We start from the raw sequence: 57,671 nt of genomic DNA, 5'->3' as shown, positions 1-57,671 counted from the left end.
TGGAACGCGGCATTTTATGGTGGGCTTCGGAAGCACGTCTGAAGCGTCTGATCAAGGTTGAGCCGGGGGTGCCATTCGAGACTTTGTCATCCGGGCCGACCATCTTGCTGTGTCCGCATTTTGTCTGCCTTGAAATACCGGGTATCGCGCTGGTGCTGAATTCGCAATTTTCGGTCTGCACCATTTACTCCCGCCAGCAAAACAAAATCGTGGACGACGCTCTGCTCAAGGGACGCTCGCGCTTTCGTCCCGTCACGCTGCTGGCGCGGGAAAAAGGAGTCAAACCGATCATCCGCGCCATGCGCGAAGGCTTGCCATTCATCATGCTGCCCGACATGGATTTCGGTATCCGCGATGGCGAGTTCGTACCGTTTTTCGGTGTCCCGGCGGCAACATTGAGCGCGCCGGCACGGATTGCCGCTGCCACCAATGCCAATGTGATTCCGGTCATCACCACCTACCTGCCCGGTTACAAGGGCTGGAAGACCACTTTTTATCCGGCGTGGGAAAACTATCCGGGCGACGATATTCTGGCGGCAACACGTCGCATGAATGCATTCATTGAAGACCGCGTGCGGGAAACCCCGGCCGAATACTTTTGGGCGCACAAACGCTTCAAGACCCGCCCACCAGGGTTGCCCGACGTCTACGACAAATAAATACAGCGCCCACCTGATATAGAAGAGCGCTCTATAATCCAGTATGAAAATCAAATTCACCAAGATGCATGGCGCCGGCAATGACTTTGTTGTCATCGACGCCATCAACCAGCAAATCGACCTCAGCCCGGCGCAGTGGAAGTTCATCGCGGACCGGCGCTTCGGCATTGGTGCCGATCAGATGCTGGTGGTAGAAAAACCGCAATCGGCCGATGTCGACTTCCGTTATCGGATATACAACGCCGATGGCGGCGAAGTTGAACAATGTGGCAACGGCGCCCGCGCCTTTGCACGCTTCGTCAGCGACAAAGGCTTGACCGCCAAACGAGCCATTCGGGTTGAAACCATGTCCGGGATTATTGAACCGACGCTGGAAAGCGATGGCCGTGTCACGGTCGATATGGGCGCACCGATATTGACTCCGGCCCAGGTACCCTTCAATGCGAATGGACTGAGCGGCAAAAACGAAGGCAACGATATTTTGTGGCCACTCGATGTCAATGGCCAGACTACCTGGATTTCAGTGGTCTCCATGGGCAACCCGCATGCCGTGCAAATCGTTGACGATACGGAAGCGGCCCCGGTATTGACCGATGGCCCGGTGATTGAACATCACCCGCGCTTCCCCAACCGGGTCAACGCCGGTTTCATGCAAATCGTTGATCGTCACTACATCAAATTACGGGTATTCGAACGCGGTGCCGGCGAAACCCTGGCCTGTGGCACCGGTGCTTGCGCTGCAGTAGTAGCAGGCATTCTGCGTGGCTTGCTGGATGCACCGGTGGCGGTGCAAACACACGGTGGCGAACTGGTAATCAACTGGGATGGCGCCGGCCAGTCAGTCAAGATGACCGGACCGGCGGTCTCCGTATTCGAAGGCGAGATCGAGCTCTGATCTCACTCCGGCACGGGATCGGCGACCTCGTCAGCCGCTTCCGCCATTGCCGGCAATGCCGTCTTCAAACGATAGAGGCGTTGCCGGTAATTCCCTTCCGGTCCACTCAGGCTGCAATCGACATCTTCGAACAAGCGCCCGATACGATTCAGCGCCTGTCGCTCTTCACCGGTCTCTATTAATATGAGGCGACGTTTGCTGCGGGTGTAATAAGCGCGGATATCCACTACCAGACAATGTCCGCAGTCGGCTTGATGCAAATCGATCAGCAAGGCCTCCGGACGTGTCAGTCCGAACAAGATTGCCAGTTCGATACGTGCCGCCAGAAATGGGTAGGCATTCATCAGTTCACGCGTCAATTGCTCCCGCGCTTGCAGCGCCCACGGAGCCGGGGCCGAGCGATCAGCAATTTTGGCCAGCAAGTCGCCGGCATTGGCGTTGCCTTGGGCACTGGCCTTTTGCAACCAATACACCGCACGCACATCATTGGCAGGATCGTCACGCCGGTTGCGCCAGGCACTGACACCACATTCCAGTTGCGCCTTGGCATGTCCCATTTCGGCTGCGCGCTCCAGATAATGCTGAGCGTCTGCCAGATTGCGCTGGGAAAACTCGGGCTTCAGATAAATGCGCGACAACGCATACCAGGCCGCCGCCTGGCCGCGCTCACCGGCGAGGGTCAGCCAGCGTATCGCTTTCTTATAGTTGGCTGATCCCAATCCGGGAAAGGTGCGTTCGCCATCCTCGTCCATGCGTGCATACAACAATCCGAGCGACAGTTGCGCCGCCTTGTCATCTGCATAAGAGGCAAGCTCGAGAATTTCCTGCACCTCATCGATATCCACTCGCTTGCCACGCAGCAATACCGTTGCCAGCCGGGACAACACATTGATATTGTCAGCGCCCAGTTGCTGCGCCAATACTGCCGAAGGCGCGTTCAATTGCGGCAACTCCTCACGGTGCTGTACCAGCAGGCTGCGCGCCAGCGGCAACGCACGCTGCAAGAAACCCTCCCAGTCGCCGCGCTGCCATGCCTCATCCGCCAGCACTTGCTGGGCTTGCTCAACGCCCGCATCTGCCGCCCTTTGCGCCCAAGAGGCGCCGGCCGGGGCCGATACCTCCGGATCCGCCTCCGGATCCGCCTGCGAGGCGACTGCGCCACCCGCGCCGTGCTGCGCCAGCAACCACTGCGCATCCGCCATGCCGGCATGCGCTGCCGCTTCCAATGCCTTGATCGCCTTGCCATGCATCTGCATGGCTGCTGCCTGAGCCCCGTTCAGTAGTACCAAACGCGCAAACACCAGACCCGCCTGAATCAGGCCGGCATCGAAAGCCCGTTCATACCAGACCGCAAAATCCAGTGGTTTCGACTGCTGTGCCACGACTTCATAACTGATATGTTCGCCGATCAACAACCAGGCATCCGCCATATCCTGTCGTGCAGCTCGCTCCAGCCAGTGCAGGGCAGTGGCGTAACTCTGTGGCAGACCATTACCGCCAAACAGATAGCGCCGTCCCAATGCCAGTTGCGCCTCCGCCTTGCCTGCCCGTGCCGCACGAATAATTGCCAGATCCTCGCGATTCGCCATCAGCCCATCCAATTCAGCATCAAAACCAAAATTATCCTCCATAAGCAGGATTTGTTTTTTAAAGAAACAATATTGCCGGTGAAGCGCAACATTTAAACAACGATCCCGGCCGAAACAAGGGTTAACAACATCCCACCGGCTGCACCCGATGATTTACAAATCCGACAAGCCTGCGCATCCGATCCGGAAGAAGTTTTCGCCCCAAGCGTCAGAAAAAAACAACACTCCTTCGGGAGTTTGCTGATTTCAACCAAATTTTCACGGCGCAAACGACCAATCTGAGGCGTCGCCCAGTGAGAACCCTTAATGTCTCACCATCCGACTAGATGTACGGATCCTCAAGACTATTTTTATAGAAGGATGTCAAATGAAAAAATCTCTGCTTGCACTGGCCGTTCTCGGCGCGTTTGCAGGTGCTGCACAAGCACAAAGCTCCGTTACTATCTACGGTATCGTTGATACCGGTATCACCTACACAAGCAAAGTTGGCAGCGTCGCAGGCACTCCTCAAGCGACAGCAACTGGCAGCCGTTTCGGCCTGAATTCTGGCATTCTGCAAGGCTCCCGTATCGGTTTCAAGGGCGTTGAAGATCTGGGCGGCGGTTTGAGCGCAGTGTTCAACCTGGAAGCTGGTTTCCAAAACGACACAGGCGCAATGCAAGGTGCTGATGCATCGACACCATCGAGCCTGTTCCGTCGCAAGTCGGTTGTTGGTCTGCAAGGCGGCTTCGGTGCCGTTCTGGCCGGTCGTCAAACTGATATCCTGGACGACATCGGTGGTTCGATGACTGGCGTTGGCGATTTCGGCGGCGTTATTTCTAACGTTGGTTCCGGTCTGTCGCGTCTGCAAGGTACACGTACTAACAACTCGATCCGTTACAACACCAACAATCTGGGTGGCTTCACCGGTAGCCTGATCTATGGCTTCGGCGAAACAGCTGGCTCGGCATCTGCTGGTCAAGCATGGGGTCTGGGCGGTAAGTACGAAAACGGTCCTTTGGCATTGGCTGCAGCTTACTACCAAGCTAAAGCTAACGGCGCTAGCACTTTGAACAACGCCGGTGCTGCTGATACTAGCATCACATCGACAACACTGAACTCCGCATACGCTAATCCTAACGTTAGCGGCACAGTGCTGAAGACTTGGACTCTGGCTGCTGCTTACCAAATCGGCGCCGCCAAGATCTACGGTAACTGGTCCCGCGTGAAGCAACCAGGTGCAGCCGCTACAGGTTACGGCAGCTTTGCAGCAGCTTCGGCAGCTCCAGCTAACTTCTTGGGTTCAACTTCGGGTACTGTTGCTCCTAACGCCGGTTCGAACACTGGTTACACCATCGGTGGCAGCAACATGGACAAGGCTGACTTGTTCGAATTGGGCGGCAACTATGCGTTGTCCCCATCGTTGAAGCTGCTGGCCAGCGTGCAACACTCGCGTCTGAACTTCGTTGGTGCTGACAGCAAGGGTAAGCTGACACAGATCAACCTGGGTACAGACTACTGGCTGTCGAAGCGTACAGATATCTACGCTTTCCTGTCGAACCTGCGTGCTAGCAACGCTTACAACCCAGGTATCGGTGCCAGCTCGATCGGCTCCGCTCCTTCCGGTGCAGATGCTAGCCAAACAGCTGTTAGCGTTGGTATTCGTCACAAGTTCTAATTTAAGTAGCTGATTGCGCAACGTTCATTCGTTGAGAAATCAGTAACTTGATTGGAAATTGAAGGGCTTGCATGAGCAATCATGCAAGCCCTTTTTTCTATGGCCTCGCCCGGAAAATATCGTCCGCCAACATGATGCCAAGGAGAGTCCTCCGACTGCAGGCATCGCAGGTTGTCATATCACCCGATAGCGTAGATAATTCCCCCGGTGCTGCTTTCCCGCTTCACTTTGTACCCCGCCGCATATAGCGGTCGCCTTTAACAACCTCATCAAAGCAAATGACCGCTCATCTGGACTCTGATTCAATTGCCGACTACCTGCTCGACCATCCGCACTTTTTTGAAGAGCATGCGGAGTTGCTGTCGCGGATCAAACTGACCAGTCCGGTGCTTGGCCGCGCCATTTCCCTGCAAGAACGGCAAATGGAAATTCTGCGCGAAAAGATCAAGGTGCAGGAATTGCACATGGCCGACCTGCTGCGCATCGCACAGGAAAACGATGAGATCACCAACAAATTCCAGTCATGGACACGCTCTTTGCTGCTGACGCGCAATGTGGCCGACCTGCCACGTGCCCTGGTGGATAACCTGCACAGTACATTCAACGTCCCGCAAGTCACATTGCGCTTGTGGAATTTGCCTGAAGCACATGCCGGCAGCTGGTACACCGAAGCCGTTTCGGATGATGCCCATATCTTCGCCAATGGACTGACCGCCCCGTTTTGCGGTCCCAATAACGATTTTGAAGCGGTCGCATGGTTGCCCGATCCGTCTGCAGTGAAGTCGGTGGCAATCTTGCCATTGCGACTCGGCGCTGCCCCCGAGGCATATGGCTTGCTGGTGCTTGGCTCCTCGGATCCGAGCCGTTTCAGCGCCGATATGGGCACCGACTTTCTGACCCGCATCGGCGAAACTGCCAGTGCCGCCCTGTCCAGCCTGCTACACTGAAATACCTTCTTCTTTCCCCGGACTGCGCGTGACTGACAACGCCACCGTTCTGAAGCAATACCTGGACAGCTTGCAGTTGCGCAAGCTGTCGCCGCATACCATCAGCAGTTACGGCCGCGATCTCGACGAACTGGTCGCGCTGGCCAACGCCACCGCCGTTCCGCTGCAAGCCGTCAGCCATACCAACGTCCGCAAATTTGCTGCCCAGTTGCACGCCCGTGGTCTCAATGCCCGTTCGATTTCGCGCAAACTGTCGGCGTGGCGCGGCTTCTTCGATTGGTTATCGGAGCAGATCACCCTGCCCTCCAATCCGGTTGATGGTGTCAAAGCCCCGAAAAAATCCAAACCCTTACCAAAGGCGCTGGCCGCCGATGACGCCGTTCGCCTGGTATCGCAACCCAATCCGGTGAAAGATGCCGAGGCCCCGGCGCAATTGTGCAATCGCGCCATGTTTGAGCTGCTTTACTCCAGCGGCTTGCGCATCTCGGAACTGGTCGGGCTGGATGAACGTTACCGGCATGAAGCCAACTACAGCTCATTGGGCTGGATCGATTTCGACAGCGCCGAAGTCACGGTCACCGGTAAAGGCAACAAGATGCGCAGCGTGCCGGTCGGGGCGCCGGCGATGCAGGCACTCAAGCAATGGCTGACAGCACGCACCGGCATGATCGCCCGCATTGCCGGCGCCGATCATAATGCCCTGTTCTTATCTGAACGCGGCACCCGCATGACGCCACGCGTCGCGCAATTGCGACTCAAGGCCCACGGCCAGGCGCTGGGACTGGCCACCGATGTCCATCCCCACATGTTGCGCCATTCATTCGCCTCGCACGTGCTGCAAGGTTCCGGCGATTTGCGCGCGGTGCAGGAAATGCTCGGCCACGCGTCGATCACTGCCACCCAGGTCTACACTTCGCTCGATTTCCAGCGGCTGGCACAGGTCTACGATGCCGCCCACCCGCGCGCCAAAAAAGTCGAGCCCAGGTAGCCCGCTCAGCCGAGCCAGTCAAATTGGGGCATAATCGGTCTGGCACTTCTTCCACCGTAGATCAGCTTTCCGGCATCAGCACAATGAAACCCAAATCCGCAGCCCCCTCAGCCCACCACCACACGCACGATCCGCGCGAAGTGCATGCGTTGGCAGAGGTGCAATTGCGCGACGCCGCAGTACGCGTCACGCAGGCCCGCGTCAATGTGCTGGCAACGTTGATTGCGGCGCGCAGCGCGGTGTCGCATCAGGATATTCAGGATACCTTCGTCGATATGGACCGGGTCACCTTGTACCGTGCGCTCGATTGCCTGACCGAAGCCGGACTGGCGCACAAGATTGCCAGCGATGATCGCATCTTCCGCTACAGCGCCGGCACCGAACACAGTGAACACGGCACCCATGCGCATGCTCAACATCAACACGGACATTTCAAATGTACTCGCTGTGCGCGCGTATTTTGTCTGGATGGCAGCGGCGAAGCCGGGTTTCTGGAGAGCGTATTACCGGCCCTCGCCTCCAAACCGCAATCGGCAGCGACACAGTTGCAGACCGCGCTGCAAAAGACGTTGGGAAAAGGTTTTCAGAGCCACGAAGTGGAACTGACGATCAAAGGCTGGTGCGCCGACTGCGCCGATTAACACACCATCCGCAGCAATGCAGGTGTCCGTTATTTGCGTGCCTGCAAACGATGCAAATGCTTGGTCAACTGCCGTACCGAACGCAGCTTGACGTCGACATAAGAAGGATGGCTGCTCATCAGCCGCCGCACGCTCTGCGCCGGCACATGCGGATTTCCCGGCAGATATTGCGTCACCAATACGGTACGCATGCCGAGCTGTCTGGCTGACTTCAGATTGACCGCCGTATCTTCCACCAACACACAACGCCGCGCCGAAGTCCGTTCCCGCGCTACCAGCTTGCGCAGTAATTGCCGCGATGGCTTGGGGCGCAATTGCCGATGCACCCGCATCGACTCAATCGAAATATGCTTGGCAAAATGACGGTGCAAACCGATATGCCGCAACACTGCGCGCGCATAATTGAGCGGCGCATTGGTCAGCAGGATTTTCTTGCCCGGCAAGCGTTCCAGCAAATGCAACAACCCGCGCTCGGCGCGTATCATGGCCGGCAAATCGTCGAAATGATGGGCGTCGCGCAAAAACTCTTCGGGACGTACCTGATGGTGTTGCACCATGCCCAACAAAGTGGCACCGTACAATTTCCAGTAACGCTGGCGCAGTGCGTTGACCGAGTCGGCGTCGGCCGGCAAGCCGGCATCGCTGAGAACACGTGTCATGAAGACATTCATGTTGACATTGATCGCCGGAAAGATCGCGTGCGAGGCGTTGTGCAGGGTGTTGTCGAGATCGAACAACCAGAGCGGTGTAGTATTTGGCAACTTGAATGGAAGAAGGCAAAGAAAAAGTGCGACGTACGATTATAGTGTTATTCGGCTGGCTGCTCTGCGTTTATCAGCCAGCAGCCGGCGCCGCCGATCTGCTATCGCCTCCGGTCAAGAGCGGCGCGCTGTTCAGCATCCAGAATGCCGGCCACACGCTGTACCTGTTTGGCACCATCCATGTCGGCACGCCCGATTTTTATCCACTGGAAGCGCGTGCCATGCAGGCCATGGCACAAGCTCCGGTCATCGCCCTTGAGCTTGATCCCGGGCAAACCCAGGTCATGCAGGCCGCCGTGCAAAAGTACGGTTTGTATCCGCCGGGCCAGACCTTCAAAACCGCGCTGAGTCCGACGCAACAGCGGCCCTTGCTGGCGGCGCTGAAAAAATACAATCTGGCACCTGACAATCTGCTGCGCTTCAAGCCGTGGATGCTGGCAATGGCGCTGACGCTCAATGAGTTCATCGACAAAGGCTACCAGCCGGAGTTGGCCATCGACAGTTACATTGCCAACTACGCGCAACAACACGACAAACCCATCGTCGAACTGGAAGGCGCTGCGGCGCAAATGGCGCTGTTCGGCCAATTGAATGACAAGCAACAAATCAGCTTGTTGCAAGATACGATTCGCGAACTGTCGCATCCCGATACGGCGCAAAAAGTCGTCGAGCTGGCCGAGGTCTGGCGCACTGCCAATGTTGGTGAGCTGGAGAGCTTGCTGCGCGACATGCGCACCGACCATAGCGTGGCCGGAAAATTCGCGACCGATGTCTTGCTCGATCAGCGCAATCCCAAACTGGCTGACGGCATTGCCGGCCTGCTGCAGAAACAGGATCAGGCGTTCGCCGCCATCGGCATTCTGCACCTGGCCGGGCCGAACAGTGTTCCGGCCTTGCTGGAACAACGCGGCTATCGGGTACAGCGCATTTATTGACGGTGAGAATGTTGCAGGAGTGAATCAGACGCTGGGATGACAGCCCCGTGAGGCCGTCATCCCGCAACAGCGGATCAGTGCGAGCGGATCATGGTGCCGAACGCTTGCTCGGTCAGCACTTCCAGCAACAGCGAGTGTTCAATGCGACCGTCGATGATATGCACGGTATTGACGCCGGATTTGGCAGCATCCAGCGCCGACGAAATCTTTGGCAGCATGCCGCCGGAGATGGTGCCATCTTCAAACATCTCATCAATTTCGCGGGCCGACAGATCGGTCAGCAAATTACCCTTCTTGTCTTGCACGCCGGCGATGTTGGTCATCATGATCAATTTCTCGGCATGCAGGATTTCGGCAATCTTGCCGGCCACGACGTCGGCATTGATGTTGTAAGCCTGGCCATCATCACCAAAACCGATCGGCGAAATGATCGGGATGAATGCATCATCCTGCAATGCCTTGACCACCGCCGGATTGATCGCTTCGATCTCGCCCACAAAACCGATATCGAGGAATTCGCCCGGCTTTTCCTTGTCCGGCATGCGCATCTTGCGCGCACGGATCAGGCCGCCGTCCTTGCCGGTCAGGCCAACTGCCTGGCCGCCGTAATGATTGATCAGCATGACGATGTCTTGCTGCACTTCGCCGCCGAGCACCCACTCCACCACTTCCATGGTTTCTTCATCGGTAATCCGCATGCCTTGCACGAAGGTACCTTGCTTGCCGATCTTCTTGAGAGCGTTGTCGATTTGCGGACCGCCGCCGTGCACCACTACCGGATTCATGCCGACCAGCTTGAGCAAAATCACGTCGCGCGCAAAACCGTGCTTGAGACGGTCTTCGGTCATGGCATTCCCACCGTATTTGACGACGATGGTCTTGCCGTGAAATTTGCGGATGTATGGCAGTGCCTCGGCCAGAATCTCGGCTTTGATCTTGGGGGCGACTTCAGTCAGGTCGGTCATGGATAAATCCTGCACAAGGAGGTATTCGGAATGTCCGCGATTTTACATGGAAAGCGTCAACGGATTGTTGCGTTTTGACGGCAATAATGCCGATTTCAGTCATATCGGGCGCAGCTTAGCCGGCACATGCCCGCAACTCTTGATTGGGAAACTTCAGCTTGATCTTGTCGAGCGCAGATTGCGCGGCGGCATCCATGTCACGCAACTGGAAAATCAGTTTGGTCGAACTGACATTACGCGCCACGATACGCGCGCTGCGCACGCCTTTTGGTATCAGTTGGCCGATGTAAGCCTTGGCCGCTTCTTCGGTCTTGAAGATGCCGAGCGAAATGCCCCAGCGCAAGGCCGGATTGGCTGACGATTCCGGAATCACGTAAAAGTCTTGAATCCCGAGCCGGCGCAATTCGGCGGCCTTGCGGTCGGCACCATCCTTGCCGTCTTGCGACGGGATATACACCATGTGACTGGCGGCTTCCTGAATACTGCGCTGCACCGGCTTGACCTTGAGCGACAGACCGGTCAGTTGCGCCTCAAACCGTTTGGCCTCGGCGGCACTGAAATTGCCGACCTCGACGCAGGCCGTCACGATCGGCGCGGCCGGCGGCGCGGAAACCGGAGGCAGCACAGGCGCCGGTTCAGTCTTGGCAGCAGCGGTATCGACGGCATTTTCCGCCGGCGCGTCGGCCGTCGCCCGCACCGGCGTCACCAGCTTGGCGCTGTTGGGCGGCAAAATAGTCAGCGCCTGCGGCTGCACCTGCTGTGCCAGGCGTTGCGGCTCATGGCGTTCCGGCGCCGGCGCGCCGAGATAACCCCGCTGCATCGCGAACAATGCGCCATTGGCAATCAACAGCAGGCAAAAGAATATTTTCAGCATCATGAATTGGCAGCCGGCACCGGCAGCGGTATATCGATGGTCATGGCACCGCGCCTTCCGCACTGGCGACATGCAATCCGATCAGCACCAGATTATCGACCGTTTCGTGCGGCACCGCCAGATACGGTGCCAGTATCGCCCCGGCACCACCGGCCAATATACACAAGACATCACCGCTCAACTGGCGTTGCGCAGCAGCCGCACGCTCGATGGCCCCGGTCTGAGCCGCAATGCAGCCGGCAATGATGGCATCGACCGTGTTATCGGCAAACGGCGTCGTGATCGGCGCAATGGTTTTGATCTGCGGCAATTGCGCGGTATTCAATGCCAGCGACGTCGCCATCACCCCCAGCCCCGGCAAGATCATGCCGCCGCTGAAATGACCATCGGCGCTGACTGCATCGACCGTGGTCGCGGTACCGCAGGTCGCAACGATCAGCGCCCGCGCCGGAAACAAGGCATGGGCGCCGATGGCAGAGGCAAACCGATCACAGCCCAGTTGCGCCGGATTACGGTAGCCGTTGCGAATCCCCGCCAACGACGCTTGCGAGGCAAACCAGACAATCCCGATCTCGCTGCATGCGCTGCGCAGTATTTCCTGCAATGCCTCCGCCAGTACCTGGCCGGCGACATTGGAAATCAATGCCCGGGAAATGCCCAGGCCGCGCCAGGCGTCGGCCAGCGTGGCAATATCAGCGCGCTCCACCGACCCGCTGTGTTGCCAGTGCGAGGCCCCCGTCACTGCGGCATCCGTATTCGCCGCCGCATGCGGCAGCGCCCATTTGATACGGGTATTGCCGGCGTCGATCAGGAGCAGCATCAGACCGGCTCCCGCAAGCGTAATGACACATCACCGGCCACGACTGCCACCCGGCCTTGTGCCGTGGTCATCAGAAAGCGACCGATGTCATCGACGCCGACCGCGATACCTTCATGCTGGATACGGTCGCCGTCGAGAATCCGCACCTGCTCGCCACTGTAGGCATGCAAATTGTTCCAGCGTGCTGCAAACGGCGCGAAGCCTTGCTGATCGAACAAGGCCAGCATGTCGCTCAAGGCACTCAGGATGATGGCCAGGATCCGCTCCCGGCTCTGGTCCTGCAACTCGGGGATCGCGGCCGCCGAACGTCCGATCTCGGCTTCCAGGCCGGCCGGCATGTCCAGATTCAGGCCGATCCCGATCACCGCCCAGGTGGCCTGGGCGCCGGCGCTTTTGACGCTGGCCGTCTCGATCAGAATCCCGGCCAGTTTGGCACCATCGCGCAAGACATCGTTGGGCCATTTCAGATTGACCGTCACGCCAAAGACTTGCAACGCTTCCGCCAGTGCGATGCCGACTGCCAGCGGCAGGCCGACCAGGCCGTGCAGCGGACGCTCGAATTTCCAGGCCAGCGAAAAAGTCAGCGCCGATGCCGGCGTGGTATGCCAGCGCCGGCCGGCGCGGCCACGGCCTGCGGTCTGCGCCTGCGCCACCAACAATTGCGGGCGGCTCAAGGTCGCCACCGCCTGCATCAGATCGGCATTGGTGGAGCCGGTCGCGGCCACCACACTGATGGCGACCGCCTTGGCGTTCTGATTGCTCGAATCGGCGATCAGCGCGGCGATGCGCGACGCTGACGGGAGTGGGTTCAGGGATTCCATAACGCGCATTGTAACGGTTGTCGTCCATGCAAGCGACGACGAAATGGGTTACCCTCGCACGCATGGAAGCCCCGTCTCAAGATCCGGCCCCGACCGCCATCCCGCCTCTGCCGCCCAAACCCGCCGCTTCTTCATTTGCCCGGGTCAGCCTGCTGGTCTACACGCTGCTGATCGTGTACGCCAGCTGGTATCCGTTTTCCGGCTGGCGCGACATGGGACTGCAACCATTCGACTATCTCTCGGCGCGCTTGCCCTATTACTGGACCCTGTTCGATCTGTGGACCAACATCGTCGGCTACATACCGCTGGGCATGTTGCTGGTGTTCTCGCTGCATCCGTTGCTGAAGGCACGCTGGGCGATCCTGCCCGGCATTCTGGCAGGCGCACTGCTGTCGGCCTGCATGGAAGCGGTGCAAACCTATCTGCCGACCCGCGTGCCGTCCAATCTGGATCTCGCCACCAACATCCTCGGCACCGCCATCGGTGCCCTGCTCGGTGCCCTTACCAGCCGCTATTTTTTGCAAAACAGCCGCCTGCTGGCATTACGCCAGCGCTGGTTTTCACGCGAAGCCAGCCGTGGCCTGGTGGTAGTGGCCTTGTGGCCGCTGGCGCTGATCTATCCGCAAAACCATCTGTTCGGACTCGGTCATGTGATTCCGTTCCTGTCCGGGCTGCTGTCCGATCTGCTCGACACGCCGATCGATCTCGCCACCTGGTGGATCAACAGCGCCCAACTGAGCGCCGAACAATACTGGCTGGCTGAAATCATCATCACCGCTTGCGGCCTGACCGGCGCTACCTTGATGATGCTGTTGCTGCTGCGTCCGCAAGCGCCGAAAAATGCACTGGCGGCGCTCTATCTGATCAGCATCATTGCCGTCAAATCGCTGGCCTGCGCCTTGTTTTTTGCACCGGAAAACGCCTTTGCCTGGATCACCCCGGGCGCCGTCGGCGGCATCTTCATCGGCACCCTGATGCTGGCCGGCCTGGCCTTCGCACCGCCGCTGGCGCAACGCCGGATAGCGGCGCTGGCGCTGATCTTCAATCTGGTGCTGACCAATGCCGTGCCGCCCAATCCTTACTTTATTTCCACTTTGCAAACCTGGGTCCAGGGAAAATTTCTGAATTTCAACGGCGCGGCGCAATTCCTGTCCGTGCTGTGGCCCTTCCTGGCGCTCTGGTTTTTATATCATCCGGTACACCGCAAGGCCCGCGGTGTATGATTCCAGCTTGCTCACATCGAGAAACTTTCCATGTCCGACACCCCTTTTTACGAACATCACGTCTTTTTCTGCCTGAATCAACGCAAACCCGGTGAACGCACCTGCTGCGCCGACAAAGGTGCACAAGCAGCGCAAGAACATGCCAAAAAACGCATCAAGCAACTGGGTCTGGCCGGGGAAGGCAAAGTCCGCATCAACAAGGCCGGATGTCTGGAACGCTGCGAAGAAGGTCCGGTGGTAGTGATTTATCCGCAGGGCACCTGGTACACCTATGTCGACAATCAAGACATTGATGACATCATCGATACCCATATCGTCGGCGGCAAGATCGTCGACCGTCTCAAGATCTGAATCCTGAACCATCTGCAATGAACGCCCATACCCAATCCTTTTCGATCGCCGGTGCTGCCGGTGCGCTGGAATGCGCCCTCGATCTGCCTGACAGCGAACAGTTTGCCGCACCGCGCGGGCTGGCGCTGGTAGCCCATCCGCACCCGCTCTATGGCGGCACCATGGACAATAAAGTGACGCAAACGCTGGCGCGCAGTTTCCTCGCGCTCGGTTACGTCACGGTCCGCATGAATTTTCGCGGCGTCGGCCAATCGGCCGGCGAGCATGACCACGGCAACGGCGAGACCGATGACATGGCACTGCTGCTGAGCCACATGCAGAAGCAATATCCGGAATTGCCGGTGGCGCTGGCCGGTTTCTCGTTCGGCACCTTCGTGCAGTCGCAACTGCAACAGCGCCTGATCGCGCAGAATGCGCCGGCCGAACGGCTGGTACTGGTCGGTTCGGCGGCCGGCAAATGGGCCATGCCGCCGGTGCCGGCCAACACCATCCTGATTCACGGTGAAGTGGATGACACCATTCCGCTGAGCGCCGTGCTTGACTGGGCAAGGCCGCAAGACATTCCGGTCATCGTGATTCCCGGCGCCGATCACTTTTTTCACCGCAAGCTGCAACATATCAAAAACCTGGTGGTCGAAATGTGGCATCGCCGGGCCGGCTAGCCAGCCTGACGCTGCAGACCGACGTAGCAATCGCCGTGACATGTTGTCGTGGCGTTTATAATCGCGCATTGATGTATCTGATGTATCAATTCATCTCTTTCCAAACTACAGGCCCGTGTGCACTTCGGCGGGCCACCTAATCTACACCTGATGATGAAAAAACTACTCGCGGCAATCGCCGCAACCGTCTTTACTTTCTCGGCAGCAAGTGCCCAATCCCTGCCACCGCCCACTATTGCCGCCAAGTCCTGGCTGTTGCTGGATGCGTCGAGCAATCAGATCATGGCTTCGCAGGAAGCCGACATGCGTGTCGAACCGGCATCGCTGGTCAAGCTGATGACGGCTTACCTGGCATTTGCAGCCGTGCGCGACAAACGCCTCAATCTGGAACAGGAAGTCAGCGTTTCCGTGAATGCATGGAAAGTCGACCCAAGCAGCTCCAAGATGTTCATCGAACCGAACAAGCCGGTATCGATCAACAATCTGCTGTACGGTCTGATCTCGGTCTCCGGCAATGATGCTGCCGTCGCACTGGCCGAAGCCGTCTCCGGCACCACCGACGCATTCGTGGTGTCGATGAACCGCGAAGCCGAACGTCAAGGCCTCAAGGGTACCCACTTCAGCAACCCGCATGGCTTGCCAAGTCCTGACACTTACACCACCGCGCGCGATCTGGCCGTGTTGTGCCGTAACCTGATCAACGATTTCCCCGAGTTCTACAAAACCTATTATTCGGTCAAGAAATTCACTTACAACAACATCACCCAACCTAACCGCAATCGTTTGCTGTGGCTGGACCCGACCGTCGACGGCATGAAGACCGGTCACACCGACAGCGCCGGTTACTCGCTGATCACTTCGGCCAAACGTCCGGTTGCCAACGGCGAACGCCGTCTGATTTCGGTCATCGTCGGCACCACATCGGATCAGGTCCGTACACAAGAAAGCCAGAAGCTGCTGAACTGGGGCTTCCAGAACTTTGACGCCGTCAAGCTCTACAGCAAGGGCCAGGTAGTCGATACACCGGATGTCTGGAAGGGTTCGCAAGGCAAGATCAAGATCGGCTTCACCCGCGATATTTACGTGACCGTACCGAAAGGCACTGCCGAACGCATCAAGCCGCGTCTGGAACGCAACGATCCGCTGATCGCACCAATCACTGAAAATACCAAGGTCGGTACACTGAAGGTAATGATCGACGACAAGGCCGTGGTTGAATTGCCGCTGGTGGCACTGGAATCGGTTGGACCTGCCGGCATCTTTGGTCGCGCCTGGGATTCGCTGCGCTTGCTGTTCAAGTAATTGCTGGCATGATTGCGCTGCCGGCAGGACCGGCAGCAGCAACATGCGCAGCGCCCAAGAAAAAACCACCGTTTTTACACGGTGGTTTTTTTTATTGCCTTGCGCCTTGGCGAGACTTTACGATTTAAGCCGACACTGCTTCCGACTTGGCCACCGCTACCGGCGCTTCGTCCGGTGCCGACGAGCGGATCAAGTGATCAAACGCGCTCAGTGCTGCCTTCGCGCCTTCACCCACCGCGATCACGATCTGCTTGTACGGCACGGTGGTGACGTCACCGGCAGCAAACACACCGGGAATCGAAGTCTGACCACGTGCATCCACTTCGATTTCGCCATGCTTGCTCAATGCCACGGTGCCCTTGAGCCATTCGGTATTCGGCACCAGACCGATTTGCACAAACACGCCTTCGAGTTCGATATGTTTGATCTCGCCCGATTCGCGTTCCTTGTAGGTGATGCCGTTGACCTTCTTGCCGTCGCCGGTAATCTCGGTGGTTTGGGCCGAGGTAATCACCGTCACGTTCGGCAGGCTGCGCAGCTTGCGTTGCAACACCGCATCGGCACGCAATTCAGCACCGAATTCGATCAGGGTCACATGACTCACTACGCCAGCCAGATCGATGGCGGCTTCGACACCGGAGTTGCCGCCGCCAATTACCGCCACGCGCTTGCCCTTGAACAATGGGCCATCGCAGTGCGGGCAGTAAGCGACACCCTGATTACGGTATTCGCGCTCACCCGGCACGTTGATTTCGCGCCAGCGGGCACCGGTCGACAGGATCACGGTCTTGCCCTTGAGCACGCCGCCGTTGGCCAGTTTGACTTCGATCATGTTTTCGCCCGGCACCAATGCTTCGGCGCGCTGCACGTTCATGATGTCAACGTCATAGCTTCTGACGTGTTGCTCCAGTGCGGTCGCAAATTGCGGACCTTCGGTCGCCTGCACCGAGACAAAATTTTCAATCGCCAGCGTATCCAGTACCTGACCGCCGAAACGCTCGGCCACGACACCGGTGCGAATACCTTTGCGTGCAGCATAAATCGCTGCTGCCGCACCGGCAGGACCGCCGCCGACGATCAATACGTCATACGGTTCCCTGGCGCTCAGCTCTTCGCCCTTGCGCGCGGCGGCGCCGGTATCGAGGCGCGCCAGAATTTCTTCGACGCCGGTGCGTCCCTGACCGAACACTTCACCGTTCAGATATACGGTTGGCACCGCCATGATCTGGCGCTTTTCCACTTCATCCTGGAACAGGGCGCCATCGATGGTGACCGGGCGAATGCGTGGGTTGATGATCGACATTACATTCAGCGCCTGGACCACTTCGGGACAGTTCTGGCAAGTCAGCGAAATATAAGTTTCAAATGTATAGTCGCCGTCCAGATTGCGAATCTGTTCGATGACCTTGTCATCCAGCTTGACCGGATGACCGCCGACCTGCAGCAAGGCAAGTACCAGCGATGTAAATTCATGGCCCATCGGAATACCGGCGAACTGTACGCTGATATCGGTTCCGGGGCGGGTCAATGCAAAGGAAGGCTTGCGTGTCGCGGCATCGCTGCGCTCAGTCAGCGTAATGCGATCCGACAGGGTCACGATTTCTTCCAGCAATTCCTTCAACTCACGAGACTTGGCGCCATCATCCAGCGACGCGACGATCTCGATCGGTTGAGTGACCTTTTCCAAATAGGTTTTCAATTGGCTTTTGAGATTGGCATCCAACATGATGTTTCCGTTTCCTCTGATGTGAGATTTAATGTGTCCGGGCTCCGGCCACCGGCCTTGTGAGCCACAGGCTGTCATTCAGCCCGGACAATGCTGCGGTATTTCTTTACTGCCAGACCACCGTAAATCGTTGAGTGGACGCCATGTCCACTCCATTACCTGATTTAGATTTTTCCGACCAGATCCAGCGATGGCTTCAGTGTTTCTGCGCCTTCAGTCCACTTGGCAGGGCAAACTTCACCTGGGTGGGAAGCCACGTATTGAGCAGCTTTCACCTTGCGCAGCAATTCCGAAGCGTCGCGGCCGATACCGTTGTCGTGGATTTCCAGAATCTTGATCTGACCTTCTGGATTGATCACGAACGTACCGCGCAGTGCCAGGCCTTCTTCTTCGATCAGCACGTCGAAGTTGCGCGCCAGTGTTGCTGTCGGATCACCGACCAGTGGGTATTGCACTTTCTTGATGGCTTCCGAAGTGTCGTGCCATGCTTTGTGCGCGAAATGCGTGTCGGTCGAAACGCCGTAGATTTCAACGCCCAGTTTCTTGAATTCGGCGTAGTTGTTTGCCAGATCTTCCAGTTCAGTCGGGCAGACAAAAGTGAAGTCGGCTGGGTAGAACACGAAAACAGACCATTTGCCCTTCAGGGATGCTTCGGTGATGTCAACGAATTTGCCGTCGTGGTAAGCAGTCGCTTTGAATGGCTTGATTGTCGTATTGATAAGGGACATTGCTATTTCCTTTTGCTGGGTTGAAAGAAGATGTAGTGATAGTAAGGCTCGGGTAGAAATAGATCAAATTTATTTATTTAATACTTTTGATTGCTTTTGACTATCGGCAACTGAGTGGCAGGCAGCGCCGCCACTTGCAGAAAATGCAAGTCCGGGCACGTTTCCGCCGCAATCGCTGATATGCAGGCTACCCGCGAATCAGAAAACCAATCGCGGGATTTCGTTCCCGTCGCCATCTTACTTCAGGGTGATATTTTTTGTTTTTACAAAACGATGACAGCCACATGGCATTGCCCAAAAGAAAACGGCCATCGTGACGATGACCGTTCGGGAAGACCGGCGGCGGTACATTACCGCTGCCGGATTCAATGCTGCTGTTCAGTTCAGGCCAGTTGCTTTTCGAGCTTGGCCTTGACCGCTTCCAGTTCTTTCGGCAAGTGATGCTTGAGCTTGTCGAACAGTTCGGTATGCAAGACCACTTCCTGCGCCCACGCTGCCTTGTCGATGGAAGTAATGGTATCGAACTGGGCGCGCGAGAACTCCAGACCGTCCCATTGCAGATCTTCAAAGCGCGGCGACACGCCGAAAATGTGCTCGACGCCACCGACGCGAATGCCTTGCGGATCTTCAATCCGTTCCAGCATCCACTTCAGCACCCGCATGTTGTCGCCAAAACCGGGCCAGACAAACTTGCCGTCAGCATCGGTACGGAACCAGTTGACGCAATAGATCTTCGGCAGTTCGGCGGGCGACGCGGCAATTTTCTTGCCGATATTCAACCAGTGCTGGAAGTAATCGCTCATGTTGTAACCGGCGAACGGCAACATCGCAAACGGATCACGGCGCACCACGCCTTGCTGGCCGACAGCGGCGGCGGTGGTTTCCGAACCCATGGTGGCGGCCATATAGACGCCTTCCACCCAGTTGCGCGCTTCAGTTACCAAGGGCACGGTGGTGGAACGACGACCGCCGAAAATGAAGGCCGAAATCGGCACGCCGGCCGGATCGTCCCAGGCGCTGTCGATCACCGGATTTTGCGTGGCGGCAACGGTAAAGCGTGCATTCGGATGCGCTGCCTTGCGGCCGCTTTCCTTGGCAATCGCCGGCGTCCAGTCCTTGCCCTGCCAGTCGATCAGATGCGCCGGAGCTTCCTTGGTCATGCCTTCCCACCAGACATCGCCATCGTCGGTCAGCGCGACGTTGGTGAAAATGGTGTTGGCGCGCAGCGAAGCCATGCAGTTGAAATTGGTCTTTTCATTGGTGCCCGGGGCGACGCCGAAATAACCGGCTTCCGGGTTGATCGCATACAGACGACCATCTTCACCCGGTTTGATCCAGGCAATGTCATCGCCGATGGTGGTGACTTTCCAGCCGCCCATGGTGGCTGGTGGAATCAGCATGGCAAAGTTGGTCTTGCCGCAAGCCGACGGGAATGCCGCTGCGACATAGTGTTTTTTGCCGGCCGGCGATTCCACGCCGAGAATCAGCATGTGTTCTGCCAGCCAGCCTTCATCGCGGCCCATGGTCGAAGCGATGCGCAAGGCAAAGCACTTCTTGCCGAGCAGCGCATTGCCGCCGTAACCGGAACCGAACGACCAGATTTCGCGGGTTTCAGGATAGTGCACGATGTACTTGGTGCTGTTGCATGGCCATGCCACGTCTTTTTGTCCGGCTGCCAGCGGCGCGCCGACCGAATGCACGCACGGCACGAATTCGCCGTCAGTACCGAGCACGTCGTACACCGCTTTGCCCATGCGGGTCATGATGCGCATGTTGACCGCCACGTATGGCGAGTCGGACAGCTCGACACCGATATGGGCAATCGGCGAACCCAGCGGGCCCATCGAAAATGGCACCACATACAAGGTGCGGCCGCGCATGCAGCCATCGAACAGACCGTGCAGGGTCTTGCGCATTTCTGCCGGGTCGGTCCAGTTATTGGTCGGGCCGGCATCCAGCTTGTCTTGCGAACAGATAAAGGTACGATCTTCAACGCGTGCCACGTCCGACGGATCGGAGCATGCCAGGTAGCTGTTCGGACGCTTTTCCTGATTCAGTTTCTTCATGGTTCCTGCGGCCACCATTTCGGCGCACAGACGATCATATTCTTCTTGCGAACCATCGCACCAGTAGATGCGATCAGGTTTGGTCAATGCCGCGATCTCGGCGACCCAGTTGATCAGTTTCTGATGTTTGACGAAAGCCGGTGCATTCACTGCCGCGACGCCGCCCATGACGGGTTGATTCATAAACTTAACCTCCAAAGACCAAAATAACTGTATGCATGACCTGACCCGCGCGGCAGCATCGGACTGATGAATCCCGAAGTCGTCAATACCGCCGTCACATGTGCTCATGCGCGGCGCCGCTATGCTGCCGCACTCGTGGTTCGCGCATATGGCGCCATCTCATGATGCGCGCCGGACTGGTTCATGTGTCAAATGACTGGTTATCCGAGAGCAGGTTTTACCTGACGCTGCACGGTTTGCAAGCAGCTCGCGGGGACCACCAATCGTTAAATTTCAAACAACATTCAAAGCCAAAAGCAGGCGGCGATTGTACACCCGGAAGCGGCCTCCGGCACCAAATCTGTAGTGAAAAGTAGTTGAGTAATGTAGTAGGAAATTTACGATTTCCGTCTTTATGTTTTTTTGTTACGACATGCTGCATCGCAACGTGGCTCTGTCTTTGCGGCAATTGTCGGTTTACGCCCCGGAGAAAAAATCAGGCATCAACTTCTGGCGCCACCTGTTCCGCAACAGCGTCGTCTTGCGTTGCCAGCACACATTCATCTCAAACGTTTTATCATGCTCTCATTCCAGCATAGGAGACCCCATGAAAATTGCCATACTCGATGATTATCAAGACAGTGTTCGCCAACTCGATTGCTTCCAATTACTGGCCGGACATGAGGTCAAGGTATTCACCAATACCGCCCGTGGCGCTGGTCAGATGGCGGCGCGTCTGGCGTCCTTTGAGGCACTGGTGCTGATCCGCGAGCGCAGCAGTTTCAACAAGGTCCTGCTGGAAAAATTGCCGGCCTTGAAATTGATTTCTCAAACCGGCAAGGTCAGCGGTCACATTGACGTGGCCGCCGCCACCGCCAGCCAGATCGCGATTGCCGAGGGAGTCGGCGATCCGACTGCACCGGCCGAGCTGACGTGGGCACTGATCATGGCGGCCACGCGCCGCATTCCCCAATATGCAGCGAATCTGAAAGCCGGCGCCTGGCAACAGGCAGCCGCAACGCCGCAACACAATCGCATTGGCACCGCACTCAAGGGGCGGATGCTGGGCATCTGGGGCTATGGCAAGATCGGCCGCATGGTCGCCGGCTATGGCAAGGCATTCGGCATGCAGATCCTGGTCTGGGGCCGTCCGGCCAGCCTGGAACAGGCGCGCCAGGATGGACATCTGGTCGCCGCTGACAAGTTATCCTTTTTTGCCCAGGCCGATGTGCTTTCCCTGCATTTGCGCCTGAATGACGCCACGCGCGGCATCGTCACCGCCGACGATCTGGCCGCCATGAAGAGCACCGCTTGTTTCATCAATACCAGCCGTGCTGAACTGGTCGCTGAAAACGCTTTGCAACAGGCATTGCAACAAGGGCGACCGGGTTGGGCCGGGATTGACGTGTTTGAACAAGAGCCGCTGCCCCCGGATGCGCCTTTGCTGCGCATGGAAAACGTGGTGGCGACGCCGCATCTCGGCTATGTCGAACAGGATGGCTATGAATTGTATTTCCGCGCCGCGTTTCAGAACATCGTCGATTTCGCCAACGGCACGCCGCGCAATATCCTCAATCCTGAGGCGTTGACCTGATCCGTTTGAAAACCGGCGGCGCATACACCGCATGTGAAATTTTCCACAGGTGCATCCAGCCCGGCGGCCAAGGCAACGGCGGCCCGGCATATTCCGGTACGCCGCGCCGGACTGCGATCACTGGCAAATGCTCGGGCATCGGCCCGGCCCGGTCCCAGCCCAGACTGAAGGCATAGTCCGGCAGCAGTGCATCGCAGACGCTGGCAAACCACTGCGTGTGGTCTTCATCGGTCCCCAACGCTTGCGCCAGTCCTTGCGGGTCGAACTGCGCCAAAGCGCTGGCCAGATCGGTGGCGCCGGCGCCGGGATTATCGCCCCAGCCAAACACCGGATTGAAATTGTAATCCGCGCCCGAGCCATACCAGCCTTCGCGCCACGGCCGCTCGATCCACTGCCGCGGACCGGCAAACAAATGCCAGCGCCAGTGCAAACCCGACGGTTTCGGCCAACTGTATAAATACAAACGCTGATAGCCGGCCTTGTGCAATTCGCGCAGCATCGCCATCAGGCGCGCATGCGGCATGCGATCCGGCGGCGCGCGCCGGAACATGATCGGGGTGCCGTCGGCATGCTGCACCTCATCCGACGACAAATTCAAATCCAGCGTTCGCACCTCACTGCCGAAACGCGCAGCAATCCAGCCCGTCAGCAAGTTGACGCTGACGATGACGCCATAGCCGCGATGACGGTGAAAGATGACGGTGCCGGGAGCGAGCGGTTTCATGATGCGGCCATTATAAAGAACCCGGAGAAAATTGCTGCACTGCGCGAAAGATCGGTGAGCGGCATGTCAGTTGGACAAGAACCGATGCCAATCCGCCATTTTTTCCATTGTCATTTGCGCCAAACATGGCATGCAAATTGCCTGTCTTTCATGGCATCTCGCGCAAGTACAGATAATCAAAAAAACGACGACGTGCCAAGGCATTTGAATTCGTCCAACGGGGAATCAATCATGACTGAACTGGCATCAACGATACAAACGGAAACCTTCCTGCCTTACATGCGTGACGTCACCAAATGCGAACAGTCATTGCAGGAACTCAATCTGATGTGGCGCGTGATTGAAGCATCCGCCAAGATGAATTGCCCGACCGAAGCCAAAACCATTCTGCCGACCATGGCCGCAACCCGCGCCGGCTTCAGTCGTCTTGAACGCGAGCTGGTGGTCAGCCTGGTACAGGAAAAAGTACGCAACGTGCTGACCGAGATCGGCACCAAAGCCCAATATGTCATCGATATCGTGGTGCGCAATCTGTTCGAACGCACCGCCGATGTCGGCTTCCTGGCGACTGACCGCGAGCTGTGCGACTTCGTCGCCGGGGTCACCGCCAATGCCGATGCCGCCCGTTATCGCCTGCGCGAGTACCGCAACAAGTACACCGTCTACGATGAAATCATCTTGCTCGATACCGCCGGCAATGTTTTGGTGCAAATCGATCCCAGCACACCGCTCGAACACAGTGCCGATCCCTTGCTGGCGGCAACGCTGGCATCCGAAACTTACGTCGAAACCTTTCGTGCCAGCGACTTGCGGCCGGGCAAGGAGCGCGCGCTGATGTATTCGCGTCGCATGCATCATCCCCAAACTGGTGCAGTGGTTGGCATTCTCTGTCTCTGTTTCCATTTCGAAGAAGAGATGAGCGGCATTTTTTCCTCGCATCGCGATGCCGAAGCCCGCGCCAACATGTTGTTGCTGGATGGCGAGGATCGCGTCATCGCCAGTGCCGATCCACTCTGGATTCCGGTCGGCACTCAAGTGCCGGTCAATCGTGACGGCAATGCCAGACTGATGCTGTTTTGCGGCCGCGAATATCTGGTGCGCACGTTTTCTTCGGGCGGCTATCAGGGTTATCCCGGGCCGGTCGGCTGGCAAGGGCAAGTGATGATTCCGGTGGAGATCGCCTTCAGCGGCATGCTGAGCGAAGTGCTGACTACGCTGTCGCCGGAGATCGCCGAAGGACTGCTGTCGCACGCCCATTCATTTTGCCCGCCGCTGTACGACATCATGACCGCCGCCAAAACCATTCAACGCATCGTCTGGAATGGTCAGGTCATGACGGCCGGTCAGCATGGCGAAATGCTCAAGCTGAAAACCATCCTCGATCAGATCAGCGAAACCGGCAATCGCAGCAACGAATTGTTTGCGCAATCGATTCATGACTTGTACCAAACCGTGCTGGCATCCAGCATGCGCGACGCCGAATTCACCACCAGCCTGCTGGTCGATCTGCTCGACCGCAATCTCTATGAACGCTCGGACGATTGCCGCTGGTGGGCGCTGACGCCGGAACTGCGGATCGCCTTGGCGCAACCGGCACCGGCACCGGAGACGATTGAAAACATCAGCGCCATTCTGACTTACATCAACGGCTTGTATACCGTCTATACCCGCATCTTCGTCTACGACCGCAACGGCTATATCATCGCCAGCACCGGCGCCACCGGCGACGGCCAGGTACTGGGCAGCCAGATCGATGCCGACACCCTGCAACAAGTACTGGCCCTGCGCACCGCGCAGCAATATCACGTCAGCCCGTTTGCCGGCACGGCGCTGTATGACGGCCGCGATACCTACATTTATCATGCCGCGATCCGTGATCTCGACAACGACGCCAATGTGGTCGGCGGCATCGGCATCGTGTTCGATTCCACACCGGAATTTGCCAACATGCTTGCCAGCGGCATCGCCGGCAAAAAGAAAATGACGGCGTTCTATATTGATCGCAACGCCCGCATCATTTCCAGTACCGATCCCACGCGGGCGGTCGGCGCCACGCTGGAAATCGACCCAGCGCTGCTGAGCATCGCCAATGGCGAGCGCGCCTCGCAAGTGACGGTGCATGACGACCAATACGCCATCGTCGCCTGCAGCGTTTCCAACGGCTATCGCGAATTCAAGGTCAGCGACGGCTACCGCGAAGATGTGATCGCAGTGGTGTTCGAGTCGTTCGGCGAGACCCGTCAACATGGCGTCCAGGCCACCAGCGCCAGTTATCATCTCGACACCGACCCGGCCATGAGCGACGGCATCGAATTCGCCACCTTCTTTTCGGATAACAATCTGTTCGCCATTTCCGCCGCGCACGTCATGGAAGCGGTTCCCTATACCGAGGTATTGCCCACCTCCATGCGCGTGCGGCCGGAACAGATCGGCGTCCTCGGCTTGCGCAGCGACGATCAACGCAAGGAATTCATCTGGGTGTTCGACCTCGGCTACCTGATGCGCGGCACCCGCTCCGGCCTCAGCAGCAGTAGTCAGGTCATGATCGTGCGCGAGGGCCGGCACACCATCGGCTTGCTGGTCGACGAATTGCATGCGGTACCGCAATTCAATCCGGCCCAGATCATGCACACGCCATTTGCCATGCAAGGCGAGTCGATGCTGATCAGTCAGGTCATCAAGGCCAATCAGGGTCAGTTGCTGATCCAGTCGATTGATGTCGGTCGCCTGTTTGCATTGCTGATTGACGGCCAGATTCCGCAAGCACCGGATGCCGCCGCCATCGCCGGCGACCAGCCGTTGCAGTTACTGGCGGCCTGAACGCGCCGGCCGCTTGCAGGTTCAGGATGTAGGTTATGATGAGAACGCCTACTTTCTGAACCCGACTTATCATGACGTTACGCATCATCGCCACCGGCGGCACCTTCGACAAACATTACGATGAGATCGCAGGTCAGCTGACGTTTGCCGGCAGTCATCTGCCGGCCGTGATTGCGCTGGCGCGCATGCGCATTGCCCCGGTACTGGAAGAATTGCCGCTGCTGGATTCGCTGGATATGCAAGATATCGACCGGCGGCGGGTACTGGCTTCCTGCGACCGGTCGGAAGAAAACGCCATCGTCGTCATCCACGGCACCGATACCATGCAAGATACCGGCAAGGTACTCGGTGCAGCGCAGTTGCAGAAAACCATCGTCTTGACCGGCGCCATGATTCCCTATGCCATTGCCGGCTCGGATGCCCAGTTCAATTTCGGCTTCGCCTGCGGTGTTGCACAAATCTTGCCGCATGGCGTCTATGTGGCAATGAATGGCCAGGTATTTGCCTGGGACAAGGTCCAGAAGAATCGCAGCGCCGGCCAGTTCGAACCAACCGAACCAGACGCCTAATCCGTCTCGCGGCTGCCATGCAGCCGGCGCAGCAAACGGAACAGAGGGCCAATCAACAGCACCAGCGCCACCATCCGGATCACGTGAAATGCCGTGACAATCGGTACTCCCAGTTGCAAGGTCTTGGCAGTCAGCGACATTTCCGCAATGCCGCCGGGCGAAGTGGCCAGTATCGCGGTCGCGGCATGCATCCCTGATGCATAGGCCAGCAACACGCCAAAACCGGTCGCCAGTGCCACTGCCGCCAGCGCGCTGACGGCGACGCCCCACAGGTAACGCGGCGCGGTATGCAAAAACTCCGGGGTGAACCGGGTACCCAGCGACACCCCGATCAATAACTGGCCGCCATTGATCATCCATTGCGGCAGCGCCGACCAATGAATTTCACAGGCTGTCAGGGCGATGGTTACCAGCAGCGGCCCGATCACCCAGGCATTCGGAATCTGCAAGCGCCGCAATGTCAGCGCACACAGACTGGTCAGCAGGATCAGTTGTACCAGCCCGGCAATATCGACCATGCGGGTTGCCTGCTGATAGGGATCGAGTCCATGCACATCCATGAACTTCAACCCGAATGGCAATATCACCACCACCAGCATGATACGCAAGCTGTGCGCCGCCGCGACCCGGTCCGTACGGGCACCATAGCGCTCGCCCTGAGTCGCCATCTCCGAAGCCCCGCCCACGGCCATGGCAAAGAATGCGGTGGTCCAGTCAATGTCCGTCAATTGACGCAACATCCAGGCACACGCCATGCCGAGCAACATGGCAAACAGTACTGCGGCTACCGTCCATTCAATAAACGACGCCAGCGTAGTCAATACCACTGGCGTGAAATACAGACCGAGCGCGGTGCCGATCACCCATTGTCCGGCTTCGCGCACGCGTACCGGCGCATGCAAACGGATGCCGCGCATGCGCGCCGCAGCGGTAGCAAACAAAGGGCCGATCATCCACGGCAACGGCGTGTGCAAGAGCAGACACACCAGCGCCGCCGCGATACCAATCAACAAGGTCAATAAAAAAGCGCGCCACGGAAAAGAAGAATCCATCATGGCCGCTACTATCGCATAACCGGACTGTCGGCGACAGCAGCAGCGGCCATCTGCTCACGATGAACAGATGGCCTCGGATCAGAACCGATGCAACATGCCAAACGCGAGGCCGGCCTGACTGCTGCCATAACCGACTTCATCGCGCGACAAACTCACCATCTGTCCGTTTTTTGCCCTGGCATAAGCAGCGGTGCCATACAACTCGGAACGCTTGGACAAGGCATATTTCAAGCGTAGCGCATACATGACCGGATCACTTTCGGTGCTCGGTTGCATCGTCTTCAGATCCTGATAATAGAGCGCGCCAATCAAGGTCCATGCCGGCGCCAGTTGATAACTGCCGCCGCCCCAGAACAGATTGCTGCGCAAATCCGGCAGACCACCGGTTTGCTGTTTTTGGTAGCGGCGATAACCGGCATTCAGCAGCCATTTATCCGACACCTGATATGCACCGGCGATATGTGTGCTGCTGGCCCGCTCATAAGTGCCGGCAACCAGCGGACCATTGGTACGGTCCATAGTGACTGCCATGCTGAACCGTCCCTTGGTATACCCGGCACCGATGGCATGTCGCGCATTGGCCATGTTGCTGCCCGCCGTTTCGCCAAAACCGTAAGTCGCACCCAACTTGAAATGACCGAAGTCGCCTTGATACTTGAGCATGTTCGAGGATCCGATCAGCATGCCGTCGCGTCGTCCGTTCGCCATGCCGGAAGCCAGCGCCCACGAATATTTGTGCGACGAAATCATCGGATCGTAAGGCGAGATGAAGTCCAGCGTGGTGCTGAAGGAACGCCCGGCAATGATCGATCCGAACGGTCCGGCCACGCCAACATTGGCCTGCCGGCTGAACAACGTGCCGCTCTCTTCCAAGGCGCCGGTATCGGCGCGGAATCCGGTTTCCAGCCGGAACAAGGCACTGTAACCGCCACCCAGATCTTCGCTGCCGCGAAAGCCCAGTCGCGAGGTTGCCAGCGACCCCGAATTTACCCGCGTCTGACTACTCTTGTCGGGTGCCGCATTGGTCTGATAGCCGACGCCGACGTCGACCAGCCCATAGACTGCCACTTGTGTTTGTGCCAGCGCCACACCCCCGGTCAGCCACAGCATTGCAGCGACGACACTTTTACCTTGATACATTACGCCTCCAGTCCGAAATGGATTACAACCCTCCCGTTTTTGTGTTGCCATGTTAGCAATCAAAAATGGGCTGTCACCATCGGTCTGGCGAGACTTCCTGAAAATCCAGATATGTCGATATCGTTGCCCCACGGATACGAACGATGCAAAGAAAACGGCCCGGATAACGATCCGGGCCGGGTCACTTCGTCGCGGCGACGCAACAAGCCATGCAGAGGCGTTGCGCGCCAGCCGATGCCGCTTAGAAGCGGTGCTGGATACCCAGCGTCACACCGGTCTGACTGTTGTCAAAGCCGGGATCATCACGTGACACGCCGACATTCGCGCCATTCTTGGCTTTGGCAAATGCACCGCTGGCATACAGATCGGTACGCTTGGACAGGGCGTATTTCAGACGCAGCGAATACATGATCGGATCCGCATCCAGTGCCGTCGGTACATCCTTGATGTTCTGATAGTAGATGGTGCCGATGAAGGTCAGCGCCGGTGTCAGCTTGTAGCTGCCGCCGCCCCAGAACAAATCGCTGCGCAGCGGCGTGGCATTGGTCGCCAGGCTCTTCTTGTAGTAGCGATAGCCGAGGTTGAACTTCAGGTTTTCAGTGGCCTGATAACCGCCGGCCAGATGCATGCTGCTGGCTTTGTCGTAGGAATTGCTGTTGGCGGCGATGGCGCCGTTGCTGCGATCATAGGTCGTCGCGACGCTGAAAGGACCGGCACTGTATGCCAGGCCGAGCGAGTACTTGGCGCTGTCGTTGGTGCTGCCGGCAACTTCACCGAAACTGTACGTGGCGCCGACTTTGAAACCGCCGAAATCGCCCTGATACTTGATCATGTTGGAGGCACTGGTCAGCATGCCGTCCTTGCGTACCGGCGCAGTGCTGGTAGCAGGCGTGGCGCCGGCCGAAGTCACCCAGGAATACTGTCCGGAATAGCCCATCGGATCAAACGGCAAGATGAAGTCATACGTCGTGGTAAATGAACGACCGGCAACCACGCGGCCGAAAGCACCTTCCAGACCGACCGTCGATTGGCGGTTGAACAAGGCACCGGTTGAATCATCGAATGCACCGGTATCCAGTTTGAAACCGTTTTCCAGCTGGAACACTGCTTTCAGTCCGCCACCCAGATCTTCAGTGCCGCGAAAGCCGATACGCGATGTGTTCATCGCACCCGAGCTGAGGCGTAACACGCTGCCTTTATTGGCGCCGGCATTGGTCAGATATTCGACACCGGTATCGATCAAGCCATAGATGGTGACATTGCTTTGTGCCGCGGCTGCGCCGCTGATGACCGACAGCACCGCCGCTGCCAGTATGTTCTTTTGATTCATGCGATCTCCAGTATAAATTTCATTGTTGCGTCCCGACTTCCATTTTTATTTTTGGAATTTTTTGATGTGATGTTCCAAACAGCGATTTCCCTGCGCGTGGTTTAACCTCCTTCATGATTGCCAAAATTCGGACGTGAGCAGTCCCGGTCCTTGCCGCAGTGACGGCAAGGACATGGATTGCAATAAAGGGATGGACCTGGCCGTAGCCAGGTCGGGGTCACACTATCGGTTCACTTAAAAAGCCCACAGCGATTCTTGCGGCAAGCTCAGCCAGTAATCGCCTTGTTCCAGCTTGTGCGGGGCATACGCACGCAAGCCGACGGTGTCGACGCCACCGGCCTTGAACAGACATTCCCAGCGGTCGCCCAGATACATGCAGGTCGACAGCGGCAAGCGAATCGCATTGTCGGTCTGGTGATCGGAAATCTTGACTTGCTCCAGACGGATGATGCCGGTGACATCGTTGCCCAGATTGCTGCCGCGCGCGGTTGCCTGCACGGTGCCGCCTTCGACCTGCAAGGTGACGCGCGCACCGTCACGCTGCAACACCTTGCCCGGCATGCGATTGTTGCTGCCCATGAATTCTGCGGTGAACAAGGTATCCGGCGTCTGATACATGCTTTGAGGTGTACCTTGCTGTTCGATCTTGCCGTTGTTGAGCAACAGGATGCGATCCGAAATCGCCATCGCTTCGCCCTGATCATGCGTCACCATCAACGCCGACAGACCAAGACGGACGATCAGCTCACGCAAGAATGCACGGGCTTCTTCGCGCAGTTTGGCGTCCAGATTGGACAACGGTTCATCGAGCAGAATCACTTGCGGGTTGTACACCAGCGCCCGCGCAATCGCTACCCGTTGCTGCTGACCACCCGACAATTGATGCGGGAAACGTTCGCCGAGATGGCCCAGTCCCAGTTGTCCCAGCACCGCCTTGACGCGCTCGGCAATGTCGCTGCTGCCCATCTTGCGCAATTTCAGGCCGTAGGCAACGTTGTCGAATACCGTCTTGTGCGGCCACAGCGCATATGACTGAAACACCAGCCCGAGATTGCGTTCCTCGGCCGGGATTTCCAGTTTGGCGTTGCCGTTGAACACTTGCCGCTCGCCGATGTGAATGCTGCCTGCCTTCGGCGATTCCAGACCGGCGACTGCGCGCAACAATGTGGTCTTGCCGCTGCCGGAAGGGCCCAGCAAGGCCACCACTTCGCCGCGCTGCAATTCCATCGACACGCCCTTGAGAATCGGATTGGCGCTGGCGCCGCTGCCGTAATCGAGATACAGATCGTTGACGGTAAGTTCTGACATATGCATTCCTTTGAGATCAACGTGGCGTCGTCGCCACGATCAAATTGAGTAAACAGGGTTGGGTGTCGTCGATCAGTCGTGCAGCTTGACGCCAAAGCGCAAGGCAATCCCGAGACCAATCGCCACCAGCGAAATATTGATGAAGGACAGTGCTGCCACCATGTCCACCGCACCGGCGCCCCACATCGAGACAATCATCGCGCCGATCACTTCAGTACCCGGCGACAGCAGATACACCCCGGTGGAATACTCGCGCTCGAAAATCAGGAATACCATCAGCCAGGCGCCGAGCATGCCGTACTTGACCAGCGGCAGCGTGACGTCGCGGGTTACCTGACCCTGCTTGGCGCCGACTGCGCGGGCCGCTTCTTCCAGCTCGGGACCGACCTGCAGCAGGGCCGTGGTAATCAGACGCAGGCCATACGCCAGCCACACCACCGAATACGCCAGCCACACCGAGAAGATGGTCGAACGCAATGCGCGCAGTTGCGGAATCAGGTTGTCGCTGAGCCAGCGCGCCGCGTCGTTATCGAAACCTTTAAGTACGGAATCGAGCAAGGACGGCACGAACAGGAACACCCACAGGAACGACAAGCCGGCCAGCAAACCCGGCACCGCACGCGGCACCAGCACGCTGTAATCGAGGAAGCGGGTAATGCCATCATTCTTGCGGTGCATCGCCAGTGCGATGGCGCTGTAACAAGCGACGGCGATACCGCCGCCAATGACACCGATCAGCACCGTGTTGATGATGCCGCGTACCAGCGATGGCTGTTCCCAGACATCACGGAAGTTCTGCACCGTCAGCACCTCCAGCAATGGCACGCCTTCGCCCCAGTGCGACACGAATGCGCGCAGCACGATGCCGGACAGCGGCACAATCACCGTGAACAACAACCACGCGGCAATCAGGGCAAACGCAATCCAGCGCCATTTCCCCAATGGCAACGCCTTCTGGCGCGAGCCCTTGCCTTTGATCGACACATATTTGTTGGCCGACTTCAGCAACCAGCGTTGCAGCATCACCAGCGGCATCGTGACCGCCACCAGACAGACCGCCACTGCCGCCATCAGATGATAAGAAGGCGTTCCCAGTTTATTGGTCAGCTTGTACAGATACGTTGCCAATACCAGATGGCCTTCCGGATCGCCCAGCACCAGTACCAGGCCAAATACTTCGAAACCAAGGAAGAACACCAGCACGCCGGAATAGGCCAGCGCCGGCATGATCATCGGCAACGACACGTTAAGCGCCACTTGCAACGGTGACGCGCCAGCCACGCGTGCCGCCTCTTCCACATCCGACCCCAGACTCTTGAGCGCGGCCGAGGCATACAGATATACATGCGGTACGTGCGTCAGGCCGGCGATGATGATGATGCTGGGAAAGGCATAGACATTCCACGGATCGCCTTCGAACCCGACATACGACAACAGATCACGCACCCACACGGTATAGAAGCCGACCGGCCCCATCGAGACCACATAACCGAAACCGATCACCATCGGCGATACGAAAATCGGCACCAGCAACAATGGCGCGATCCAGTTGCGGCCCGGCAGATCGGTGCGCACCATCAGAAATGCCAGCATCCCGCCCAGCGGCACGGCAATGATTGCCAGTCCGGTGGCGAGGAAGAAACCATTGACAAACGCTTGCCGGAAATCGGAATCCTCAAAGATAAAACGATAGGAGTCCAGCGTCAGCGTCTTGACCGGCGCAAAGAACGGCGCCGATAAAAAGCTCTGATAAAAAATCAGAATCAACGGTACGAAAATGGCCAGCGACGCCAGCACGACCACCAGACCGCGAGGCCAGTTAAGACGCGCCATCCGATGCGTGAATGAAAGAGTTTGCATAAACTTTGCCGTATAAAGTAACGCCGAAGAGATCCGCCGCAGACACGGCGCCAGGGCTGTCGGCAAGCCTTGGGCCTGGACTACGCGCACGCGCGTGTTCCGGGTGATCAACAACTATTAGAAATGCGAATCGAAACTGAACGAAAAAAAGCAAGGATGAAACTGCCGGCCACTCCGGATCACGGAATCGCCGGCCTGATGCTTACTTCTTACCGGCAGCGTCTTTCCATTGCTTCAGGAATGCCAGACGTTTGGTCTGATCCAGATACTCCAGCAAATCGGTAGTCACCGGCATCGGCTTGAGCGATGCGCCCAATTGCCTGGTCAGCTCGGCCGAGGTAGTGGCGCCGGAGACATCGCCGCGAATCGCAAACAATTGCGCGTCATTGGCAATGATGGTCTGACCGCGCTTGGACAACAGGTAGTCCAGCCACAATTTGGCGGCATTGGTATTCTTGGCTGACTTGTTGATGAAAATCACGCGCGACAACACCAGATTGAAATCCTTGGTGAACGCGACGCCGATCGACGGATCTTTCTTGGCGCGGGTCAGGGCGTAAGAACCGAGCACGTTGTAGCCGATCAGGTTTTCACCCGAGGAAATGCGCTCCAGCATGGTGCCGGTCGACGACTGTACGCGCACCGCGACGCTGCCGAGGGCCTTGGCAAAATCCCAGAAATGCGGATCCAGCTTCAGGTCATGGGTAATCAGGCTGAAGCCGACACCGGATTTTTCAATATCGTAAGTGGTGACCTTGTTCTTGTACTTGTCGTGCTTGGTGATCAGCAGTTTGGTGAACTCGGCGTGGGTAGCCGGCACTTCATCTGCCGGCACCAGACGCTTGTTATACACAATCGCGGCAGGCTCGAAAGTAGTGCCGTATGCGGTATCTTTCAGATTGGCCCAACCCGGCACGGCAGCGGCTTCCGGCGATTTGTACGGCATGCCGTAACCTTCCGCCACCAGCTTGACCTGCAAATCCATCGACGACGACCACATCACATCGGCGGTGGTGCCACCGGCGGCGGCTTCCGAAATGAAGCGGTTATACACTTCAGTCGAGTTCATGTCGTTGTATTCAACCTTGACGGCCGGATACAGTGCGCTGAAATCCTTGATCAGCGCGTCAGCGGCTTTCGAATCGGTGGTGCTGTAAACCACGACCTTGCCTTCTTTCCTGGCGCCATCGATGATCTTGGCGTAATCCGCCGGATAACCTGCCGGCACCTGAGCCGCAGCGTTCAGCGAAAAACCGGCAGCCAGTGCCAGACCCAGTGCGATTGCGATGCGACGCTTTACCAACATGTGCTATCTCCTTGATGTAATGAATAAATTGGATCAACGAATCAAATCCAGTTCCTGCGATTGCTTTTTATAATGCTCGACGGTTTTCTTGATGTACTCGGTCAGTTCCGAGCCTGTCATGGCGAACGGAAACAAGCCGCTGATCTGCCGCTGTTGCTCGAATTCCTTGCTTTTCATCATCTTGTCGAAGATCCCGACCCAGCGTTTGTAGTCGGCATCCGAGGCATACGGACTCATGTAGAAGCCGCGAATCAGCGGCCAGGTCACATCAAACCCCTGCTCGCGCGCTGTCGGCACATCGGCCAACACACCGGGCAAGCGCGCATCGGACAACACCGCGAGTACCCGGAACTTGCCCTCGGGGGCATACAGCGCCGCTTCCGAAGCATCACCCGACACGACCTGCACGTAATTGGCCTGCAACGCGGTAAACGCTTCACCGCCGCCTTCGAGGGCGACGAAACGGAAATTCTTGGGATCGACCTTCGCGTAGCGCGCAATCAAGGCAATCTTGAGCCAATCCTGACTGCCTACGGTGCCGCTGGCGCCAATCGTGACCTTGGAAGGGTCTTGCTGTATCGCACTGAACAATTCGCGCAAATTGCGATACGGCGAATCCTTGCGCACGACAATCATGCCGTAATCCGTACCGATGGCAGCGACCCAGCGCACGTCTGCAATGCCGGCCTTGCCGTACTTGCCCTGCGCCAGATTGAGCAGCGAACCGCCGGAAAACGTCACCAGGGAATCAGCGCCGCCCCGCCGGTGCGACACCACCGAACTCCAGGCCACGGCGCCGATGCCGCCCGGCAAATAATTCAGTGCAAGTTCCTGCGTCATGCCACCGGCACGAATGGCTTTTTTCCGCAGCTTGCAGCTGACATCCATGCCGCCGCCCGGCTTGGCCGCCACGATGCACTCCGGATTGGCCCATGCCGACTGGCACAGCAAGCCCAGCATGGCGGCACTCAATGCGCTCAGGTATCGGATACGGAAAAATGTGTTCATTACGTGCGCCCGCTCAGGTTAGTCAAGCGACGCTTCCGGCAAAGAACAACATCTCTGCCGCAGGTCGCGACACACTGTACAACGGGTAAGCAGGTAAACAGGTCTTTGCCATGTCAGTCTCGGATTATTTGTCTTATAGTGGTTTTAATTTATTGGTCGCATGCTACCCGGCCAATCTTTCAATCGCCTTTCAGTGCGAATTTCCAACGCCGGCCGGGTCCGGCTTCTGTTAACATCACGCCAGCACAGCGCATCGTCACTACAATCGTGTTCACCTCGATCTTGTTCGTTTTTTCACCACTCCACATTCCGGCTCATGCGCATCTTATTGGTTGAGGATCATGTCGAATTATCCCGTTGGCTGGCCAAAGCCTTGCGCGATGCCCATCTGACCGTGGAGTGCGCCGGCAACGGGGCCGACGCCGACAGTCTGTTGCTGACGCAAGATTACGCGCTGGTGATTCTGGACCTGACGCTGCCGAAAATGGATGGACTGGAAGTACTCAAGCGCCTGCGCGCACGCGGCAACAAGACCCCGGTGCTGATCCTGACCGCGCGCAGCGGCCTCAATGACCGCGTCAACGGTCTCAATCTGGGGGCCGATGATTATCTGGCCAAACCATTTGAACTGGCGGAACTGGAAGCGCGCGTCAAAGCCTTGCTGCGCCGCACGCAGGGCAACGAAGCAGTCACCATCCGCTGCGGCGCACTCAGTTTCGATACCGTCTCGCGCATGTTTACTTATTGTGATGCCGCATTGGCGCTGACACCGCGCGAACACGCGGTACTGGAAGTCTTGCTGACGCGTGCCGGCCAGACCGTGGCCAAGGAAAAACTGTTTCAGCAGGTGTTTTCGCTGGATGACAATGCCAGCGTCGATGCCATTGAAATCTATATTCACCGCTTGCGCAAAAAACTGGAAACGGCAGCGCCGGGCCGGGTCGCGATCACGACCTTGCGCGGCCTCGGCTATCTGCTGCAAAGCGCGCCATGACAGCCCCGGCCGGCAACACCCTCGGCAGCCTGCGCGGCCAACTGGTACGCTGGCTGTTGATCCCCTTGCTGATTCTGGTGGCACTCGACGCGGTATCGGTCTATGACAACGCGGTCGATGTCGCCGACGTCGCGTATGACCGTTCGCTGCTGGCGTCCACGCGCGCGCTGGCCGAACGCGTCTCGATTGTCAAAGGCGAGGTAGTGGCCGATGTGCCCTATGTCGCGCTGGACAGTTTTGAAACCGATACGCTGGGCCGGATTTATTACAAGGTCACCGGCGTGCGCGGTGAATTCGTGTCCGGCTATAACGACCTGCCGCCGATCCCGCCCGGCGTCAAACGTTCGGAAGCCTATCCGGCGCTGGTCCATTTTTATCACGCCAACTACCACGGACAAGCCGTGCGCATCGCCGCGCTGCATCAGCCGGTCTACGACGACTCGATGCGCGGCATCGCCTTGATCCAGGTCGGCGAAACCATGGATGCGCGCCGTGGACTGACGCGCAAGATCCTGTTCGACACCATGTGGCGCCAAACCCTGCTGGTCAGTATCGCGGCCCTGCTGGTGTGGTTCACCGTGCGCTTTGCCTTGCGTCCGCTGATGCAATTGAAAAGCGAAGTCGAGACCCGCGCTCCCACCGACTTGTCCGATTTCGATCCCACCAGAGTACACAAGGAAGTACAGCCGCTGGTACTGGCCATGAACGGTTACATGGCGCGCTTGCAAAACCTGATCAACGGCCAGCGCCGTTTCATTGCCGATGCTTCGCATCAACTGCGCACGCCGCTGACGGTACTGAAAACCCAATCGGAACTGGCACTGCGCGAGTTCGACCGCCCCGCTGCCGATCTCAAATCGCTGCGCGAACTGGTCGAAAGCATGGCCGGCACTACCGACGCCACGGTGCATCTGGCCAATCGCCTGCTGACGCTGGCGCGTGCCGAACACGGCGTGGCCGCCGGCGGCATGCAGGCGTTGTCGCTGACCGAAACCACGCGCGAAGCGGCGCTCAAGCTGGCGCAAAATGCGGTCGCCAAACACATCGATCTGGCACTGGAAGCCGATACCGATATCCAGATCACCGGCAGCCCCACGCTGCTGCATGAATTGGTCAGCAACCTGCTCGACAATGCCATTCGCTACACCCCGGCGCATGGCAAGATCACCTTGCGCGTTCTGGCCGAGGCCAACCTCAACGACGATGCCGGCAAGCCGCGCGCCGTCCTGGAAGTGGAAGACACCGGCAGCGGCATAGCGGCTGCCGAACGCGAACGGGTCTTCGCGCCGTTTTATCGCGCACCGGTGGCGCAGAACATCAATCCCAGCGGCGCCGGCCTCGGCCTTGCCATCGTGCGCGACATCGCCGCCCTGCACCATGCCGAGATCAGCCTGCATGACAATCTCGCGGGTAGTGGTTTGAAAGTGCGCATCCTGTTTCCCTCGCGCTGAACGAAGCGCGGCAGGCCCGGACTTTCTCACGCCGTTTCTCCGCCCGGCAACCATGGCCGCAACGGCAACATTGTCAGACTTGCACCGCGCTGCTGCGCTCTGGTTGCGGTCGCCATAAAGCGTGAATTACACGTTGTAAGCGTCGCTGTTCTGCTTTTGACGCATCCAAAACCTGCCTACAATCATCTGCACACATGGGATCCGCCGCGGGGGTGGCAGAGCACATGCGTTCTTATGTCCTGGTTGTTCTGTTTCAGTCCGAACGATGCAAATCTGTCCGTCGACAACTCCTCACAGAAGGCGTGAAATGAACCTGACAAAACTGAAAGTCTCGACCCGGCTCAGCCTGGGGTTTTCTTTCATTTTCATCTTGCTGGCCGGCATCATTGTGGTGGCGTTGATGAAAATGGCGAATATCAATCGACAGCTCACCTCGATCACCGACGTCAATAACGTGGAAACCAGCCATCTGGCGACCATGCGCGCGGCGGTGTACGAACAGTCGCTGATCACGCGCAATATTGCGCTGGCCGAAAATGCCACGGTAATGCAACAGCAGACCGAGCGGCTGAAACAGCAGATTGCCATTTATGCCGATACGGAATTGAAGCTGGGCAAGATGTTCGCCGAGCTCGATGAAACTACCGAGACGGAACGCAAAAGCTTCTTCACGATCAAGGCGCAGGCCGCCGAGGCAGCGCCGATATTGAACCAGGTGACGAGCGCCGGGGCAGCGGGCAAAACCGACGAGATCAAGACTCTGCTGGCCGGCCGTCTCACCGCCATGCAATCACAGCGCCGCGCCTCGCTGGCGGAACTGGCACGCGTTGAAGACAAACTCAACGAGGATGCCAACCAAGAGGCCAAAGCCACCTACAGCGAGGCCCGCCGCGTCATGTTGCTGCTCGGTGCCATCGCCCTGATCGCCGGCATCACCGCTGCCGCACTGATCATGCGCAGCCTGCTGCAGCAATTGGGAGGAGAACCGGCCTACGCCGCTTCACTGGCGCACAAGATTGCGCAAGGTGACCTGACTACCCGGGTGGTGAGCAATGGCAGTAACCAGGCCAGCCTGATGGCGTCGATGAAAAGCATGAATGACGGTTTGCAGCAGATCGTCAGGGATGTGCGTGCGGGTACCGATGCCATCAATACCGCCAGCAGCCAGATCGCCAGCGGCAATCTGGATCTGTCCGCGCGCACCGAAGAACAGGCCGGCTCGCTGGAAGAAACGGCCTCGGCCATGGAACAACTGACCGCCACGGTACGGCAAAATGCCGATCACGCCAAAGAGGCCAATCAACTGGCGGCGGTGGCCACCTCGGTGGCGCTCAAAAGCGGCGACATCGTGCAACAGGTGGTCGATACCATGGGCGCCATCGATGCCTCTTCCCGGAAAATTGTCGACATCATCAGCGTGATCGATGGCATCGCTTTCCAGACCAACATCCTGGCATTGAATGCCGCGGTCGAAGCCGCGCGCGCCGGTGAACAGGGACGCGGTTTTGCCGTGGTGGCATCCGAGGTGCGCAGCCTGGCGCAACGCAGTTCGGCAGCGGCCAAGGAAATCAAGACGCTGATCGACGACTCGGTGGAAAAAGTCAGTTCCGGCAGCAAGCTGGCAGATCAGGTCGGTCAGACCATGAGTGACGTGGTCGCCAGCGTCAAGCGGGTGGAGAACGTGATCAATGACATTACCGATGCCAGCCGCGAACAAAGCACCGGCATCGATGAAATCAATCACGCCATCACGCAGATGGATCAGGTGACGCAACAGAACGCCGCGCTGGTGGAACAAGCCGCGGCGGCGGCACAGTCGCTGCAGGATCAGGCGCGCAAACTGAGCACCACGGTGGGTGCGTTCGTGATCCATTGAGCGACTGCGGCTACGCGGACTGCACGCCGCCAGATCAGCACAACGATTCCATGCAACTGCCGGCCGACCGCGAGGATGTGGACGGACCGGCACGGGACATCACCGGCCGGTAAGAAATCGGCTCAATAGCCTTGAACTTGCCAATCACCGAGTTGAGCCAGCGCGGATCGTTGGCGTGCATCCAGTCACCCTTGAAACAGACGATCTTGTTGTTCTGATGCCATTTGTTCATTTTGGCGACAAAGCGATCTTCGTATTCTGCGGCCGGCGCGAAAATGCCGGCCCAGGGGTCGGCAATCCAGGCTTGCGACAATTCGTTGATATGACGCACGCGATCCGGCAAATGGTCGCCGATGACGGCAAAGAAATGATCGCCTCCTTCGTCGATATAACCGAGGCGCGCCGGCAATCCCTGTTGCTGTGCGCGCCAGATCACGCTACGCGCCATTTCATCGCAATTGCCGGCACGCAGTCGTTCCGCCGCGGCGATATCGGCGCTGCGATACGGACGGCGAATGAGTTTCGAGAGTTTGAGGCCGGCATCAATTTGCCTGACGCCATCCTGTTCGAGAATACGCCCGGCATCATCGAGATGCAGTTTGTTGCTGGACTTCACGCCCTTTTTGTAGAGTGCCCGCACGTCATCATAAATTGCCCGTGCTTCGCTTTGCATGACGGCCGGCGACAATCCTGCCCGTATCGGCGGAGGCAACAGCGTGTACGAAAAACGGCGCAGGCGGCTGCTGCCGACAGGCGCTGCTTCGGATGTAGAGGCAGAGGTGGATGCAGATACGACGTCGGCATCCGCCGCCAGTCCCGCGTAGTACGCCTGGAGCGAAGTACTCTCGCTCTGCGCCTGCGCCAACGGTGCACGCGGAATTGGCAGCGTGCTGCCGCTACTGACGATGCTGGAAAAAGAAGCAATGCTGTCCGCGTTGTCCGTGGTGCCGGCAAGCGCGGCGCCGTCAACGTCACCGCCGCCACGCAGTCCGGCCATTGGCGCGGGTTCCCAGATGCCATCGGCGCGACGCCTCAGCAATGGTGCATTGAAACGGGCCACCAGGTCGTCATCGGCGAGCAAGCGATAGCCGGGCCCGCTGCTTTCCTTTTGCAGCCGAAACAACTGATCGCCAATGGCGGCATAGGGCCGTTGCCCGATCCAATACATGCCCTGCGCATCCATCTGCAATCCGGCGCGGCCGTGGCGGCTCACATACGGCAACAAACGGACATCAAGCGGTGCCGCCTTCTGTGCGACGACCAAGCCGGGCGGATGAGACAACTGCGGCATCCAGGCTCGCGCATCCGCCGGCAATTGCGCCTCGGCACCGAGGCTGCCGAGGCCGGCATCGCCTGCCGCCTTGCCGATGCGCGCGCCGGTATTCAGCAACGACTGCGCCACGACAGTTGACGCCACAGGCAGCGCATTGAGCAAACCAAACGCAATCCGCCCCTGCCCCGTGGCCAATTTGCCCCGCGCCAGATCATCAGCGCCGATGCCGATTTCGGCCGCACCAATCGACAACAGTGCCGCATCGACCGCCGCGCCGGCACCCGGAACCAGCAATGCCAGCGGCACCAGCATCAGCGCCGCCGCGTCCAGAACGCGACTGACTTCGGCTTTGCGAACGTCGCGATCTGACCGCACCAGCAAAGCAGCATCCGTATAAGACCGGGCTTTCTGCTGACGCGCAATCGCGGCGAACGGATCACTGCTGACAGCGGCCTGCTGATTGACATAGCTCTGCGGATTCCAGTAACCGCTGAAGGTAGCGCGATTGAACGACAGCAAGCCACCCGATGCATGCCGTACGCCAGGCCACGCCGCCAGTCCCTGCAAAGCTTCTTCGACGCCAGCCCGGGTATAGCCATCAGGTCGGTCGGCCAGCGTGAAATGCGACAACAGCGCGGCCCGCTTTTGACTATCCCGGGCTTGCAGCGCCAGCCAGTTTTTCATCGCGGCGGGATTAGCGAATTCATGCAACGGCGATGAATTTCCCGGAATGTACAACAAGGTAAGCTGACTTTTCTTGTCGGTCGCGTACACGATATCGGTGGCCTGATACGCGTGAATATCGAGCAGGCCGGTTTGCAGATCAGGATCGGCAAGATGTCCCGTGCGCAAGTCATTCAGGCTCAAATCCTGCCACTGCCATGCCGGCTGCAATCCGGCCACGCGCGCGGCCAGTGCATGGCCGGCGGCGCTCAGACTGCCCTCCTGAAATTGCCACTGGCAAGCCTGCACATAGGCCATCTTTGCCAGCAAGGGATATGCCGACTCATGGGCGCGCCAGAACTGGTCCAGATAACGCTCGCGGGTGGTGCCGGGATCCATGTCCCAGAGCGCAGCGCGAAATGCTTGCGGCGCGACGTCGAGTTGGGTGCTGCGATCGTAATGCGCTGTGGCGCCGCCACGATACAGCGCTTCATAAGTGCGCACCTCCGGCTGCCATTGCAGCAATGGCGTGGTGGCCTGCGCCAGCCGGAACAGCGGCGTCAGCAGCGCGGGCATCGTGCGCAATACGTGATCTGGCGTCGGCAAGCCTGGCACCAGCGTCAGGCTTGGCCCGCCGCCGTGGTCGAACGGCTGCCGGCGGGCGGTGCTGCTGACCGGCTCCTGGACATTCGACAGCAGCGCCCGGGTCAGCGATATGCGGCGCACCAGCTCTGCCGGTTTGGCCGCGCCGCTGCCATCATCGAGGTAATTGAAGGTGGTCAGAAAGGTGTTGTCGGGATCGACGTCTTGCCCCCACTGATCCCGGAACATGCGCCGGATCAGGGTCGCAGCCTGTTGTTCCGGACTGGCCATGTTGACGGTATGTGCCGCGATATAAGCATCCAGGGCGGGATTGTCACCGAGCGCGCTGCGGGCGGCACGGGACAGATTGACATTGACACCGGCCGGCACCGGCAATGCAGGCGGCGGCCTGACCGGCTGACTGTTGCGGCCGGGGGAATTGGCGCCGGCCGGGAGGGAACCGGAAAGTCCGGCGCAGCGCACACTGTTTATCATGCTCATCATCGACTCCTGTCTGGACCATCAAACGATATGCCTGCAGTCTCGGATCGGAGCGCTGTTCCGATGGCCGCAAGCAGCTACCTGAACGCAGATGGACTCATGACGACGACAAGAATTCCCGCCGCCCTCAGACAGCTCCGCCGGCACCCCAGCTGCGACAGAATTCGAGCAAGGCTTGCAACCGCGCCGACAGTACCCGGTGCCGGCTGACCACCAGATAGAAATGCCGGCGCAATACCGGCAACGGCGAATGCAATTCGACCAGCCGGCCCGATTCCAGCAAATCTGCCACCACCGCGCGCGACAGGCAACTGATGCCCAATCCTTCTGCGGTGGCGCGCTTGATCGCTTCCGAATTGCCGAATTCGCAGGCCGAGGGCAAATGATGCAGATACGGCAGCAAGGCATGCTCGACTGCCTCTCGCGTCCCCGATCCTGCTTCACGCAGCAACCAGTCGGCCCGGCCCAGCGCCTGCAATGTCGGCACCTGGCCGGCGGCCGCCAACGGATGTCCGGGCGCCGCCACCACGATCAGCTCATCGGTAATCCAGGGTTCGACTTCGACATCATCAGCATGGCACGGCCCTTCGATCAAACCGGCATCGACTTCGAAGTTGCTGACGGCGGCGACGATGTCGGCGGTATTGGCGACCAGCGCGCGAATCCGCAGTTGCGGATGCCGGCGACGATAAGCGGCCACCATCGCCGGCAACAGATAACTGCCAATCGTGGTGCTGGCGCCGATATGCAATTCGGCGCCGGCCTGATCCGGCTTCAGGAACTGTTGCTCAATCGTGTTGGCAGCATCCAGCATATGACGCGCCTGCGGCAGCAGCAGGCGGCCATTGTCATTGAGCAGCAGGCGTTTGCCGACGCGGTCAAACAGTTTCACCGCCAACAGGTGTTCCAGCTCATTCAATGCCGCACTGGCCGCCGATTGCGACAAGGCAATCATGTCCGCCGCAGCGGTGGTGCTGCCGGACTGCGCCACCGCCAGAAAAATCTGCAACTGCCGCAAGCTTATCTTCATGGTTTGCTCCCGCTAAAACTTCATCACATCCTGATCAACCTGTTTTTCAGGTAGATATCATCAAAATAACGCGTTTTTCTTTTATAGCGGAGGATATTACAGTTAAAGCATCCTCACCAGACGCTAAAACATCATGATGTCGTTCGCTCCAATGTTCAGATCAATACACAAACCACTGACCGGATTGCTGCCCGGTCTGGTGCTCAGTGCCGGCATGGCGCTGGCAGCGATGGCGCTGGGCCGGATTGACTGGATGCAGGCACATGGCCTGAGTGCACTGACCGTCGCCATCATGCTGGGCATGTTGCTCGGCAACACCGTACTGGCGCGCCTGCCGGCCAGTTGCGATGCCGGCGTGCGCTTTTCCAGGCAAAACCTGTTGCGTCTGGGCATCGTGTTGTATGGCTTGCGGCTGACGTTTCAGGACATCGCCCAGGTCGGCGTGCGCGGCGTGTTGATTGACGCGGTGATGCTGACCTCGACCTTCGCCATGGCGTATCTGATCGGCGTCAAACTGTTCAAGCTGGAACGCAATGCGGTGTTGCTGATCGGTGCCGGCAGTTCGATCTGCGGCGCTGCCGCGGTAATGGCTACCGAGCCGGTGCTGCGGGCGCGCAGCGAACAGGTGACGGTGGCGGTGTCGACCGTGGTGGTGTTCGGTTCGCTGGCGATGTTCCTGTATCCGATGCTGCATCAGTGGAGCCAGCAATTGCCATGGTGGCATCAGCAGGCGCCTGATTTCGGCATCTATATCGGTTCTACCGTGCATGAAGTGGCGCAGGTATTGGCGGCGGCCCGTTCGATTGATGAAAGCACGGCCAACACAGCCGTGATTGCGAAGATGGTGCGGGTCATGATGCTGGCGCCGTTCCTGCTGATTTTGTCGGCCTTCATGCGGCGCAGCGCCGGCAAAGTCGCCGCCGGCGGCAAGGATAAGCTGGGCGTGCCCTGGTTTGCGTTCGCCTTCATCGGCGTGGTCGCACTGCACTCGATTGCACCGTTGCCGGCAGCCGTGAATGCTTTCCTGCTCGATGTCGATACCTTGTTGCTGGCGATGGCGATGGCCGCACTCGGCCTGACCACCCAGGCGTCGGCGGTGCGGCGTGCCGGCATGCGGCCACTGCTGTTGGGCGGTTTGCTGTTCGGCTGGCTGATCGTCGGCGGCGCCGTCATCAATCGGGCGCTGACCTGACAAGTGCCAGGCAGCAGCCAGACAGCGGCCGGGCAGGTTTACTTCAATTGCCCGGTCGCAATCAGTTCGCGAATGATCTTGATGGTATCGATGTCCGCTTCTTCATAGGCCGAGCGGCGAAACTCGTTGTAAAACGCGTCTTCGCCGCTGACCACTTCAGGCGTGCCATCGTCGTATTCAAAGCGCACGAACAATTGCTCTTCCGCCGGCACTTCGATGGTCATGCTCATGCTCGATTGCGGAATCTCGCCCTGCGCCGGCACCTGATAATGCACCTGAATCTGCGGCAGATAAGTCACCGTGTCGCGAATCCGCAACTCGCCATAACGCAACATCCGTTGCACTGAATCAATCTTCTTGTCAGACAGTTCACACTGATCAAGATGCGACATGAACAACATCGGAGCTTCGGCCCGCAATACCAGGCCGCGCCATAGCAGATCGCGGCCGATTGGCTCGATCAGGGGATTGAGCGGATCGTTGATTTGAATCAGGTGATTGAATTTCATGGTGGCGCAAAGATTAAGGGACCGCCGCAATTGTCCCACACTGCGGCCTGTTACAATGGCCCGCTTGTTTTGTCCGGTATTTCAGTCCGGCATCCCAGCCCTGTCTTTCAACCCTGATTCCACTCCGGCCATCGCATGTCTGCAAGTCCCTCATTTGGTCTGAACGCGCCCCAAAGCGAAGCCGTCAAGTACATGGAAGGTCCGTGCCTGGTGCTGGCCGGCGCCGGTTCCGGCAAGACGCGCGTGATTACGCAAAAGATCGCGCATCTGATCGAGACGTGCGGCTATGAGCCACGCCATATCGCGGCCCTGACCTTTACCAACAAGGCGGCCCTGGAAATGCAGGAACGTATCGCCAAGTTGCTCAAAGAACCGAAGCAGGCCAAGCATCTGACGGTATCCACCTTCCATTCGCTGGGAGTCAAGATCTTGCGTCAGGAAGCCAGGTATCTGGGTCTGAAAGATCGCTTCTCGATCATGGACAGCGATGATTGCTTTTCACTGGTGCAAGACCTCGCCACCACCACCGACAAGCAATTGATCCGGCGCATTCAGAACGACATGTCGTTGTGGAAAAACGGCCTGGTCACTCCCGAACTTGCACTCAAGAATGCGGTTGACGAAGATGAAGCGCAAGCCGCGCGGATTTACGCCAGCTATGTCGCCACGCTGTCGGCCTATCAGGCGGTCGACTTCGACGACCTGATCCGTTTACCGGTAGAACTGTTCCGCAACAATGAAGAAGTGCGCGACCGCTGGCAGCGCAAGCTGCGCTATTTGCTGGTCGATGAATATCAGGACACCAATACCTGCCAGTATGAATTGGTCAAATTGCTGGTGTCGGGGATTGGCAAGAAACCGATGTTTACGGCGGTGGGTGACGATGACCAGGCGATTTACGCATGGCGCGGCGCCACCATCGAAAACCTGAAAACGCTGCAAGTCGATTTTCCGAATCTGCATCTGATCAAGCTGGAACAGAATTACCGTTCCAGCACCCGTATCCTGCAAGCCGCCAACTCGGTGATTTCGAACAATCCGAAACTGTTCGACAAGGCACTGTGGTCGGAGCATGGCCTTGGCGATCCGATCAAGGTGATGGGTATGGACGACGACGAAGCCGAAGCCGAACAGGTCGCCATTCTGCTGTCGGCACACCGTTTCGAACGCCACGCCAAATTTTCCGATTATGCAATTCTGTATCGCGGCAATCATCAGAGCCGCATCATCGAAAAAGCCTTGCGCCGCGAACGCATTCCTTATGTGATGTCGGGCGGCCAGAGTTATTTCGATCGCGCCGAAATCAAGGACATCATCAGCTACCTGCGCCTGATCGCCAATCAGGAGGACGACCCGGCATTCATTCGCGCCGTCACCACGCCACGCCGCGGCATCGGCCAATCGACACTGGAAGTGCTGGGCACGGTCGCCGGACAATGGCAATGTTCGCTGTTCGAAGCCGTGTACAAAGGCGGTATCGAAGACAAGCTGGCCGACCGCCAGTTGACCCCGCTGCGGCAGTTCTGCGACTTCATCAACCGCCTTGAATCGCGCGCCAGCCGCCCCGGGCCGTCCGGCAGCGGCGAACATGCAGCCGAGGTGCTGGACGATCTGATGGCCGCCATCAATTACGAAGCCTATGTCTATGACACCTTCGACGAGCGGCAGGCGCAAAGCAAATGGCAGAACGTGCTGGACTTCACCGGCTGGCTCAAGGAACGCGGTTGCGGCGGCAAGGATGGTTCCGGCGATGAAAAGAATGTGCTGGAACTGACTCAGATGGTGGCCTTGATGACCATGCTCGAAGGCAAGGATGAAGAGCCGGATGCGGTGCGCATGTCGACCCTGCACGCCTCCAAGGGACTGGAGTTTCCGCACGTGTTTCTGATCGGCGTCGAAGAAGGCATCTTGCCGCACAAAGGGGATCCCGATGCCCCGGCCGAAACCATGGGCGCGCGTATCGAAGAAGAACGCCGGCTGATGTATGTCGGCATCACGCGCGCACAACGCAGCCTGCAAATCACCTGGTGCAAACGCCGCAAGCGGGCGCGTGAATATGTGCAATGCGACATGTCGCGCTTCATCAAGGAAATGCGTCTGGATGAAGGCGACGCGGTGCCGACCGAAGCCGAAACCATTACGCCGCAAAACCGGCTGGCCAATCTGAAAGCCTTGCTGGCCAAACCGAAAACCGCGTAAGCGCGCTGCCGCCGGCATGAATTCTCCATGCCCGTTATACTTGCGCTCCGGAAATTTCCCATGGAAATGATCCGGAATCAGCATTCAAATAACATCTAGGAGAAATCATGCATCGCATCAGCAAGCACCTGTCCGTGCTGTTCCTGTGGCTGTGCTGCGCCATCGGCGCACACGCAGGCAGCATCACCAATGTCGAATTCCAGTCACCGGCGCTGGGCCGCAGCTGGAATTACAACGTCTATCTGCCGACCGGCTACGAGACATCCCAATTGCGCTATCCGGTGTTGTACCTGTTGCATGGCAATGACGGCCATCGCAATGACTGGGTGGTCAAGGGCCGCATTCAGGCGACTGCCGATGCCTTGATCGCGTCCGGCGACATTCCGCCGGCCATCATCATCATGCCGGATGCCGGCACCACCTGGTTTGTCGATCTCAAGGAAAAGATGGAAACCGCCTTCATCTCGGATCTGATCCCGCAGGTGCAAAAGCGCTTCCGCACGCTGACTGGTCGCGATGGTCGTCTGGTTGGCGGCTTGTCGATGGGTGGCTATGGCGCCCTGCGTTTTGCGCTCAAGTATCCGGAAAAATTCCAGGCAGCGGCGCTGCTGAGCCCGGCGATCTACAACCCGGAACCGCCGGTCACGTCCTCGGCGCGTTTCGTCAAGGTGTTCGGTGCGCCTGACTACGATGCCGCAGTATGGAAAGCCCATAACTATCCGGCACTGTGGGATGCGTTCCTGAAGAAAGACATCAAGGTACCGATGTACATCAACTCCGGCGACGATGACGACTTCAACATCGAAAGCGAAGCCACCCAGTTTTATGAACTGTTGCGCAAGAACAAGCAACCTGCCGAATTGCGTATCGTCAACGGTGCGCATGCCTGGCCAGTGTGGGAATCCACCATCGGTGATGCCCTCAAGTACATCTTCCAGACCGTACGCCGTCCCGAGCAATAATCGCTCACCGGCGCTGCCTGCAACGGGCAGCGCCGCCGGCATCTGATTTTGCATGATTGCCGTCGGGCAGCATTTCAGCCATCGCCCGGCGTCTGAATACAACATTTCCCCCACATACAGCGTGCTTATTTCGCAAGCAATTGCGGCAAGCGTTTACAATCACGCCTGCGCCAACCCGGCTGCCGCGCACTGGCTGCAACCCGCCACGGCATTGCAGCAAGCAACCTCAGCAACACTGAACCGGAACCGGGTGTGGCTATTTTATTTTTCAGAAAGATGGCAATGAATCAATTTTTCAAGCGATACACCCCGATGGCGGCCTTGCTGATCGGCTTATTGAGTTTGTCGGCGTGCGGCAAGAAAGAAGCGGCTGCCGACGCCACCCCGGCCAAACCATCGGTTTATCTGGTTGGCGTGGAATCGGCCTATGCGCCGTTTTCTTCGGAGAATGAACAAAAAGACGTGGTCGGTTTCGACATCGACGTCATGAAAGCACTGGCCCAAAAAATCGGCATCGAAGTCAAATTCATCCCGACCCCGTTCGAAGGCTTCTTCAACTTCCTCGCCCAGGGCGACCGTGATCTGCTGATTTCCGCCATCACGATTACTGACGAGCGCAAGCAGACAGTCGATTTTTCTGCGCCTTATTTTGAAGCGACACAACTGATCGCCGTCGCCGGCAGCGATACCAAAGTTCAGAAGTTCGACGATCTCAAGCCCCTGAAAGTCGGCGTCCAGAGCGCCACTTCCGGCGATGAGATCGTGCAGCAACTGCTGGGCAAGAACAATCCCAACATCAAGCGCCTCGACTCCACGCCGCTGGCGCTGAAGGAACTCGAAGGCGGCGGCGTTGATGCCGTGGTGGCCGATGATGCAGTGGTCCGCAATTACATTACCAACAACCCTTCCAGCAAGCTGCGCACCGTCGCCGATGCCGGTTTCCCGAAAGAGTATTACGGCATTGCCGTGCGCAAGGGCAATACCGAGTTGCTGAACAAGATCAACAAGGGTCTGGCCGACATGAAGGCCGACGGCAGCTTTGCCAAGATCAGCGAACAGTACTTCGGCAGCGACAAGAAGTAATTTCCGCCGGGCCGCCGGCATCCGGGCCAGCGTTACGGCGCGGACGGCGGCAGGCAGCGCTACGGTATAATTCCGGCGCATCGCTGATGGATTCGAATGCGCAGGCGCACCCGCCTGCGCATTTTCACTTTCAACTACCTTTCTTTCAACATGGATTTCCGCTGGAGCATCATAGAAGGCTACGCGCCGCTGTTCGTCAAAGGCTTTTTCATGACGCTGCGGGTGGCCGTGATCAGTATCGTCATCGGCACGATACTGGGCCTGCTTCTGGGCATGTTGCGGCTGGCCGAGGTCAAGCACGGGCCATGGAAATATCCTTTGAAGCTGTGCCGCTGGCTGACCGCGTTTTACGTCGCCTTTTTTCGCGGTACGCCGCTGTTCGTGCAAATCCTGCTGATCCACTTTGCAGTCATGCCGGTCCTGATCCATCAGGACGGCGGCTTGCTGATTTCCGGTGAACTGGCGCGCTCGATCAAGCAAGACTACGGCGCCTTCATCTCCGGTATCGTGGCGCTGTCACTCAATGCCGGCGCCTACATTTCGGAAATCTTCCGCGCCGGCATCCAGTCGATTGATCGCGGTCAGACTTACGCCGCGTCCAGTCTCGGCATGGGTTACCGGCTGACTATGCGCTATGTGGTGTTGCCGCAAGCGTTTCGCCGCATGCTGCCGCCGCTCGGTAATGAAGCCATCACCCTGCTCAAGGATTCCTCGCTGGTCTCCACCATCGGTCTGGCCGAACTGGCCTATGCCGCGCGCACCGTGGCCGGCAGTTATTCGCGCTACTGGGAACCGTATATCACGATTTCCGTGGTGTATTTTTCAATGACCATTTGCCTGGCGTTGCTGGTCAGCAAGCTGGAAAAGAAATACAGTGCCCCGCACCGCCACTGATCCGGCGTCGCCGGTCGCCCGGCCACCACAGGTGGCCATCATCGGCGGTGGTCCGACCGGTTTGATGGCGGCAGAAGTATTGTCGCAACAGGGCATCGCCGTCGATCTGTACGACGCCATGCCATCAGTCGGCCGCAAATTTCTGCTGGCCGGCAAAGGCGGCATGAACATCACGCATGCCGAAGCCAGCGAACAATTCCGCACACGCTACGGCCAACGCCAGCAAGACATTTCCAGACTGCTGGACGGCTTTGATGCCGATGCCTTGCGTGCCTGGATCCATGAACTCGGCATCGCCACCTTCGTCGGTTCCTCAGGACGCGTGTTCCCGACCGACATGAAAGCCGCGCCGCTGTTGCGCGCCTGGCTGCATCGCTTGCGCGAAGCCGGGGTACGCTTTCATATGCGGCATCGATGGTGCGGCTGGAATGCGGACGGCGCCGTGCAATTCGACACCCCGGATGGTCCTGTCATCCGCCAACCGCAAGCCTTGCTACTGGCGCTCGGTGGCGGCAGCTGGGCGCGGCTCGGTTCCGATGGCCGCTGGACCGCATTGCTGGCGGCACACGGCATTCCGATTGCGCCGCTGCGTCCCGCCAATTGCGGTTTTACCTTGCCGTGGAGCGAACACTTCAGCAGCCGGTTCGCCGGCCAACCGCTGAAATCGATCAGTGCCCACACCGCCGGCGGTGCCGCACGTCGCGGCGAATTCGTCATCACCGCCGGCGGCATTGAAGGCAGTCTGATTTATGCCTTGTCAGCGCCACTGCGCGATGCCATTGAAGCCGACGGCAAAGCCGTGCTCTATCTCGATCTGCTACCCGACTGGAGTCTGGACCGGGTACAACAGGAACTGTCGCATCCACGCGGTTCGCGCTCGATGTCCAGTCATCTGCAAAGCCGGCTCAAACTGGCCGGCGTCAAAGCCGGCCTGCTACGGGAATGCACCGACGCCGCCACCTTCGGCGACAACGCTGCCCTGGCGCGCGCCATCAAGGCCTTGCCGTTGACGCTGAGCGCCGTGCGCCCCATCGACGAAGCCATCAGCAGCGCCGGTGGCGTACCGTTCGAAGCACTGACGCATGATCTGATGCTGCACCAATTGCCCGGCGTATTTTGCGCCGGCGAAATGCTGGACTGGGAAGCCCCTACCGGCGGCTATCTGCTGACAGCCTGCTTCGCCAGCGGACGCGCCGCTGCCGGCGGCGTGTCGCAATGGCTGGCAACCAACAAGGAATCCGCATCATGAGTATGGAAGAACGTCTGATCGACATCGAAGTGAAACTGACGCGCCAGGAAGACACGGTCGAGACCCTGAACCAGACCGTCTACCGCCAGCAAAAGAAAATCGATGAACTGGAAGGTTTGCTGCTGGCGCTGGCGCGCCGTCTCAAGGAAGGCGACGGCAGCAGCGCCGAACGCAATATCGAAAATGAAAGACCGCCGCATTATTGAGACGTGCGGCACGGTCAATGGCTGAAATGGCGTGGTTTTATCACTGTGTTTTCATACAGTGGTGGTATGCTACAGCCTCATCAACATTCCACGACTTGACTTCATGCTTTCGCCGGTCCGCCGCATCGCCCATCTGGACATGGATGCGTTTTATGCTTCAGTTGAATTGCTGCGCTATCCCGAATTGCGCGGGTATCCCGTAGTGGTCGGCGGCGGCAGCAAACATCATCCTGAAGTGCAAGCCGACGGCAGCTTGCGTTATTTCAAGCTACGCGATTATGTCGGCCGCGGCGTCGTCACTACCTCCACCTACGAAGCGCGCGCGCTCGGTGTCTTTTCCGGCATGGGCATGATGAAGGCAGCCAGGCTGAGTCCCGATGCGATTCTGCTGCCCACCGATTTCGATGCCTATCGCCGTCATTCGCGCCTGTTCAAAAATGCTGTCGCCGAACTCGCACCGCTGATTGAAGATCGCGGTATCGATGAAATCTACATTGACCTCAGCGACATCGATGACGACATCCGCACGCTGGCGCAACGCATCAAGGACGCCGTCAACGCTGCCACCGGCCTGACCTGTTCCATCGGCATCGCGCCCAACAAGTTGCTGGCCAAAATCTGTTCCGAGCTCGACAAGCCGAATGGCATCACCTTGCTGACGCGGGACGATATCGCCACCCGCATCTGGCCTTTGTCCGTCAAGAAAATCAATGGCATCGGCCCCAAGGCAGTCGAGAAGCTGGCAGTGATGGGCCTGCATTCGATAGCCGATCTGGCCAAGGCCGATCCGGCGCTGTTGCAGGAAAATTTCGGCCGTACCTACAGCGAATGGTTGTTGCGTGCCGCCAATGGTGAAGACAACCGGCCGGTGGTCACCAGTTCCGAACCGAAATCGATCAGCCGCGAATCAACCTTCGAACGTGATTTGCACGCCAAGAGTGATCGCAATGAACTGACCGATATTTTTACCAGCCTGTGTACCCGCCTGGCCGGCGACTTGCAGCGCAAGGGTTATCTCGGCGCTACCGTCGGCATCAAGTTGCGCTTCGCCGATTTCCGGACCGTGACACGCGATCTGACACTGACCGCCGCCACCGATGATGCCGCCGTGATACGACGTGCCGCCGGCGAATGCCTGCGCCGCATCACGCTTGACCGGCGCTTGCGTTTGCTCGGTGTGCGCGCGAGTGCACTCTCCAAAAAAGAGCCGGCAACAGATCGTCCGGCATTGATGCAGGGCGATCTGTTTCAAAATGATTGATCTGTTCCCGCCTAAACATTTCCCATCCACTGCCATTCTTAACAGTGCTTGCCGCTGCGTGTAGAATGCTCCCTTTTGCCCCCGACTGCCATGTGGTTCAAGAACCTTCAGATTTACCGTCTCCCCGCACCGTGGGCCATCACTGCCGATCAACTCGAAGAGCACCTCGCATCGCAAGCATTCGCGCCCTGCTCCAGTCTGGACATGCAAACCCAAGGCTGGATTTCGCCACGCGGCAATGAACGCCTGGTGCACACCGTCAACCGCCAATTCCTGTTGCAACTGAGCACCGAGAAAAAACTGTTGCCCGCCACCGTGATCAATCAGGTCACCAAGGCGCGTGCCGTGGAAATGGAAGAGCAACAAGGCTTCCCGCCCGGACGCAAGCAAACCAAGGAATTGAAGGAACAGGTCACGGATGAATTGCTGCCGCGCGCGTTCAGCATCGTGCGCAGCACCTGGACCTGGATCGATCCGGTCAATGGCTGGCTGATTGTCGATGCCGGCAGTCCGGGCAAGGCCGAAGAAGTCTTGAAGCTGTTGCTCAAGGCCATTCCGAAATTCCCTCTGGAAACACTGCGCACCGTGCGCTCGCCACTGGCTTCGATGACTGACTGGCTGGCCGCCGATGAAGCACCGAGCGGCTTTACTGTCGATCAGGATACCGAATTGCGCGCCACCGGCGAAAGCAAGGCCACCGTGCGTTATGTGCGCCATACATTGGAGCCGGAAGATGTCCGCCGCCATATCGAATCCGGCAAGCAATGCACGCGGCTGGCGATGACATGGAATGACAAGATTTCCTTCGTACTGACGGAAAACCTGTCGATCAAGCGCATCTCGCCACTCGATGTATTGAAGGAAGATTCGGACGTCACCTCCAAGAACGATGACGAGCGTTTCGACGGCGACTTCATGCTGATGACCGGTGAAGTCAGCAAGCTGCTGGCCGACCTGATTGAAGCGCTCGGCGGCCAGTTGAAGGAAAACGACGGCAGCACCGCGCTGGCAGCCTGATCGCCGGCACCCGCCGGCATCGCATCAAGCCTTGCTCTGCGAATCAGGAAAAGTTGTGGTTTCCCGATTCGCAGACGCCGGCCGCATCTCCGCATCCAGCACTTGCATCGCATAGTCGATGATCTTGTACATGCGTTCGCTCGACACGCCATCGCGTGAACCGAGTGACAAACCATGCAACACCCCGATATAAAAATCACTCAAGCCTTTGATATCAGCGTCCGCGCGCAATTCGTTTTGCTCTTGCGCCTGCGCCAGTCTCTTTTCCAGCTCGGTCCGTTTCTTTTGCCGCCGGATCGTCAGCTCATCGCTGTGCGCCAGATTTTCCGGTGCGCAATTGATGGCTGACATGACCACCATGCAACCTTTGCCATTGGCCGGATCGTCAAACATGGCGACACTGGCGCGCAGCATATTGCTGAGGTCGGCCCGAATCCCCTGACCGCCCTTGAGCGCTGCCAGCGGCGCTGCACCGGCAGTGGCAGCGTAGCAATCCACCGCTTCTCTGAACAAGGCGTTCTTGTCGCCGAACGCGGCATACAGGCTCGGCGCCTTGACGCCGATGGCGGCCGTCAGGTCGGCCATGGTGGTGCCTTCATACCCTTTGTTCCAAAATACTTGCATGGCCACGTGTAATGCCTGCTCCCGGTCAAAACTGCGTGGCCGTCCTCTGGTCTGCATGATCGCTGCTCCTTGTGTTGTCACTTTGCTGCTGGAATGGGTTCAGTGTAGCTTAATTTAACTTGAGTTACAAAATTGTCTTGACAGTGAATTTGGCAAATCATTAATATGTAACACGCATTACATAATTAACCCCGGCAAGTCACTGCACATCTTGCCGACAAGACATACGATGGCGCACCACTTTCGGATACGGTGGCCGTCAGCGCGATTTCGCACCGGTGGTGCAAGTCCGGGCGTATGATTCTTGCAGCCGCATCTGCAGTGCATGAAAGGAAACGCCATGACACGCAAGACCAGAATCGAGCACTATCGGAACATCGGCATCAGCGCCCATATCGACGCTGGCAAAACCACGACGACCGAGCGCATCCTGTTCTATACCGGTGTCAATCACAAACTTGGCGAAGTCCATAACGGCGCTGCCACCATGGACTGGATGGAGCAGGAACAGGAACGCGGCATCACGATCACTTCGGCTGCCACCACTGCCTTCTGGAAAGGCATGGCCGGCGACTATCCGGAACACCGCATCAACATCATCGATACCCCGGGTCACGTCGACTTCACGATTGAAGTCGAGCGTTCCATGCGCGTGCTCGATGGCGCGGTCATGGTCTACGATGCCGTCGGCGGCGTTCAGCCGCAGTCGGAAACCGTGTGGCGTCAAGCCAATAAATACGGCGTGCCGCGCATGGCATTCGTCAACAAGATGGATCGCGTCGGCGCCGACTTCTTCCGCGTGCAACGACAAATCAGCGAACGCTTGAAAGGCAAGGCGGTGCCGGTGCAGATTCCGGTCGGCAGCGAAGATCATTTCCAGGGCGTGATCGATCTGGTCAAGATGAAGGCAATCATCTGGGATGAAGAAAGCCAGGGCGTATTGTTCGAGTACCGCGACATTCCGGCGGAGCTGCTGGCCAGCGCCACCGAATGGCGCGAGAAGATGATCGAACAGGCGGCCGAAGCCAGCGAAGAATTGCTCAACAAGTATCTGAACGGCACGCCGCTGACCGAGGCTGAGATCAAGCATGGCTTGCGCGTGCGCACCATCGCCAATGAAATCGTGCCGATGTTGTGCGGCAGTGCGTTCAAGAACAAGGGCGTGCAGTCGATGCTGGATGCCGTGATCGACTATCTGCCGTCGCCGGTTGATGTGCCGGCGATCAAAGGTCACGATGAACACGATCAGGAAATTGAGCGGCATCCATCCGATGACGAAAATTTCTCGGCGCTGGCCTTCAAGATCATGACCGACCCGTTCGTCGGCCAATTGATTTTCTTCCGCGTGTATTCGGGCGTCATCAGTTCCGGTGACACGGTTTACAACCCGCTCAAGGGCAAGAAGGAGCGGCTTGGCCGCATCCTCCAGATGCATGCCAATGAGCGCAAGGAAATCAAGGATGTGTATGCCGGCGATATCGCCGCGGCGGTCGGTCTCAAGGATGTCACCACGGGCGACACGCTGACGGATCCCGATCACGTCATCATTCTGGAACGCATGGTATTTCCGGAGCCGGTGATTTCGCAGGCAGTGGAACCGAAGACCAAGGTCGATCAGGAAAAGATGGGCATTGCGCTCAATCGTCTGGCGCAGGAAGATCCGTCCTTCCGCGTGCATACCGATGAAGAGTCGGGACAGACGATCATTTCCGGCATGGGCGAGCTGCATCTGGAAATTCTGGTGGATCGCATGCGGCGCGAGTTTCACGTTGAAGCAACCGTCGGCAAACCGCAGGTGGCCTATCGGGAAGCGATTCGCAAAACGGTGGAGGATGTCGAAGGCAAGTTCGTCAAACAATCCGGCGGACGCGGGCAGTTCGGTCATGTGGTGCTGAAGCTGGAGCCGTTGCCTTCCGGCAAAGGGTATGAATTCGTGGACGCCATCAAGGGCGGTGTCATTCCGCGCGAATTCATTCCGGCGGTCGACAAGGGTATTCAGGAAACACTGAAAACCGGGGTACTGGCTGGCTATCCGGTGGTGGACGTCAAGGTGACGCTGACCTTCGGCTCGTATCACGATGTCGACTCGAACGAAAATGCATTCCGGATTGCCGGCTCGATGGCGTTCAAGGAAGGCATGCGACGCGCTCAGCCGATTTTGCTGGAGCCAATGATGCAAGTTGAGGTGGAGACCCCGGAAGACTTCACCGGCAACGTCATGGGCGATCTGTCGTCACGGCGCGGCATGGTGCAGGGTATGGAAGATATTGCCGGCGGCGGTGGCAAGCTGGTCCGTGCCGAAGTACCGTTGGCGGAAATGTTTGGCTACTCGACGTCCTTGCGTTCTCTGACCCAGGGCCGGGCAACTTATACGATGGAGTTCAAGCACTACGCCGAAGCACCGCGTCAGGTGCTGGAGCAGCTTGGTAGTGCGAAGAGCAGCCGCTAGACTTGGAGAACTGCAAGAACTGATTGGAATACAAATGCCCGCGCAAGCGGGCATTTGTATTTTGGCAACGGCCACGAGGGGCTCGCCCACATTCTGCGGGCCGCCGATTCGCGAGTACGCGAATCCCTTCGAGACCCGCCGTGAGCTGCGCAGGCAGCTCACTCCGTTCC

General features: G+C 58.3%; 49 protein-coding genes (1 of these 49 running past the window's edge). 28 read left to right on the top strand and 21 right to left on the bottom strand.

Annotation, left to right across the window (positions count from 1 at the left end; all coding sequences use genetic code 11):
* Positions 1-659, top strand: the 3' portion of a protein-coding gene (locus tag AKL27_RS19590; protein WP_050464551.1) for an LpxL/LpxP family acyltransferase. Its footprint begins 217 nt before the window's first position; only the last 659 of its 876 coding nucleotides appear in the window; its start codon lies beyond the left edge, outside the window; it ends in the stop codon at positions 657-659.
* Between the two features lie 43 nt (positions 660-702).
* The gene (gene dapF / locus AKL27_RS19585) at positions 703-1,554 is read left to right on the top strand and encodes a diaminopimelate epimerase (protein ID WP_050464550.1); all 852 of its coding nucleotides are present in this window, start codon (positions 703-705) and stop codon (positions 1,552-1,554) included.
* 2 nt (positions 1,555-1,556) lie between these two features.
* Here the strand turns inward: dapF and AKL27_RS19580 are convergent, their stop codons facing one another.
* A complete protein-coding gene (locus AKL27_RS19580) occupies positions 1,557-3,143 on the bottom strand; it encodes a tetratricopeptide repeat protein (RefSeq protein ID WP_050464577.1) in 1,587 nt (528 codons plus the stop codon).
* A 367-nt stretch (positions 3,144-3,510) separates the two neighbouring features.
* On the opposite strand from AKL27_RS19580, the gene AKL27_RS19575 reads away from it, so the two are divergent.
* From AKL27_RS19575 to AKL27_RS19560, 4 genes are all read left to right on the top strand, one after another.
* Positions 3,511-4,800 carry a porin gene (locus tag AKL27_RS19575; protein WP_050464549.1) on the top strand — a complete coding sequence of 430 codons (1,290 nt, stop codon included), beginning with the start codon at positions 3,511-3,513 and terminating at the stop codon, positions 4,798-4,800.
* Positions 4,801-5,078: 278 nt separating this feature from the next.
* Positions 5,079-5,747 (top strand): DUF484 family protein, encoded by a 669-nt coding sequence (locus AKL27_RS19570; protein WP_050464548.1) that lies wholly within the window; start codon positions 5,079-5,081, stop codon positions 5,745-5,747.
* A 22-nt stretch (positions 5,748-5,769) separates the two neighbouring features.
* On the top strand, positions 5,770-6,735 hold the full coding sequence (locus AKL27_RS19565; RefSeq protein ID WP_083439170.1) for a tyrosine recombinase XerC: 966 nt from the start codon (positions 5,770-5,772) through the stop codon (positions 6,733-6,735).
* Positions 6,736-6,818: 83 nt separating this feature from the next.
* Positions 6,819-7,376, top strand: coding sequence for a Fur family transcriptional regulator (locus tag AKL27_RS19560; protein WP_050464546.1), 558 nt, complete (start codon positions 6,819-6,821; stop codon positions 7,374-7,376).
* A 29-nt stretch (positions 7,377-7,405) separates the two neighbouring features.
* Here AKL27_RS19560 and AKL27_RS19555 read toward each other — a convergent pair whose 3' ends face one another.
* A complete protein-coding gene (locus tag AKL27_RS19555) occupies positions 7,406-8,137 on the bottom strand; it encodes a pyrimidine 5'-nucleotidase (RefSeq protein ID WP_050464545.1) in 732 nt (243 codons plus the stop codon).
* Between the two features lie 26 nt (positions 8,138-8,163).
* Here AKL27_RS19555 and AKL27_RS19550 point away from each other — a divergent pair, with 26 nt between their 5' ends.
* The gene (locus tag AKL27_RS19550; protein WP_232311039.1) at positions 8,164-9,072 is read left to right on the top strand and encodes a TraB/GumN family protein; all 909 of its coding nucleotides are present in this window, start codon (positions 8,164-8,166) and stop codon (positions 9,070-9,072) included.
* Between the two features lie 74 nt (positions 9,073-9,146).
* Here AKL27_RS19550 and argB read toward each other — a convergent pair whose 3' ends face one another.
* The 4 genes from argB to AKL27_RS19530 form a co-directional block, all read right to left on the bottom strand.
* Positions 9,147-10,037, bottom strand: a complete 891-nt coding sequence (gene argB / locus AKL27_RS19545; protein WP_050464543.1) for an acetylglutamate kinase — start codon at positions 10,035-10,037, stop codon at positions 9,147-9,149.
* Between the two features lie 115 nt (positions 10,038-10,152).
* Complete coding sequence (locus AKL27_RS19540) at positions 10,153-10,914, bottom strand: hypothetical protein (protein ID WP_050464542.1); 762 nt, start codon at positions 10,912-10,914, stop codon at positions 10,153-10,155.
* Positions 10,915-10,951: 37 nt separating this feature from the next.
* Complete coding sequence (locus tag AKL27_RS19535) at positions 10,952-11,731, bottom strand: type III pantothenate kinase (protein ID WP_050464541.1); 780 nt, start codon at positions 11,729-11,731, stop codon at positions 10,952-10,954.
* Complete coding sequence (locus AKL27_RS19530) at positions 11,731-12,552, bottom strand: biotin--[acetyl-CoA-carboxylase] ligase (protein ID WP_232311038.1); 822 nt, start codon at positions 12,550-12,552, stop codon at positions 11,731-11,733. The genes AKL27_RS19535 and AKL27_RS19530 overlap by 1 nt, the downstream gene beginning before the upstream one ends.
* A 62-nt stretch (positions 12,553-12,614) precedes the next feature.
* Between AKL27_RS19530 and AKL27_RS19525 the strand changes: the two genes are divergently transcribed.
* From AKL27_RS19525 to AKL27_RS19510, 4 genes are all read left to right on the top strand, one after another.
* Positions 12,615-13,775: a VanZ family protein gene (locus AKL27_RS19525; RefSeq protein ID WP_050464539.1), complete on the top strand. Its 1,161-nt coding sequence runs from the start codon at positions 12,615-12,617 to the stop codon at positions 13,773-13,775.
* A 30-nt stretch (positions 13,776-13,805) separates the two neighbouring features.
* The gene (locus tag AKL27_RS19520) at positions 13,806-14,126 is read left to right on the top strand and encodes a (2Fe-2S) ferredoxin domain-containing protein (RefSeq protein WP_050464538.1); all 321 of its coding nucleotides are present in this window, start codon (positions 13,806-13,808) and stop codon (positions 14,124-14,126) included.
* A gap of 17 nt (positions 14,127-14,143) precedes the next feature.
* Positions 14,144-14,788, top strand: coding sequence for an alpha/beta hydrolase (locus AKL27_RS19515; protein WP_050464537.1), 645 nt, complete (start codon positions 14,144-14,146; stop codon positions 14,786-14,788).
* Positions 14,789-14,941: 153 nt separating this feature from the next.
* On the top strand, positions 14,942-16,090 hold the full coding sequence (locus AKL27_RS19510; protein WP_050464536.1) for a D-alanyl-D-alanine carboxypeptidase family protein: 1,149 nt from the start codon (positions 14,942-14,944) through the stop codon (positions 16,088-16,090).
* Positions 16,091-16,214: 124 nt separating this feature from the next.
* On the opposite strand, the gene ahpF is transcribed toward AKL27_RS19510, so the two are convergent.
* From ahpF to AKL27_RS19495, 3 genes are all read right to left on the bottom strand, one after another.
* A complete protein-coding gene (gene ahpF / locus AKL27_RS19505) occupies positions 16,215-17,816 on the bottom strand; it encodes an alkyl hydroperoxide reductase subunit F (RefSeq protein ID WP_050464535.1) in 1,602 nt (533 codons plus the stop codon).
* A gap of 164 nt (positions 17,817-17,980) precedes the next feature.
* Positions 17,981-18,544, bottom strand: coding sequence for an alkyl hydroperoxide reductase subunit C (ahpC, locus tag AKL27_RS19500; RefSeq protein ID WP_050464534.1), 564 nt, complete (start codon positions 18,542-18,544; stop codon positions 17,981-17,983).
* Between the two features lie 383 nt (positions 18,545-18,927).
* Complete coding sequence (locus tag AKL27_RS19495) at positions 18,928-20,793, bottom strand: phosphoenolpyruvate carboxykinase (GTP) (RefSeq protein ID WP_050464533.1); 1,866 nt, start codon at positions 20,791-20,793, stop codon at positions 18,928-18,930.
* 586 nt (positions 20,794-21,379) lie between these two features.
* Between AKL27_RS19495 and AKL27_RS19490 the strand changes: the two genes are divergently transcribed.
* Positions 21,380-22,366, top strand: coding sequence for a D-2-hydroxyacid dehydrogenase family protein (locus tag AKL27_RS19490; protein WP_050464532.1), 987 nt, complete (start codon positions 21,380-21,382; stop codon positions 22,364-22,366).
* On the opposite strand, the gene AKL27_RS19485 is transcribed toward AKL27_RS19490, so the two are convergent.
* Positions 22,344-23,090 (bottom strand): hypothetical protein, encoded by a 747-nt coding sequence (locus AKL27_RS19485; RefSeq protein WP_050464531.1) that lies wholly within the window; start codon positions 23,088-23,090, stop codon positions 22,344-22,346. The genes AKL27_RS19490 and AKL27_RS19485 overlap by 23 nt on opposite strands.
* Before the next feature lie 231 nt (positions 23,091-23,321).
* Between AKL27_RS19485 and AKL27_RS19480 the strand changes: the two genes are divergently transcribed.
* Positions 23,322-25,910, top strand: a complete 2,589-nt coding sequence (locus tag AKL27_RS19480; protein ID WP_050464530.1) for a chemotaxis protein CheW — start codon at positions 23,322-23,324, stop codon at positions 25,908-25,910.
* A gap of 71 nt (positions 25,911-25,981) precedes the next feature.
* Positions 25,982-26,479, top strand: coding sequence for an asparaginase domain-containing protein (locus AKL27_RS19475; RefSeq protein WP_050464529.1), 498 nt, complete (start codon positions 25,982-25,984; stop codon positions 26,477-26,479).
* Here AKL27_RS19475 and AKL27_RS19470 read toward each other — a convergent pair.
* The 7 genes from AKL27_RS19470 to AKL27_RS19440 form a co-directional block, all read right to left on the bottom strand.
* The gene (locus AKL27_RS19470) at positions 26,476-27,534 is read right to left on the bottom strand and encodes an AbrB family transcriptional regulator (RefSeq protein ID WP_050464528.1); all 1,059 of its coding nucleotides are present in this window, start codon (positions 27,532-27,534) and stop codon (positions 26,476-26,478) included. The two genes, AKL27_RS19475 and AKL27_RS19470, sit on opposite strands and share 4 nt — an antisense overlap.
* Before the next feature lie 78 nt (positions 27,535-27,612).
* Positions 27,613-28,674, bottom strand: coding sequence for a porin (locus tag AKL27_RS19465; RefSeq protein WP_050464527.1), 1,062 nt, complete (start codon positions 28,672-28,674; stop codon positions 27,613-27,615).
* 241 nt (positions 28,675-28,915) lie between these two features.
* The gene (locus AKL27_RS19460; protein WP_050464526.1) at positions 28,916-30,004 is read right to left on the bottom strand and encodes a porin; all 1,089 of its coding nucleotides are present in this window, start codon (positions 30,002-30,004) and stop codon (positions 28,916-28,918) included.
* A gap of 234 nt (positions 30,005-30,238) precedes the next feature.
* Entirely contained in the window at positions 30,239-31,312 is a 1,074-nt protein-coding gene (locus tag AKL27_RS19455) for an ABC transporter ATP-binding protein (RefSeq protein ID WP_050464525.1), read from the bottom strand.
* A gap of 72 nt (positions 31,313-31,384) precedes the next feature.
* A complete protein-coding gene (locus AKL27_RS19450) occupies positions 31,385-33,172 on the bottom strand; it encodes an ABC transporter permease (protein WP_050464524.1) in 1,788 nt (595 codons plus the stop codon).
* Between the two features lie 202 nt (positions 33,173-33,374).
* Positions 33,375-34,478, bottom strand: coding sequence for an ABC transporter substrate-binding protein (locus tag AKL27_RS19445; protein ID WP_050464523.1), 1,104 nt, complete (start codon positions 34,476-34,478; stop codon positions 33,375-33,377).
* Between the two features lie 33 nt (positions 34,479-34,511).
* Positions 34,512-35,486 carry a Bug family tripartite tricarboxylate transporter substrate binding protein gene (locus tag AKL27_RS19440; protein WP_050464522.1) on the bottom strand — a complete coding sequence of 325 codons (975 nt, stop codon included), beginning with the start codon at positions 35,484-35,486 and terminating at the stop codon, positions 34,512-34,514.
* 316 nt (positions 35,487-35,802) lie between these two features.
* Here AKL27_RS19440 and AKL27_RS19435 point away from each other — a divergent pair, with 316 nt between their 5' ends.
* The 3 genes from AKL27_RS19435 (at position 35,803) to AKL27_RS19425 (ending at position 39,807) form a co-directional block, all read left to right on the top strand.
* Complete coding sequence (locus tag AKL27_RS19435) at positions 35,803-36,480, top strand: response regulator (protein ID WP_050464521.1); 678 nt, start codon at positions 35,803-35,805, stop codon at positions 36,478-36,480.
* Positions 36,477-37,931, top strand: a complete 1,455-nt coding sequence (locus AKL27_RS19430) for a sensor histidine kinase (RefSeq protein WP_050464520.1) — start codon at positions 36,477-36,479, stop codon at positions 37,929-37,931. Before AKL27_RS19435 ends, AKL27_RS19430 begins: the two co-directional genes overlap by 4 nt.
* A gap of 307 nt (positions 37,932-38,238) precedes the next feature.
* Positions 38,239-39,807, top strand: coding sequence for a methyl-accepting chemotaxis protein (locus tag AKL27_RS19425; RefSeq protein WP_050464519.1), 1,569 nt, complete (start codon positions 38,239-38,241; stop codon positions 39,805-39,807).
* Positions 39,808-39,841: 34 nt separating this feature from the next.
* On the opposite strand, the gene AKL27_RS19420 is transcribed toward AKL27_RS19425, so the two are convergent.
* Together AKL27_RS19420 and AKL27_RS19415 are read right to left on the bottom strand one after the other, a co-directional pair.
* The gene (locus AKL27_RS19420; RefSeq protein WP_050464517.1) at positions 39,842-42,826 is read right to left on the bottom strand and encodes a dermonecrotic toxin domain-containing protein; all 2,985 of its coding nucleotides are present in this window, start codon (positions 42,824-42,826) and stop codon (positions 39,842-39,844) included.
* Between the two features lie 127 nt (positions 42,827-42,953).
* Positions 42,954-43,856 (bottom strand): LysR family transcriptional regulator, encoded by a 903-nt coding sequence (locus AKL27_RS19415; RefSeq protein ID WP_050464516.1) that lies wholly within the window; start codon positions 43,854-43,856, stop codon positions 42,954-42,956.
* A 151-nt stretch (positions 43,857-44,007) separates the two neighbouring features.
* Between AKL27_RS19415 and AKL27_RS19410 the strand changes: the two genes are divergently transcribed.
* Entirely contained in the window at positions 44,008-45,048 is a 1,041-nt protein-coding gene (locus tag AKL27_RS19410; RefSeq protein ID WP_157057017.1) for a YeiH family protein, read from the top strand.
* Positions 45,049-45,086: 38 nt separating this feature from the next.
* On the opposite strand, the gene AKL27_RS19405 is transcribed toward AKL27_RS19410, so the two are convergent.
* Positions 45,087-45,557 carry an SRPBCC family protein gene (locus AKL27_RS19405; protein ID WP_050464515.1) on the bottom strand — a complete coding sequence of 157 codons (471 nt, stop codon included), beginning with the start codon at positions 45,555-45,557 and terminating at the stop codon, positions 45,087-45,089.
* 135 nt (positions 45,558-45,692) lie between these two features.
* Between AKL27_RS19405 and AKL27_RS19400 the strand changes: the two genes are divergently transcribed.
* The 9 genes from AKL27_RS19400 (at position 45,693) to AKL27_RS19365 (ending at position 54,428) form a co-directional block, all read left to right on the top strand.
* A complete protein-coding gene (locus AKL27_RS19400) occupies positions 45,693-47,756 on the top strand; it encodes a UvrD-helicase domain-containing protein (RefSeq protein WP_050464514.1) in 2,064 nt (687 codons plus the stop codon).
* 107 nt (positions 47,757-47,863) lie between these two features.
* Positions 47,864-48,718, top strand: coding sequence for an alpha/beta hydrolase (locus AKL27_RS19395; protein ID WP_050464513.1), 855 nt, complete (start codon positions 47,864-47,866; stop codon positions 48,716-48,718).
* 52 nt (positions 48,719-48,770) lie between these two features.
* Positions 48,771-49,004 (top strand): hypothetical protein, encoded by a 234-nt coding sequence (locus tag AKL27_RS27875; RefSeq protein ID WP_157057016.1) that lies wholly within the window; start codon positions 48,771-48,773, stop codon positions 49,002-49,004.
* Complete coding sequence (locus AKL27_RS19390) at positions 49,001-49,801, top strand: basic amino acid ABC transporter substrate-binding protein (protein ID WP_050464512.1); 801 nt, start codon at positions 49,001-49,003, stop codon at positions 49,799-49,801. Before AKL27_RS27875 ends, AKL27_RS19390 begins: the two co-directional genes overlap by 4 nt.
* Positions 49,802-49,951: 150 nt before the next feature.
* Complete coding sequence (locus tag AKL27_RS19385; RefSeq protein WP_050464575.1) at positions 49,952-50,695, top strand: amino acid ABC transporter permease; 744 nt, start codon at positions 49,952-49,954, stop codon at positions 50,693-50,695.
* A complete protein-coding gene (locus AKL27_RS19380) occupies positions 50,676-51,944 on the top strand; it encodes a TIGR03862 family flavoprotein (RefSeq protein ID WP_050464511.1) in 1,269 nt (422 codons plus the stop codon). The genes AKL27_RS19385 and AKL27_RS19380 overlap by 20 nt, the downstream gene beginning before the upstream one ends.
* Positions 51,941-52,150, top strand: coding sequence for a SlyX family protein (locus AKL27_RS19375; RefSeq protein ID WP_050464510.1), 210 nt, complete (start codon positions 51,941-51,943; stop codon positions 52,148-52,150). The genes AKL27_RS19380 and AKL27_RS19375 overlap by 4 nt, the downstream gene beginning before the upstream one ends.
* Positions 52,151-52,253: 103 nt before the next feature.
* Positions 52,254-53,411: a DNA polymerase IV gene (dinB, locus tag AKL27_RS19370; protein WP_050464509.1), complete on the top strand. Its 1,158-nt coding sequence runs from the start codon at positions 52,254-52,256 to the stop codon at positions 53,409-53,411.
* Positions 53,412-53,501: 90 nt separating this feature from the next.
* Positions 53,502-54,428 carry a recombination-associated protein RdgC gene (locus AKL27_RS19365; protein WP_050464508.1) on the top strand — a complete coding sequence of 309 codons (927 nt, stop codon included), beginning with the start codon at positions 53,502-53,504 and terminating at the stop codon, positions 54,426-54,428.
* Between the two features lie 24 nt (positions 54,429-54,452).
* On the opposite strand, the gene AKL27_RS19360 is transcribed toward AKL27_RS19365, so the two are convergent.
* Positions 54,453-55,112 carry a TetR/AcrR family transcriptional regulator gene (locus AKL27_RS19360; RefSeq protein WP_050464574.1) on the bottom strand — a complete coding sequence of 220 codons (660 nt, stop codon included), beginning with the start codon at positions 55,110-55,112 and terminating at the stop codon, positions 54,453-54,455.
* A gap of 280 nt (positions 55,113-55,392) precedes the next feature.
* Between AKL27_RS19360 and fusA the strand changes: the two genes are divergently transcribed.
* A complete protein-coding gene (fusA, locus tag AKL27_RS19355) occupies positions 55,393-57,501 on the top strand; it encodes an elongation factor G (protein WP_050464507.1) in 2,109 nt (702 codons plus the stop codon).
* The last annotated feature ends 170 nt before the right edge of the window (positions 57,502-57,671 follow it).

The sequence above is a fragment of the Herbaspirillum autotrophicum genome (assembly GCF_001189915.1).
Classification (GTDB): Bacteria; Pseudomonadota; Gammaproteobacteria; order Burkholderiales; family Burkholderiaceae_D; genus Herbaspirillum; species Herbaspirillum autotrophicum.
This window is presented reverse-complemented; position numbering and strand designations above follow the sequence as displayed.

Excerpts from the sequence above, each read along its gene's own strand:
- ahpF (WP_050464535.1), bottom strand. The coding sequence starts at position 17,816 with ATGTTGGATGCCAATCTCAAAAGCCAATTGAAAACCTATTTGGAAAAG.
- AKL27_RS19490 (WP_050464532.1), top strand. The coding sequence starts at position 21,380 with ATGAAAATTGCCATACTCGATGATTATCAAGACAGTGTTCGCCAACTC.
- AKL27_RS19580 (WP_050464577.1), bottom strand. The coding sequence starts at position 3,143 with ATGGCGAATCGCGAGGATCTGGCAATTATTCGTGCGGCACGGGCAGGC.
- AKL27_RS19460 (WP_050464526.1), bottom strand. The coding sequence starts at position 30,004 with ATGAATCAAAAGAACATACTGGCAGCGGCGGTGCTGTCGGTCATCAGC.
- AKL27_RS19410 (WP_157057017.1), top strand. The coding sequence starts at position 44,008 with ATGTTCAGATCAATACACAAACCACTGACCGGATTGCTGCCCGGTCTG.
- AKL27_RS19395 (WP_050464513.1), top strand. The coding sequence starts at position 47,864 with ATGCATCGCATCAGCAAGCACCTGTCCGTGCTGTTCCTGTGGCTGTGC.
- AKL27_RS19475 (WP_050464529.1), top strand. The coding sequence starts at position 25,982 with ATGACGTTACGCATCATCGCCACCGGCGGCACCTTCGACAAACATTAC.
- dinB (WP_050464509.1), top strand. The coding sequence starts at position 52,254 with ATGCTTTCGCCGGTCCGCCGCATCGCCCATCTGGACATGGATGCGTTT.
- AKL27_RS27875 (WP_157057016.1), top strand. The coding sequence starts at position 48,771 with ATGATTGCCGTCGGGCAGCATTTCAGCCATCGCCCGGCGTCTGAATAC.
- AKL27_RS19465 (WP_050464527.1), bottom strand. The coding sequence starts at position 28,674 with ATGTATCAAGGTAAAAGTGTCGTCGCTGCAATGCTGTGGCTGACCGGG.
- AKL27_RS19455 (WP_050464525.1), bottom strand. The coding sequence starts at position 31,312 with ATGTCAGAACTTACCGTCAACGATCTGTATCTCGATTACGGCAGCGGC.
- ahpC (WP_050464534.1), bottom strand. The coding sequence starts at position 18,544 with ATGTCCCTTATCAATACGACAATCAAGCCATTCAAAGCGACTGCTTAC.
- AKL27_RS19470 (WP_050464528.1), bottom strand. The coding sequence starts at position 27,534 with ATGATGGATTCTTCTTTTCCGTGGCGCGCTTTTTTATTGACCTTGTTG.
- AKL27_RS19530 (WP_232311038.1), bottom strand. The coding sequence starts at position 12,552 with ATGGAATCCCTGAACCCACTCCCGTCAGCGTCGCGCATCGCCGCGCTG.
- AKL27_RS19390 (WP_050464512.1), top strand. The coding sequence starts at position 49,001 with ATGAATCAATTTTTCAAGCGATACACCCCGATGGCGGCCTTGCTGATC.
- AKL27_RS19510 (WP_050464536.1), top strand. The coding sequence starts at position 14,942 with ATGAAAAAACTACTCGCGGCAATCGCCGCAACCGTCTTTACTTTCTCG.
- AKL27_RS19560 (WP_050464546.1), top strand. The coding sequence starts at position 6,819 with ATGAAACCCAAATCCGCAGCCCCCTCAGCCCACCACCACACGCACGAT.
- AKL27_RS19375 (WP_050464510.1), top strand. The coding sequence starts at position 51,941 with ATGAGTATGGAAGAACGTCTGATCGACATCGAAGTGAAACTGACGCGC.
- AKL27_RS19440 (WP_050464522.1), bottom strand. The coding sequence starts at position 35,486 with ATGAACACATTTTTCCGTATCCGATACCTGAGCGCATTGAGTGCCGCC.
- AKL27_RS19415 (WP_050464516.1), bottom strand. The coding sequence starts at position 43,856 with ATGAAGATAAGCTTGCGGCAGTTGCAGATTTTTCTGGCGGTGGCGCAG.
- AKL27_RS19495 (WP_050464533.1), bottom strand. The coding sequence starts at position 20,793 with ATGAATCAACCCGTCATGGGCGGCGTCGCGGCAGTGAATGCACCGGCT.
- AKL27_RS19480 (WP_050464530.1), top strand. The coding sequence starts at position 23,322 with ATGACTGAACTGGCATCAACGATACAAACGGAAACCTTCCTGCCTTAC.
- AKL27_RS19420 (WP_050464517.1), bottom strand. The coding sequence starts at position 42,826 with ATGAGCATGATAAACAGTGTGCGCTGCGCCGGACTTTCCGGTTCCCTC.
- AKL27_RS19405 (WP_050464515.1), bottom strand. The coding sequence starts at position 45,557 with ATGAAATTCAATCACCTGATTCAAATCAACGATCCGCTCAATCCCCTG.
- AKL27_RS19385 (WP_050464575.1), top strand. The coding sequence starts at position 49,952 with ATGGATTTCCGCTGGAGCATCATAGAAGGCTACGCGCCGCTGTTCGTC.
- dapF (WP_050464550.1), top strand. The coding sequence starts at position 703 with ATGAAAATCAAATTCACCAAGATGCATGGCGCCGGCAATGACTTTGTT.
- AKL27_RS19525 (WP_050464539.1), top strand. The coding sequence starts at position 12,615 with ATGGAAGCCCCGTCTCAAGATCCGGCCCCGACCGCCATCCCGCCTCTG.
- AKL27_RS19435 (WP_050464521.1), top strand. The coding sequence starts at position 35,803 with ATGCGCATCTTATTGGTTGAGGATCATGTCGAATTATCCCGTTGGCTG.
- AKL27_RS19450 (WP_050464524.1), bottom strand. The coding sequence starts at position 33,172 with ATGCAAACTCTTTCATTCACGCATCGGATGGCGCGTCTTAACTGGCCT.
- AKL27_RS19445 (WP_050464523.1), bottom strand. The coding sequence starts at position 34,478 with ATGTTGGTAAAGCGTCGCATCGCAATCGCACTGGGTCTGGCACTGGCT.
- AKL27_RS19540 (WP_050464542.1), bottom strand. The coding sequence starts at position 10,914 with ATGATGCTGAAAATATTCTTTTGCCTGCTGTTGATTGCCAATGGCGCA.
- AKL27_RS19515 (WP_050464537.1), top strand. The coding sequence starts at position 14,144 with ATGAACGCCCATACCCAATCCTTTTCGATCGCCGGTGCTGCCGGTGCG.
- AKL27_RS19575 (WP_050464549.1), top strand. The coding sequence starts at position 3,511 with ATGAAAAAATCTCTGCTTGCACTGGCCGTTCTCGGCGCGTTTGCAGGT.
- fusA (WP_050464507.1), top strand. The coding sequence starts at position 55,393 with ATGACACGCAAGACCAGAATCGAGCACTATCGGAACATCGGCATCAGC.
- AKL27_RS19485 (WP_050464531.1), bottom strand. The coding sequence starts at position 23,090 with ATGAAACCGCTCGCTCCCGGCACCGTCATCTTTCACCGTCATCGCGGC.
- AKL27_RS19430 (WP_050464520.1), top strand. The coding sequence starts at position 36,477 with ATGACAGCCCCGGCCGGCAACACCCTCGGCAGCCTGCGCGGCCAACTG.
- AKL27_RS19535 (WP_050464541.1), bottom strand. The coding sequence starts at position 11,731 with ATGCTGCTCCTGATCGACGCCGGCAATACCCGTATCAAATGGGCGCTG.
- argB (WP_050464543.1), bottom strand. The coding sequence starts at position 10,037 with ATGACCGACCTGACTGAAGTCGCCCCCAAGATCAAAGCCGAGATTCTG.
- AKL27_RS19570 (WP_050464548.1), top strand. The coding sequence starts at position 5,079 with ATGACCGCTCATCTGGACTCTGATTCAATTGCCGACTACCTGCTCGAC.
- AKL27_RS19365 (WP_050464508.1), top strand. The coding sequence starts at position 53,502 with ATGTGGTTCAAGAACCTTCAGATTTACCGTCTCCCCGCACCGTGGGCC.
- AKL27_RS19425 (WP_050464519.1), top strand. The coding sequence starts at position 38,239 with ATGAACCTGACAAAACTGAAAGTCTCGACCCGGCTCAGCCTGGGGTTT.
- AKL27_RS19400 (WP_050464514.1), top strand. The coding sequence starts at position 45,693 with ATGTCTGCAAGTCCCTCATTTGGTCTGAACGCGCCCCAAAGCGAAGCC.
- AKL27_RS19520 (WP_050464538.1), top strand. The coding sequence starts at position 13,806 with ATGTCCGACACCCCTTTTTACGAACATCACGTCTTTTTCTGCCTGAAT.